Source organism: Marinobacter sp. EN3, assembly GCF_000475315.1.
Classification (GTDB): Bacteria; Pseudomonadota; Gammaproteobacteria; order Pseudomonadales; family Oleiphilaceae; genus Marinobacter; species Marinobacter nauticus.
In genome coordinates, this window is record NZ_AXCC01000017.1 from 1 (window position 1) to 57262 (window position 57262).

Here is a 57262-nt window from a genome sequence, read left to right on the forward strand (position 1 = left end):
GCACCTCCCTATCCCGATTATTGGCATCACCCCGCCCGACAGGATGATAGATCACCAGACCCTCTCCGCCCTGTCGAAGGTCAATGATGCCGGAAATATCGTACTGTCCGGAGGCTGCAGCCCGCGATAGCGCCGCTCGCCGCTGTTCATTGAAGGCGACATTGAAACCGATGACATCGTTGTTGCCGCTCAGGGGTTCCAGCCAGCGGATGATGTAGTTGCGGTCAATCCATTCAATGGCCTGGTAAACCCCGAAGTCTCTCAGATAATTGCGCGCATCCTCACGCCAGAGCGCCTCGGTCTGGGATGGATTGGCCTGCATGCGCATGGCCATACGCCCGATGGCATCGAGGTGCACCATGAATTCTCGCTCAAGGTTGTTGGCGAGTGCTCTGGCTTCATTGCTGAGATTGGTCTGGATCTGGTGGGTATTCTGCTGGATCAGGCCAACCCGGAGCCCGGAGGCAATACCCAGAAACACCAGGAAGATCAGAACCGGGAAAACCGGGCTCATCAGCGCACGAACGACCAGTCTGATGGATGTCTCGGGTTTCTCCACATCATGCTCCGGAGTGAGTGGGTTCTGGATACCTGGGTTAACGGCAGGCTCGCGCTGATTATGAATGATTTGCAACGCTCTTTGCCATTAGCTGTTTGATTCGGCCCTCTAGAGCGAGACCGAAAGCCCCATCCGGCAACGCCGCTTTGATTTCTCTGGTGGGGCTGTCCGCGGTGGTCTGGCTGCCCAGGTCCATAATCCGCGGTGTAACCGGATGTTTGTTATCATCCAGCAGGATTTCCACTTTTGGTTTTAACTTGCGTCCTGGGTGGGTGCTGACCACCAGAGCCACTTCACCGGTATTCAGTTCCACCAGACTGCCGGGGGGATAAATCCCGATCATCCGGATAAAGGCCTCCACCATGTCGGCATCAAACTGCTGAGCACGATTTTTATACAGGATGCGAACGGCGTCGGCCGGTGACATGCCGTCACGGTAACAGCGGTCGCTGGTCATGGCATCGTAGGCGTCGACAATGGAAATCAGGCGAGCAAACCGGCTGATCTGCCATTCGGGCAATTGCTGCGGATAACCCCGGCCGTCGATACGTTCATGGTGATGCAGGGTCACATCGCTGATGATCGGGTCCAGGCTTGGGTCCTGTTTCAGGAGTTCATGGCCAAGAGTGGTGTGTTTCCTCATCACCTCATATTCCTGGGGGGACAGCGGCCCGGGTTTGTTGAGGATTTCGTCCGGTACCCGCAATTTGCCGATATCGTGTAAGAGCCCGCACATGCCGGCCACTTCCAGATCATCTTCAGGCAGGCCCAGAAATCGGGCAAAGGCCACAGTAAAAATGGCGACGCGCAGACAGTGTTCGGCGGTGTAGGCGTCGCGGTTCTTGATTCGGGCCATCCAGAACATGGCACTGGCGTTGGCTTTGACACTGTCTACGCAGGAACGAATCAGGGGGCGGGCGGAGGCCAGCTCCAGATCGTTATGCTGCTCGATGTCCCGGATCACCTTTTCCACAAATTGCTGGGTCCGGCTCCAGGCGTCGGCAGCCCGGGGCAGTTCCTGTTCGAGCGTGCGGGTTTCCTGCAGGGGTTCGGTGGTACGTTGTTTCAGGTGGGGAATCTGATCCAGAATCGGGGCCAGCTTTTCAGCCTCATCTTCGACCACGACCCAGGCGCAATACTGGCGCAGTACCCGGGCTTCGGCCTCTGTCTGCAGGGTGAAACCCTGGAACAGAACCGGCACTTCGGTCCAGGGGCGGTCAAGCTTGACCACTTTCATGCCGGACTGAAGCAGGTCCACGGGCAGACGCACCCGTTCCAGTACAACGTCTGCAGACGCCTTGGGAGTGCTCTGAACATCGCGGCCTTTAGCGGCGGCTCTGGACTTGCCTGGTTTACTTCGGAACCACATGGTCCTGCCAGTCTTCGAATTATTGTTCAGAGAGTATGTCAGACTGTCGCAATTGGTAACAGTTACGATCTGAAACTGTGATCTGGCTCTTGATCCAGCTCAGCTTCGGCAGCCGGTTTTCATGCCGGCTACCGATATCAGTCATGCACCAGGGACAGTAAGACAGGTCAGCGTTTGGCCGGGGTGCGTAGGCCGTGCCGCGGTATTTCCTGCTTGGGGCAGCGATCCATCACCACCGTCAGGCCGGCGGCTTCGGCACGCTGGGCGCCGGTTTCATTGATCACACCAATCTGCAGCCAGAGCACCGGAACCTTCTGCTCAATGGCCTGATCGATCACGGCATCGGTACGCTCAGGAGCCAGGAAAAGTTCCACCATATCCACTGGCTCTGGAAGTGTGGCGAGGTCTGCATAGACGGTTTCGCCCAGAACCTGCTGACCGGCCAGGCGCGGGTTAACCGGAATCACCCGATAGCCCTGGTGCTGCAGGTATTCCATCACTTCATGGGAAGGCCGGTTGGTCTTCTCGCTGGCACCCACCAGGGCGATGGTATTAACCGATTCCAGAATCTCCCGGATCTGTTCGGGGCTGTTGCTGGGCATAATGCAGATTCTCCTAGTCGCGACTGGCTTCCAGAGTCACGGAAACCGATTCTGCATAACGTAGCGCATGGGGCTTGTCGATTTCTACCTCGGCCCAACGCACGGCGCCATGTTCCATGACGATGGTCAATACTTCGTGGGTCAGGCGCTCCAGCAAGGCGAACCGCTGGCCGTCCACATGGGCGATAATCTGCTTGGTAATGGTCCGGTAGTTGAGCGCAGCAGAGATTTCATTGCGCTCGATAGCCTCCGAGGCATCGTAGGTCAGGCAAACGTTAATCACCACATCCTGCTGGTTGTTGATCTCTTCTTCCTTGATGCCGATATAGGCACGCAGCAGAAGATTCTTGATCTGGACACGGGCCAGTGGTTTCTGGGCGTTTGCCATAACAACTCCCTGGGGTCAGTCGGATGTTAGCGGTTGCTTGAAATCAGATTCAGGAACTCGGTCCGGGTTGCCTGGGATTTGCGGAACTGCCCGAGCATCATGGAGGTTTTCATGCGCGAATTCTGCTTCTCGACGCCGCGCATCATCATGCACATGTGCTGGGCTTCAATGACCACCGCAACACCCTTGGCCTGGGTAACGCTCTCGATGGCCTCGGCGATCTGCCGGGTCAGGTTTTCCTGAATCTGTAACCGGCGGGCATACATGTCGACAATGCGGGCAAACTTGGACAGGCCCAGCACCTTGCCCTGGGGCAAATAGGCGATGTGGCACTTGCCGATGAAGGGCAGCATATGGTGTTCGCACATGCTGTACAGCTCGATGTCCTGAATCACCACCATTTCGTCCATGGCGGATTCAAATACGGCGTTGTTGACCAGCTCTTCGAGGTCCTGCTGGTAGCCGCGGGTGAGGAACTGCATGGCCTTGGCTGCACGCATGGGCGTGTTCTGGAGGCCTTCTCGATCCGGGTCTTCGCCCAGGCCCTGGATAATGGTGCGGTAGTGATCGGCCAGATCATCAAGGGGTAGAGACATAATTGATTCCGGTTTGGGGTGTCTGAAAAAGGCCAAAGCTTAAGGCAATTCGCCGGGTATCTCCATGGTTTACGTCTGTGGCTCTGAAAAGGACCACCGCACAGGCCGCCAAAGGCGATATGGTCGTGGCCGCAGCTTTGCACTAAAGTGTGAGGGTTTCGGGTACGGTCATGGATTGCACATGGAACAGGTGATACCGGGTTCAGAAGTGGCGGCCTCTGGTCGCCAGGACACATTTACGCTGGAAGCCTGGCAGCAGGCTGGCAAATGGTTCAGTTACGAGGGCCACGCCATCTTCAGCCGCATGGGCGGGCAGGGGGAGCCGCTCGTTCTGCTGCACGGTTTCCCGACCGCGAGCTGGGACTGGAGCCGGATCTGGCCCATGCTGGTGCGCGAGCATAACCTGCTGACTTTGGACATGCTCGGTTTCGGCTTTTCCGATAAACCTTTGCATTATTCCTACAGCATCGAAGATCAGGCGGATTTGATTCAGGGCTGGATTGAGGGGCTGGGTCTGGAGCGGGTCCACCTGTTCGGCCATGACTACGGCACCACCGTCGTCCAGGAACTGCTGGCCCGCGAGCAGGAGGGCGAGCTGTCGTTTGCCGTCAGCAGTGTCTGCCTGCTAAACGGTGGTCTGTTTCCGGAAGTTCACCATCCCCTGTTTATCCAGAAGATTCTGCGCAGCCCCCTGGGTGGCCTCATTGGCCGGGGCCTCAGCCGATCGCTCTTCGAACGCAACTTTCGACGTCTGTTCGGGGCGCGTAATCCGCCGGGCCGGCAGGACATGGACGACTTCTGGCATTTGCTGAACTACAACAACGGCCGGGGCGTGTTGCACCGCCTGATCCAGTTCATGGAGGAGCGTCGTTGTCACCGCAACCGCTGGGTCGGAGCGTTGCAAAAGGCGGAGCAGCCCATGCGACTGATTTCCGGCGGTGCCGACCCGGTGTCCGGCGCCGCCATGGCCCGGCGCTATCGGGAGCTGATCCCTCAGGCCGATGTGGTGATGTTGCGCAATGTCGGGCATTACCCCCACTTTGAGCAACCCTGGGATGTCTACAGCGCCTACAGGGAGTTTCGCAAGGCGCAGTAGCCAGCTCAGGCCGGTGTGGTGCCGCCGGTGGCCGGGTCTGCCATTGGTGCCGGATCCGGGATGTCCTCCTGGCTGGCGAGCCTGGGAGCGTTCACCACCTGATTCCGGCCACGGGATTTCGCTTCGTACAGAGCCTGGTCTGCCCGGTTGAGCCATACTGACCAGGTCTCGCCCTGGGTGACTTCCGCCACGCTGGCACTCGCGGTAACCCGGATGTCATCCAGAAACGGCCGGGCGCTGATGCTGGTCAGCAACTGATGCGCCAGGGTGTCGGCGTCTTTCTGCCGGGTTTCCGGGAGCACGACCATGAATTCTTCGCCGCCGATACGGAACAGCTGATCGCTCTCCCGCAACCGCTTGCGTACCCGCAGCGCCATTTCCTTGAGCACCTTGTCTCCGGCCAGGTGGCCCCAGCGGTCATTGATGGTCTTGAAATAATCCAGATCAATCAGTACCAGGCTGGACACCCGTTCATAGCGTTCCCGCATCTGAATCTGGCTGTTCAGGATGTCGGCCAGCTGGGAGCGATTCAGGCAGCCGGTCAGTGGATCGGTTGTCGCCAGGCGGGTAAGCTCGGCCTGCAGGCGCCCCACCAGCCAGGCAAAGATCATGGCAAACAGGCAACTGAGACCGAGTGAAAAGGTAATGCGCCAGAAGTCTGCCTCTGGAAACTTGAGGAAAGACACCACCGCCATGACCGAGACAAACACGACATTGCAGAAAATGGCTTCACGCAGGGGAAGCAGAAAAAACAGGGCAATGGCCGCAGGATACGCCCAGTAGAGCCCGGCGTGGCCATTGATGAGAGTGGAATAGGCGGCGCACACCACGGCCAGAATGGGGAACAGGCGGCCTTTGAAGAAATAGGTGCTTCGAAAACGCAGGAATGCGATCACCAGGGCCGCGTTGGCGCAGAACAGAATCAACAGGGATGACAGCAGCACGTTGCCATGCTGCCACTGCACCATGACCAGGGGGGCGACCGCAATAAAGGCCCAGATGTGCAGATGGTAGACCAGCTGCCGCTTGAACCCGAGAACAGCCAGGGTCGGGTTGGTTGCCAGGGTATTTGGCGAGGCAAAAAGATTCACAGCCTACTCCCGCTGTTCATAACCGGCATGTTTCCGTTTGTAATCGATGGCTCCAGTCTAGCACGGAGTGTGATGGGCGAAAGCAAAAACCACGGATCGACGTAATTCGTAAAAACTATGCCGGAGGCACCTGTTATTCAGAATATACATAGCCGTCATGAATTCTGTTCAGTTGGCCGTCTCCAGCCGGTCGGATACACTCGCCGGACACTTCAGGGGAGAAAGGAATGACTGCCATTCACAGCCGGATGCCGGCACTGACCATCCGAGCGGGACGCCGGGCTTTGCAGCGCCTGCAGCAAAAACCGCTGGGGCCCGAAGATGTTCACGTGATTCCGGGGGCAGCCGGTGGCCCGAAGGCGCTGGGAATCAGTGGCCTGGACAAGGCCATTTTTGGTGACTGGTTGCCGCAGGCTCCCCAGGAAAGGGCCCTGATCGGATCTTCCATCGGCAGCTGGCGGTTTGCCGCCATTGCCTCTTCAGATGATCCCAAGGCCCAGTTGGCCCGCCTGGCCGAGCTGTACACCAGTCAGCGATTTGCCAAAGGCGTCAGCGCTGCGGAAATCTCCCGCAAAAGCATACTGTTTCTGGAGGAGCTGCTGGGGGGCCGGGAAGACTTTCTGCTCAGCCATCCCTGGTACCGGTTGAGCATTGTAGTAGTGCGCAGTCTTGGCCTGTTGCAACACGATACCCGGGGCAGGCTGAGCCTCGGGTTGATGCGGGCTATCAGCGCCAACATGGTCAGCCGCCGGCACCTGGGTCGTTTTATGGAACGTGGCATTGTGCACGATGCCCGGGGCCGCGCGCCGGTCTCAAGCCTGGTGGATTTCCCCAGTCATGAAGTGCCCCTGAGCCGGGATAACCTGTTGCCGGCCCTGCTGGCGTCCGCTTCCATTCCTCTGGTGATGTCCGGAGTCCGCAATATTCCGGGCGCGCCAGAGGGTGTATACCGGGATGGCGGACTGCTCGATTATCACCTCGACCTGCCTTACCAGCAGCCTGGCATTATCCTCTATCCGCATTTTACGGATCGTGTGGTTCCCGGCTGGTTCGATAAAACCTTGCCCTGGCGTCGGGGCGATGCCAGTCGACTGCAGGATGTCGTGCTGGTATCGCCGTCACCGGATTACCTGGCAACCCTGCCGGATCGCAAACTGCCGGATCGAAAGGACTTCGAGAAGTACGTCGGCGATGATGCCGGTCGCGAACGAGCCTGGCGTCGAGCGATCTTGGAGAGTGACAGGTTGGGTGATGAGTTTCTTGAGCTGGTTGAGAGTGGGCGGCTGCTGGACCGGATTCAGCCCTTGTGAGTCGCTGGTAGATCGCGCTGGCCGTCTATGCGGGCCCTAGTCCGGGGTAGCACTGAGCCGAAAGCCGGTAATGCCGTGGACGGGATCCTTGATGGTTTTCAGGCGCAGACAGACCCGCACTGGCCGGGCGTCCTCGGCCCCGATCAATGCCAGGTCGGTTCGGGTCAGGTCTTCCTCGCTGCGGGCGCTGTCCAGGCTCTCCCGGAACCGGCTGCGGTCTTGTTCGGATACCAGTTGTTCAAATGGCTGATCGGTCAGGTCGGAGGGCGCGCGACCGAGCATGTCGGCAATCTGGGCGGACACAAACCCGATGCGCCCCTGATGATCCAGTTCGGCGATTACCGCTCCGCCCAGCCGAACCAGATCCCGGCTTCTTGCTTCGCTGTCGTTCAGCGCATGCCGGAGCACAGACTTCTCCACCCGCAGATTGGTAATCTGTTGTTGATCGCGATCGAGTTGTGCCTGTTGCTGCCGGATTCTGGCATTGCGGATGGCCAGTCGACGGCAGGCAACCAGCATCAGTAAGGCTGCGAGTACCGAGATACCGGCACCTGCAGTAAGAATCTGCCAGCGCGCCTGGTTCGAGGCCCGGTCTATCCACCCTGCGCTGGGCGTGGTGGTGACCATCCAGTGCCTGCCGGGCAGTGTCAGCTCGGTACGCAGGGCCTCGGAATCCCGGGGCTCGTCTACGTTGCCGAGCTCCAGCACAGCCTGTTTGGTGTGTCTGGCGAGAGTATCGATTCGAAGCTGCAGGCCCTCGGGCAGATCTGTCGCCAAAGCTGAGGTCAGCGATGCAGGCAATTGCTGCCCCGGCGTGTGTTGTAGTCGGGCTGCGATCGTCGCAACCAGAGCCTGATGCCTGGCATGGTAGGCCTCAAGACCAAGGTCAGCGATAGTTCGCGCCAGGGTGTTGGCCAGTGCCACTGACACCAGTATGCCGATACCCAGGATAACCCCGGGCATCCAGAGACCCGGCCAGAGCCGGAATCGGGTGCCGGGTGTGTTACGAAGGTCGCTGTCCATGCTGGTGTGCTCCCGCGAGGCCTTTGCTGCTCGGATACCGCCTAACTTTAGACCAGCAATACCGGCCCGGCAATTCGGGCGCCGCCCTGTGCTGACTGGTGGCGCGGACGGTCAGTGCCGGCTCTGGCGGGCACCTGCATACACCATCAGGAACACCAGAAATGCAGTGACCACCACCGATGGTCCGGCCGGCGTGTCCAGGTACCAGGACAGGGTCAGTCCGCCGGACACCGCCATCACCCCGAAGACCACTGCCAGGGCGGTCATGTGTTCGGGATTGTGGGCCAGTCGGCGTGCGGTTGCGGCCGGAATAATCAGCAGGGCGGTAATCAGCAGGACGCCGACAATCTTCATGGCCACCGCAATCACCAGCGAAAACATCAGCATCAACGCCAGCCGCAGGCGTTCCACCGGAATCCCTTCTACCCGTGCCAGTTCCTCATGAATGGTGCTCATCAGCAGGCCGCGCCAGAGCAGCGCCAGCAGAGACAGGATAAAGGCGGCGCCACCGTAGATCCAGACCAGATCCTGTCGGGTCATGGCCAGCAGATCGCCAAACAGCAGGCCGGTCAGGTCCACCCTGACATCCGGCATGAAGCTCAGTGTTACCAGGCCAATGGCCAGCGCGCTGTGCGCCAGGATGCCGAGCAGGGTATCGGTAGCCAGGGTGCGGGTCCGGGACAGCAGCACCAGGGCCAGCGCAATGAGCACACAGGTAATCACCACACCCAGATTCAAAGGCACGCTGATCAGAAAACTAAGCGCGATGCCCAGCAGGGCCGAATGGGCCAGCGTATCTCCAAAATAGGCCATGCGACGCCAGACTACGAAGCAGCCGAGGGGACCGGCCACCAAAGCCACGCCCAGGCCGCCGAGCAGCGCCCGCCAGAAGAAGTCGCCCAGCACCGCATCAATGATGGTCATGGCTGCAACCTTCGTGGGCGTCCGCGGTAGAGACGACATCGCCATGGAGGTTATGGCGATGGTTGTGATGGTGGTGATAGACCGCCAGAGACTCGGCAACCTGATGACCGAAGGTTTCCACAAAAGCCGGGTCCTGGGAAATATCCTCCGGATATCCGCTGCAACATACGTGCTGATTAAGGCAGATAACCCGGTCTGTGGCCGCCATCACCAGATGCAGATCATGGGAGATCATGATGATACCGCAGTGCAGCTCATCCCGAAGCTGGCGAATCAGATCGTAGAGTGTGGCCTGGCCATTGATATCGACCCCCTGGGCGGGTTCGTCCAGCACCAGCAGATCGGGTTTCCGGGCCAGTGCCCGGGCGAGCAGCAGTCGTTGTTTTTCGCCGCCGGACAGGTGGTGGACGGACGCATCCAGTAGATGCGCGACCCCGGTCCTTTCCAGAGCTGCCTTGCAGTCTGACAGTGCACGTCCGCTGAGCAGCATGAAGCGCCGGACACTCAGTGGCAGAGTGGGCTCCAGAGTCAGGTGTTGGGGTACGTAACCGATCACCAGGCCGGGCGCCACCGATAATTGACCGCTGGTCGCCCGCTGAATCCCCAGAACGGTTTTGATCAGCGTGGTTTTGCCGGCACCGTTCGGGCCGATGATGGTGACGATATCGCCCCGGCTCACGGTCAGGTTGACCCGATCAACCACCGGCCGGTCGTCAAATGCCACCGTAACCTGTTCTAGCCGGACCAGAGGGTCAGTCATTCGTTTGCTCCCCCTGACAGCGGGGGCAGAGGCCAGCCACTTCGAGGGTAACGTCGTCAGGAAGGAAGGCTTCCGCGCGCGCCGCGGATTCGATGGCCTGATTGAGTTCCGGCATGGCCAGTTCCAGCACCGTGCCGCACTGTCGGCAGATCAGAAAAGTACCGCGATGATGTTCACCTGCATGGGCACAGCCGACGAAGGCGTTGAGCGAGGCAATCCGGTGAACCAGTCCATGTTGAAGCAGAAAGTCCAAGGCCCGGTAGACCGTGGGGGGGGCGGCGTTATGTCCATCCGAGGACAGTTTGGCCAGAATATCGTAGGCGCCCAGCGGCTTGTGGGATTGCCAGATCAACTCCAGTACCCGTTCACGGATCGGAGTCAGGCGGGCGTTTTCATCGCGGCAGATGGCATGGGCATCGGACAACGCCTGGGCGACACAGGCCTGATGATTATGGGGACGGTAGGGAAGTGCGCGTTCCGGCATGGCGTGGATCCTGCAAAATTTGCAATATTATAACATTTGCAGGCGGCCACGCCATGCCGACCGGAGGCTCAGTGATGTGCGTCGACGGCCAGGGATTCCAGGTATTCCAGATTCGGGATCCAGGCTGGCTCGCCGTCTACTTCCACCTGCATCAGGTCCGCAGGGCCGGGGTCGCCGTCCAGTTGTCGGATCTGGTCTTCCATCAGGCGCGCCTGGCTGGGAATGCCCTGGGTGACCAGGGCCATGAACGGGGTGCTCTGGTGATTCGGGCCGATGGTATTGAGGATAATGATGCGGCCACGGTTGTCACCAGGGATGGTGAGCTTGTTGCCGTTGGCGGCATCGTAGGAAATGACCGGCAGTGTGAGCCCGCGCCAGTCCAGGAATCCGGCCAGCCAGTCCGGTGTATTGGCGCCGGCATCGTTGCTGGTGAAATCCACCACCTCGGCAATGGAGACGTTGGGCAGCAGGAGCTGGCGGTCCGAGACCGGTATCATGACGCAGGACAGGGATTGGCTGTTTTCACTCATTGCTTGTTACCTCAGGCGGAATCCCGTTTTTGCCGGCCCTTGAGCAGGCAGTTGTTCTCAATGACTTTTACCAGTTCCCTGGCCAGTTGCTCCGGAGTGCCACAGAAACTGGCGCAGCCGGTGGCGGCCACCGAATCGGGCATGGAGCTGTTACCACAACTGGTGCTTTCCTGAACCCAGATGCGGCTGCCATAAGCCTTCAGCATGGGTGCAGCGATAGCGCCGTCGTTGCCCATGCCGGAAAACAGGATGGCATGGCAGTGTTTGCCATAGTGATCCGCCACGTTCAGCAACACCTGATCTATCGATGGGCCATAAGGGCCCGGCCAGGGATGATTCTGTTCCGTCAGCTGGCCCTGGCGATCAAAGCACCACTCTCTTTCTACCGGCATCAGCACCACATCGCCATTGCGTACCCGATAGCCCTCCTCGGCCCGCTTCAGCGAATAGTGGGCGTGCCGGCCCAGAACCCGGGTGAGGACTTCGGTAAAATTGCCATCAATATGTTGTGCATAGATAAACCCGACCGGTAGCCTTGGCGGCAGGTGATCGAGAAAGGTCTTCACCGCTGCAGGACCGCCCAGCGAGGCTCCGAGAATCCAGACTTCCTCAGCCACCGAACCCGGCGCCGCCGGAGTTATCCAGTGTGGCAGCGTAGGCGCGTCCACCGCATCTGGCGTGGTCTCGGCCAGCTCTTCAATGTCGTTGGCGGTATCCAGCTGCTCCAGATGCCCGAGCTGTTTTTCCAGCTTGTCGAGCAGCCGGCGTTCCCAGCGGAAGTATTCCGTGGTGCCGGGCTTGGGAGCCTGGTCCAGGCCGAATAAGACCGGTGCTTCTGTATTTTCCAGCAGATGCTCGAACAGTGCCGGATGATCCGCTTCGTCTTCCAGGGTCACCAGCCAGAGCGCCGCGTCCGGAAACGCCGGGTAGTCCATCAGCCGTTCGGGATCTCCCGAGAAGCTGACGTCCAGGCCAAATTTTCCGGTCGCCGCCTGCAGCCGATGCCGTTGCAGCACCACATCGGACACAATCCCGACGCCAGGCCGGCCGTTAGGGCCGGCCATCACCGGTTCCCGGTCAGCCGCTTGATGGTGTCAAGCAGCTCGGTTTCCTGGAACGGCTTGCCAAGGTACTCGTTGACCCCGATGGCCAGAGCACGTTCCCGGTGCTTCTCGCCCGTCCGCGAGGTGATCATGCAGATCGGCGTATCTTTCAGGTTGTCGTCGTGGCGCACAAAGCTGGCCACTTCGAAACCATCCATACGGGGCATTTCGATATCGAGCAGGATGATGTCCGGCCGGTGGTCCTGAAGCTGGGCAACGGCGTCGAGACCATCTTTGGCGGTCACCACTTCCATGCCATTGCGCTCCAGCAGACGGGAGGTCACCTTGCGCACCGTAACGGAGTCGTCCACCACCATAACCGTCGTGGCCTTTTCCTCGTAGCGGGCGCTGTCCCGTGCCTTTTCCAGATTCGCCAGGCGCTGGCGTTCGGACAGGATGTCGGAGCGGATCATCGCCGGCAAGTCGAGGATTACAACCACGTTGCCGTCACCGAGAATGGTGGCACCGGAAACGCCCCGGACGGAACTGAACTGCGGCCCGAGGGATTTAACCACGATTTCCCGGCTACCCATCAGCTGGTCCACCTGTAGAGCCATGGGCTGCTCCGCGCCGCGCACCAGAATGACCGGCAGCGGCAGGGCCTGGCCCTGAAGCTTGGGCTGGTGGTCACTGTTGAGCAGGCTGCCCAGGTACTGCAGGCGATACTGCTGGCCGGCATACTCGTACATGGGGGCATCTGGCTTGTAGTACTCTTCCAGCTCGTAGGTGCTGACCCGGACAATACCTTCGATGGTGTTGAGCGGGATGGCGTAGAAATCTTCCCCGGTGGACACCATCAAGGCCCGGTTGACCGACACGGTGAACGGCAGGCGTACGGTGAAGGTGGTGCCACGGCCCAGGGCGGAATCGATGTCGAGGCTGCCGCCGAGCTGTTTGATTTCGCTGGCAACCACGTCCATGCCCACGCCACGACCGGAAATCTGGGTAACCTGCTGGGCGGTGGAGAAGCCCGGCTGCAGAATGAACTGCAGGATTTCCCTTTCCGAGAGGTCTTCGTCGGCGCGCATCAGGCCCTGGCGAACGGCCTTGTCGCGGATAACGTCGGACGGAATGCCTTTACCGTCGTCCATCATCCGCAACACCACATCACCGCCTTCCCGGGTCAGGGACAGAACCACTTCACCTGTGGCCGGTTTGCCTGCCTTGGTGCGGTCTTCCGGCGTTTCGATGCCGTGGTCCAGCGCGTTGCGGAGCATGTGCTCCAGCGGCGCGACCATCCGCTCCAGAATGTTCCGGTCCATTTCCCCTTCAGCATTGCGTACGTCGAAATCGACTTTCTTGCCGAGTTCGCCACTGATCTGGCGCACGATGCGGCGCAGACGGGGCACCATGGAGGAGAACGGAATCATCCGGGTCTTCATCAGACCTTCCTGGAGTTCCGTATTGATCCGTGATTGCTGAACCAGCAGGGTTTCGGTGTCCCGAACCCGCTCGGACAGGGTTTCACGCAAATCAGCAAGGTCCGAAGTGGATTCGCTCAGGGCCCGTGACAGCTGCTGGATAGAGGAGTAACGGTCCATTTCCAGCGGATCGAAATCGTCGCCGTAATCCGGCCCATGCTCCTGCTCGGCCCGGAACAGGATCTGCGCTTCGGTTTCGATATCCATGCGCCGCAGCTGTTCCCGCAGACGTTCGATGGTGGCGGCCATTTCGTCCAGGGTGTAACTGAAATCACTGCTCTGTTGCTCCAGGCGACCCCGGGTAATACTGGTTTCACCGGCCAGGTTAACCAGCTCATCCAGCAGCGGTGCCGATACCCGAATGGTTTCCTGGGCGGCTCTTTGCGCATCGGCCGCTTTCTTGCGTGCCTGGGCCGCGGACTTCTCCGGTTTAGCAGGTGCCGGAACCGGTTTGGTTGGGGCTGGCTCCGCAGTGGTGGCCTTTGGCACCGGCGCGGGCTCTTCGCGAACCGGTTCGGGTGCTTTCTCCGGTTGCGGGGCAGGTGCCTGTGCGCCGGATTCAAAGCGTTTGCGGATATCCGCCACCAGCGCGATGATGGCATCGTGATCGCCGGTGATGGCCTGCCATTGCTCCTCGGTTGGCGCGTTACCGCCCAGATCGATCAGGCGGGTCTCGAAAGCATGAGCCTTGTCGCCAAGCTCGGAGAGCTGGGACAAACGGGCGCCGCCTTTGAGGGTATGCAATGCCCGTTGTGCTTCCCGGTTGAAGTGCTCATTGGCCGGCTCACGACGCCAGTCATCCAGTAGCTGCTCCAGCTGGTCCATGATTTCGCCAGCTTCTTCCAGGAAGATCTCGAGCACTTCAGGGTCTACGGAGTCCGCTTCCGCCGTTTCAGCCTGCGGTGATTCGGTTCCGGACGTATCTTCTGCTGGCGCGGCAGTACGCAACGCGTTGATCAGGGCCGCATCGGCGTCGGGCTTGCGACTGTCTTCCAGCGCATCAAGCATGGATTTCAGGCTGGCCGCGGCGCGGTCACTCAGGCCAAGCATGGCCGACTGGTCCCGGTCGCCGGCAATCAGCTGGTCCAGGGCGTCGGCCCAGGCTTCGGCCAGATCCGCAATCGGGTCCACATCCGACAGTCGCGCGCCGCCCTTCAGGGTGTGCAGTTCCTGTTGCAGGCGGGTAATGCCAGCCAGCTCCTCCGGCTCCTCGCGCCACTGGTCGAGGCATTCGGTAATGGCCTCGTGGATTTCCAGGCCTTCGTCCAGGAAGATGCCAACCAGATCGTCGTCGGTGGCGTCCTCCAGGCTCTCGTTGAGGCTGGCCGCGGATTCTTCGGATTCCGCCGTCGGCTGTTCACTGATTTCCAGTTCTTCCAGTTCGCTAACGTCGGGCTCACCCGGCTCTGACTGCGGCGGTGCCTCCGAAGGCAGGGATTCGCCGCGCAGAATGGCCTGAACCTGATGCACCAGTTCTTCGGCTGGCGGGCACGGCTTCTGGGTCGCCACCTGCTCTACCATCTGGGCCAGGCGGTCGTGGCAGGCAAACAGCAAGTCGGTCATCTGACCGCTGGCTTCAAGCTGGCCTTCGGCCACTTTTTCGAACAGATCCTCAAGCACGTGAGTGAGATCGCCGATGGCCTCGACTCCGGCCATGCGGGCGCCACCCTTGAGGGTATGCACATCACGCTGCAGTTCGGCAGCAACCTCCCGGTTCGAGGGGTCTTCGCTCCAGGTATGCAGGGCACTGCCGGTGGAGTTGATCAGGTCGTAGGCTTCTTCCAGGAAAATGCCCACCAGTTCCGGGTCCAGATGGGACAGATCGGTGGCCTGGAGCTCTTCCTCCTCTGCACCTGCAGTTTCTTCGGTGCTTTCCTCGAGCTCCGGCTCCGGCAGGGTCAGCTCTTCGTCTTCCGGCTCCGCAGAGTCGTCGGTGTGTACATCGGTTACCGGGCGAGTGCCACGGGCGCCATCGATGTAGGCATGAATCTCGGTGATCAGATCCGGCGCGGGCCTCGGCGGCTCACCGGCTTCAAGTGCCTCGACCATGCCGGCAAGCCGGTCATGGCAGCGGAACAACAGGTCAGACAGAGTGTCATTGATCGAGAATTTCTGCTCGGTCAGTCCTTCAAACAGGTTTTCCAGTTCGTGGGACAGGTCACCCACGGCCGGAATGTCGGCCAGTCGGGCGCCACCCTTGAGGGTGTGCAGGTCACGCTGGAGCAACCGCAGGAGGTCCAGGTTTGAAGTGTCCTCGCTCCAGCTGTGCAGGGCTTCCGCGGTGCTGTCAATCAGGTCGCGGGCTTCCTCCAGGAAGATTGCTGCCAGCTCGTCGTCCATGGCCTGATCGTCTTCAGACGTTTCCGGCAGTGGCGGCGTTTCTGTCAGCTCAGGTTCTTCTGTTGCCTGCTCCAGTTCATCCATTTCCAGGCTGAGGTCGATCTCTTCCAGATCGTCGGTGAACTGCTGCTCGAACTCATCCGGTTCTGCGGGTTCGGCTGCGGTTGCCTGTGCCAGCGCCTCGAGTTCCTGAATCAGTTCCTGGCTGGGTTCAGTAGCCAGCCCGGCCGCCACCTGATCCATCATGTTAATCAACTGCTCATGGCCGGCGCGCAGGGTCTGGAATACATTATCGCCCGGCGGCAGGCCCTGCTCTGAAATCGCGGTGTAGGTGCGGGTCAAAGCGGCGGTCAGTTCGGCAACATCGGGCAGATTGGCGTCCGTCGCACCCTGGGTCAGTTGCTCCAGTTCGGCACGGAGGGTTGCCAGTGCCTCGTCCTGCTGCGGGTTTTCAGACCAGCGATCGAGAATGCTTTCGGCATCCAGAACGATATCCAGGCCTTCACCCAGGAACAGCTGTACCAGCTGTGACGACGATTTCCTGGCGGGTTGTTCGTCGTCTGCCTGGGCATGGCTGGTGAGTGTCTGCTCACACACCTGGTGCAGGCGCTCAAGGTACTCGTCGGTGCCTGCCAGCGGTGCCTGGGGATTCTCCCGAATCTGGGCAAGCCCTTGGGTCAGGAAGCCCGCCGCATCACTGATCAGCGCCAGTACGTCGCGGTCTGCCCGTTTGTTCTGGGCCCGGGATTCTTTGATAAAGCGCTCAAGCGGCGTAATGACTTCCGCAATCGGCGCGATACCGGCGGTGTTGGCACTGCCTTTCAGGGTATGCAACGCCCGAGAGAGATCGTCCGTGTAGGCGGCGGTGGCTTTGTCGCCCGCAGCCTCCAGGTATTCCTTGATGGTCTGCAGATGGGTTTCGGTTTCGTTCTCGAAGATATCCAGCAGCACCGGATCCACTTCGTCTTCTCCGGGCAGGGCATCATACTCAATGCTGTCTTCCGGAGTGACGGTACCGGCCGTTGTTTCCTCTGCAGACTCTGTGTCGGTGTCCACCAGCGGCATGGCGGTGGCATCGGGAATTTCGCCATTGGCCAGGGCATTGGCCCGCGCCTCCATGGCAGATGTGTTCAGGCTCGGCGCCTGGCGTTTCTCAAAATCGGTGACCAGCGCCGGCACCGAATCGGTGACATCCTGAAGCAGCTGGGCAATATCATCATTCATGAACACGCTGCCGTCGATCACCCGGTTCAGCATGTTCTCGACCGACCACGCCAGCTCCCCGATCACGGTAGCGCCAACCATCCGGCCACTGCCTTTCAGGGTATGAAAGGCCCGTCGAACTTCTGCCAGGGCACTGCGGTCATCGTGCTGACGTAGCAGCATGGGCAGGTATTCGCGAATGGTGTCGAGTACCTCGCCAGCTTCCTCAATAAAGATCTCGAGGATTTCGTCATCAATGAGATCGTCACTGTCGTCCGCTTCTTCAACTTCGCTCGTTGGCGCGGTAACGGGCGTTTCGGGAATTTCGATTTCGTGCTCGGCGGCGGCCTCGTCTGCAGTTTCTGCTTCGCCTGTGGTCTCTCCGGCCGCCTGTCCGGTTTCTGCGCGTCGGGTCGTTGCCAGCGCTTCAGCCTGTTCAATCAGCTCGTTGACGTCGCCACTGGTCTCGCCGTTCCGGAAGTCCTCAATCAGGGAAGGAACACGGGCGTTGACCTGGTCCACCAGGGTGAACATGTCATCGGTCGGTTTGATGGTCTGGTCGATGACCCGATTGAGCAGATTTTCCACCGACCACGCCAGTTCCCCAATGCTGGTGGCGCCGACCAGGCGGCCACTGCCTTTGAGGGTATGGAAAGCCCGGCGAACTTCAGTCAGAGCTTCGCGATCGTCGTGATCCTGGCGCAACCTCGGATAGAACTCGTGGATGGTCTGCAGAACTTCTTCCGCTTCCTCAACAAAAATGCCGAGTATTTCATCATCCAGCAGCTCGGCATCAGAGGTTTTGGCCTCTGGTGCGGTGGTCTCTTCGGCGCTGGCCTCAGGTTCTTCAGCCACGGGTACTTCAGCCGGGGCCTCTTCGGTTTCTTCCGTCAGGCTCCAGGTGGGCTCCTGTCCGACCGGGAAGCCGAGACTGGCGAGGCTGTCTTCGGCCACGCGCAGGATAGCGTCGTTATCGCTGATGCCATCTGCCAGTCTCTCCAGGTAATACTCGATACTGGTAACGGCATCGGCCAGGGTGTCGAGCTGTTTCCAGTCCGGCACCTGTTTGTTGCTGAGCAGTACGTCGGTGACGTAACGCTCGGCTGAGGCGAGCATATCGGCAACGCGATCCAGTGGCACCAGGCTCAGACCGCCACGGATACTGTGCAGGAGTCCGGGTACGTGTTCGATTTCACGGGCATCCCACTGGGAGGCAATGAAATTGACGATGGCGGATTTAACCTGCTCCAGGGTATTCCGGGATTCGCGGATCAGCGCTTCGCTGGCCTCTCCGAGTTCACGGGAGCCCATGTTGATGGCGGAGGCTTCCTCGGCCGAGCCGGAAGACTGCTCCGGGCGTCGCTCGCTGTCGAGACCAGCCAGACTGGCCTCTACGTAAAGCAGGGCACCGGCAATGTCCATCAGGGTGCCATCGTCGACTACTTCGGCCTGCTGGCAGAGTTTTTCTACCAGTTCAATCTGTTCGGTGACGACCTTCCGGGGAATGCCAAGACCGAGAACGGCCAGGGTATTGGCAACCTGACGCAGGCCGGGCAGTAACTCGTCCAGTTCGCTGTTCTGACGAAATTCGGCCCGCACAAACAGGTCAAGCTGATCTTTCAGTCGAGCCAGTTCTTCGTTGAGGGCACTGACCACGGAGTGGATGGCGTCCCGGCCTGGACCGGATACCCGGTTGCGGGCCGCATCCACGTCGTCTTCCGAGGGCAGGGCGCTATCCAACTGATAGGCCTGACGCAGTGCCTGAACTTGAGGGCGATCGAGATCCCGGGCGCGGGCGACGTAATACAACAGGTGTTTGAACAGCGCTTCCGGAACCGGCTGCTGAAGGATATCCGCATGTTCGTCGGTGAGCCGGCGGATCTCGGAATCCAGTTCCCTGAGCAGGGATTTGACGGCGGTGTTCACCGGGTTGACCCGGGCTTGCAGAGTGTCGACAAAGGCGCTGGCCGCTTTCCAGAGTTCGCCCCGGGGCGTTTTCTGGCACAGGCGCACCAACCGCTGGATTACCTTCTGCATGTAATCGAAATGGGCGTCGAGGTCCGCCTCGCGAACCACGCCAGCAAGGGCAAACTGGTACATCTGGCGCAGCTTGCGCAGGTGGCCCAGGACTTTTGGATCGTGCAGGCGTTCAGACACCTTGCCGCTGACCCTCATCTGTGACGCAGAGAGATCCGGCTTGAACAGGGAGGTGTCGGACAACAGGGAGTCGCCCCGGGCGGCCCGGAGATCGTTGAGCAGCGGCAGCAGAACCATGGGAAAGTCATCGCTGCTGCTGCCAATGTGCTCCAGATACTGTGGCAGCTGCAGAATGGCCTGCATCAGAACGTTGACGGCATCGTCAACGCTGGTCACGGTTTCGTTGAGAATGGCCTGGGTCAGTTTTTCCATCTCTTCGGTGAGCAATGCTGCACCGTAGAGTTCCACCATTTGCAGGGTACCGTGTACCTGGTGAAGGTAATTCAGGCAGAAGCGCAGGCGCGCAGTGTCGTCGCGATTCTCGACATACGCTTCAAGTGCATGCTGGCCCTGGGTCAGCGTGTCCTGTATCTCTCCCCGAACCCAGTCGAGGGCGATGCTGTCATGGTGATTGCCCATAACCACTCCGGTTATTCTTCGTCGGACTGGCGCTTGATCCACGCCAGTACATGTTCCGAGGGAACCCTCTGCAGGCCCGGTGGCTGCCAGTCGGTCAGTTCACCCTGGCCAAGCACCAGTAACCCCCCCGGTGCCAGACGCTCTGCGAGCCGTTTGACGATCTCCCGTCGGCGCCAGCGACGGAAGTAGATCAGCAGGTTCTGGCAGAAGATAATGTTCATCCCGTGCATGGGTGCTTTATCCAGATCCAGAACATTGAGCCTGGTAAAGCACACCCGGTCACGGATGCTGTTCACAATTTCTACGGTATTCCGCTCCGAGGGCCGGAAATACCTGGCTTTCAGGTCTTCTTCCATTCCCAGCAACTTGCGGGCATTAAACCGGCCCTGGCGCGCTTTTTCGATGGCCGGCTGACTGATGTCCGAGCCGGTTACGCCGAAGAGCGGTTGCACGCCCAACTGAGCCATGCCCTCGTTCAGGATCATCGCGAGCGTGTAAGGCTCCTCGCCGGTGGAGCAGCCAACACTCCAGGCCTCCAGGGCCCGCTTCCTGAACTGTTCCCGGGGACGGGTAAGCACATAATCCGCCACCAGCCGGAAGGCGTCCGGGTCCCGGAAAAACCGGGTTTCCTGAACAGTGAGCCGGTCTACCAGTGTGGCCCACTCCCTGACAGCATCCGGGCCGGATACGATTTTCTCGTAATAGGCCTGGTAGCTGCTGCAACCGATTTCGCGCATCCGGATGCCAAGATTGGTTTCCAGAAACGAGCGCCGTTCGGTGGTCAGGGTTATGCCGGTGCGGTGCTCCAGCAAGGTCTGCCACTGGCTGAACTGCGCGTCGTCCATATCCGGAAGACGGCGCAGTGACCAGATGCCTTCGGCGGGTGACAGTTGGTTATGCGTATGCGCCATAGACCGTCATCTGCCCCGGGCCGGTGATCAGCTGACCACCGGTACGTCGCTGTTTTCCTCTTCTTCCTGATTGGCCATTTCCTCATCCGGCAGGGTGAAGCCGGCAACGGAGGACCGCAGCTCGGAGGCCATTTCTGCCAGGTTACCGATAGACTTCGCGGTAGCGTTGGTACCGGAGGAAGTCTGGGAGGTGATTTCCTGGATAACGTTCATGGTGTTGGAAATGTGCGCCGCAGAGGATGACTGCTGACGGGCGGCGTTGGAGATGTTCTGGATCAACTCCGCCAGGGACATGGATACGTTCTCGATTTCCTCGAGGGCGATACCCGCGTCCTGGGCCAGTCGGGCACCACGGACCACCTCGGCGGTGGTGTGTTCCATGGAGATAACCGCTTCGTTGGTATCAGACTGGATCGTCTTAACCAGGGCTTCAATCTGCTTGGTTGCTGCAGAGGAACGTTCCGCCAGGCGCTGAACTTCGTCCGCAACCACCGCGAAGCCCCGACCCGCGTCACCGGCCATGGAGGCCTGGATTGCCGCGTTCAGGGACAGGATGTTGGTCTGGTCGGCAATGTCGTTGATCAGGGATACGATATCGCCGATTTCCTGGGAGGATTCACCCAGACGCTTGATCCGCTTGGACGTTTCCTGGATCTGCTCCCGGATGTTATCCATGCCGCGAATGGTGTTCTGTACCACTTCTGCGCCTTTCTTCGCGATCGCAACCGACCGCTCCGCAACCGCGGAGGATTCGGCGGCGTTCGAGGATACCTGGTCGATGGACACGGCCATCTCGTTAACCGCAGCGGAGGCGCCGGCAATTTCCTGGGCCTGGTGCTCGGATGCATCGGCGAGGTGCATGGCCGTGGCCTGAGTTTCCTGGGCGGCGGAAGCTACTCGTACCGCAGTACCACGAATGGCCTGTACCAGGCCGCGCATCTGGTCGATCGCGTAGTTGATGGAGTCGGCGATGGCACCGGTGAAGTCCTCGGTTACCGTGGCCTCTGTGGTCAGGTCACCATCGGCCAGATCGGCCAGTTCGTCCAGCAGTCGCAGGATCGCGTTCTGGTTCTGTTCGTTCTGCTCCTGGGTGGTGGCCAGACGCTCCTGGGCGTCGCGGTACAGGGCAAGACCGATAAAGACAACAATCGCAACCATGGCGGCCAGGATGGCGAAGGCCAGGGTCGGGCTGATCAGACGGGAACTGGACTGGGTAGCGAAGTTGTCGGCCAGAGTCGACAGTTCGGCCAGCAGGTTCTCGGAGTTCTGGAAGATGTCACTTGCGGCGGTACGAACCTTGAAGAGGTCGGGAGAGGCTTCAAGGATCGCGTCTACGTTCTGGGAAACGAACTGGAACAGCTCGTCAACCGCTTCCAGGCCATAGATGGCGTCTTCGTCCGCTACGCGGGAGATGCCCATGGCGGGATTGCCGTTGAGCTGGCCGTCAAGAACCCGGCCGAACAGGCTGGCGTCCCGGCCGAAACGGTCGGCCGCGATAACGGCGTCTTCGTCACCGGACAGTACGTTGTTAACGGAGCGGACAATACGCTCTGCCAGCAGCGACTGACGCTGGGCCAGAGAGATCTGTTCGGCAGGTGCACCGTTATCCAGCAGAATCTGAACGATGTCGTCGTATTCCACCTGCAGCTGGGGAATGGTTTCGTTCAGGGTCCGGGCTACTTCGTGCAGGCCGAGTACTGCATCACGGGTGGAGAGGATGCTGTCGGCGTTTTCACGAACGGTGTTCCAGTGTTCCTGTACGCCACTTTGCTGGGCCAGTTCACTGGGCGGGAGGCCGGTTTCCGGGTTGCCCTCGGTCACGTTGGTCCAGAGCTGCTGGAACTCATCCCGCGAACGACGGAGTTGGTCGAAGGCTTCGGCGGTACCACCGGCGGCCTCGGTCGCGTTCTTCGCGATCTCCTGGGAGAGTACCCGCATTTCCGCGGTGTTGGCGATGTACTGCTGGTCGTGCTGACTGTCCTGGTTAATGATGAACAGTACCACAACGAGCAGGACGGTAAGTGCAATCAGCGCTGCGATCAGGCCGGCAACCAGTTTGTTGCCTCCCTGTCCCATACTGAGTCTTCCGGCTCTGTTTTTCATTTTCTGGCTCCCGGCCTCTTTCTTCTGGAAATGGCAAGTATGTGTAGCGGGTTTCAGACGGTCAGGGTGATGTTCCTGCCAGTACCATCACCCTTACCACTGTGCAACATCAAGAAAGCGTTCGTCTTCCACCAGATCGGTGGCCGAGAACACTTTCCAGACCTCCTCATTACGCTCGTAACCGCCGCTCACAAACGGACGAACGCTGTCGGGCACCCCGTCGGGGGTGGCCCTGAAACTGTCTTTGGCGAAGTACTGCATGCCCAGTACGCTGTCGACGACCAGGCCACTGAATACGTCGCCCTGCTCAACCACCAGAACCCGCCGTTCACGCAGGCTGCGGGAAGAGCGGGGCACATCGAAAAAGGTGGCGAGATCGACCAGGGGTAACAGGCGGCCGCGAACATTAGCCGCTCCCATCAGGAACGACCGAACCCCCGGAACATGGGTGAACCGGGGTACATGCAGGATTTCGGTAACTTCGCCCATGGGGGCAACGTAGCGTTCGCCCGAGAGAATAAAACCGATGCCGTTCCAGAGTTCAACGGCTTCCTGTTGTTCCGGCAGACCGGCGGCCATGGACCGGCTGCGCTGGGCGATATCCGTCAGAACGGCAAAAGGGGCGGCCTGGGCGGACATGCGTACTCCAAGGTTGGGGATCAGGCAATCAGGCTGTTGATTGTTTTGATCAGGTCGTCTTCGTTAACTGGCTTGACCAGATAACCCTTGGCACCCTGGCGGGTTCCCCACACCCGGTCAGTTTCCTGATCCTTGGTGGTTACGATCACAACCGGGATGGAAGCGGTTTCCGGCGCACGGGTCAGCTGGCGGGTCGCCTGAAAGCCGTTCAGGCCGGGCATGACAACATCCATCAGCACCAGATCCGGAGTTTCCGCGCGGGCCTTGGCCACACCATCGGCGCCATTATCTGCGGTCAGCACTTCGTGCTTGTGTTTTTCCAGAATGGTGGAAATCTTCTTAACTTCAGTTGGCGAGTCGTCAACAATCAGAATGCGGGCCATGGTTTCCTCGATGGTTCTGTGTGTCAGCAGGGGTTACTGTTCCGCCTGAGGCATGTATTGGCGGATGGTGTTAAGCAGCTCATCCTTGCTGAACGGTTTGGTCAGATACTGGTCCGAGCCTACGATTCGGCCTTTTGCCTTGTCGAACAGGCCGTCCTTGCTCGAAAGCATGATAACCGGCGTCTTTTTAAAAGAGGAATTGTTCTTGATCAGTGCGCAGGTCTGGTAGCCGTCCAGGCGGGGCATCATGATATCGACAAAAATGATGTCCGGCTGGGAGTCGGCAATCTTGGCCAGAGCGTCAAAGCCGTCTGTGGCAGTGATAACCTCACAGCCAACCTTTTTAAGAAGGGTTTCCGCGGTGCGACGAATGGTCTTGCTGTCGTCAATCACCATGATCTTCAGGTTCTCGAAGTTGTCATCCATTGTCCAACTGCCTTGCGCTCTAGCGACTGTCGTTATTTTCGAACGGGGGTTTTAACACAAACGTTAAGGTTGTTCTATAAACCCCGCTCATTTATAGAGTATCCATGGCTGGATAAAAAGTATTAGTTTGTGACCAAATGTACTTCTGCCGCTGCCATCACGGATTTATCTGCGGATTTCTCCGGATGCATTCGCGGCTCGGGTACAATACCATCTGACCTCTCAGCATAGCACTTAATAACCGGTTCGCTCTGCTGACCGGTTCGTGTTTTCTTACCGACAGTTCCAGGAGACGCTATGACAATCCGGCTGGGGATCGTGATGGATCCCATTCAGGATATTCACTTCAAGAAAGACAGTTCTCTGGCCATGCTGCATGCCGCCCAGAAACGCGGCTGGGAAATCGAGTACATGGAACTGCCGGATCTCTATCTTGCGGGCGGCCAGGCCCGGGCTCACACCCGTGGGCTGACTGTGCACATGGATCCGGACAACTGGTACAGCTTCGGCGCCAGTCAGGATCGTGCGCTGGGTGACCTCGACGTGATTCTGATGCGGCAGGACCCACCGGTGGACCGGGAATTCCTGATGGCCACCTATATACTGGAATCGGCGGAGCAGCAGGGCGCTCTGGTGGTCAACCCGGCGGCCACCCTGCGGGACTGCAACGAAAAACTGTTTGCCACCCAGTTTGAAGACCTGACACCCCCGCTCATCGTGACCCGCTCTGCCCAGCGTTTCCGGGAATTCTATGCCGAACATGGTGACATCATCATGAAACCAGTGGACGGCATGGGTGGCCGCTCGATATTCCGGGTCAAGGAAAACGATGCCAATCTCGGGGTCATCATCGAAACCCTCACCAATTACGGCAGCCATCAGGCCATGGCCCAGAAATTCATCCCCGAAATCACCGAAGGTGACAAGCGTATTCTGCTGATTGAGGGCGAGCCGGTACCCTATGCCCTTGCACGCATTCCGTCACACGGTGAGAATCGCGGCAACCTGGCCGCCGGAGGTCGTGGTGAGGGCCGGGAGCTGACCGAGCGTGACCGTCAGATCTGTGCCCGGGTAGCACCGGTGATCAAGGAAAAGGGCCTGATGTTCGTGGGGCTTGATGTCATTGGTGACTATCTCACGGAAATCAACGTCACCAGCCCCACCTGCATTCGTGAGCTGGATGCGGCGTTTGGCATCGACATTGCCGGCATGCTGATGGACGCCATCGAGCGACGTCTGGCCAGAGACTGAAGACCGATCACAGCTTTTGAGCGCACAAGGAGACTCAGGAACCGTCATGGCAACCCAGGTTAGCGATTTCGATCGGTTTTCCTTCACCCTGTTTATGGCATTGGCCGTTCATGCCATGTTGGTGTTGGGGATTACCTTTGCCCCGGAATCGCCCCGGTCTTCGGCTCAGACCATGGAAATTACCCTGTCCCGGTTCGACGATGAGCAGGCGCCGGAGAAAGCCGATTTTCTGGCCCAGACCAGTCAACAGGGCAGTGGCTCGGAAGAGCAGGCCATGGAAATGACCTCGCCCAATCCCTCCGAGATCAGTCAGCCGGATCTGGCTCAGGTGCAACCCGAGCCACAGACCACCACCCGGCCTCAGCCGCAACGGGAGCGGGCGGTCGTCCAGACCGAGACTCGCACCGAGCGCCAGGCGTCAAGGCCCGAGGAGCGAACCGAGCCCCAGGAAGAGCCCTTGCCCCAGAGCGAGAAAAAGAGCCTGATGGAGCGCAGCCTGGAGATTGCCAGCCTGGAGGCGCGGTTTGACGCACAGCAGCGGGCCTATGCCCGCAAACCCCGGGTAATGCGGGTAACGGCAGCCTCGACCCTGAAGTCCAGCAACGCCTGGTATGTGCAGAACTGGGTGAGCAAGGTGACCCGGGTGGGTAACATCAACTATCCCACCGAAGCCAGGCAGGCCGGCATCTACGGAACCCTGCGCATGCTGGTTTCGCTGAAGAAAGATGGCACAATCAAGGAAGTGGCAATCCTCCAGTCCTCCGGCAGCACGGTGCTGGATGATGCCGCAATCCGAATTGTGCGTATGGCCGCTCCGTTTGCGCCTTTCCCGGAGGAAATGCGTCAGGACGTGGACGAACTGGAAATCATACGCACCTGGTCATTTCAGAGACGGGGGCTTACATCAGGATGACGGCCGAACACGACACCACAGGCAGTCTCAGGCACCACTTCCTGGTGGCTTCGCCCTGGTTGGCTGATCCCCGCTTTCACGGTGGGGTGATCTACCTTTGCGAACACTCGGAGGAGGGCGCGCTGGGGCTGATGATCAATCAGCCGCTGGATATCCACCTGGGTGAGATCCTCGAGCAGCTCGACATGCACGGCGGGGAACTGGACTTGCCGGTATACACCGGCGGGCCGGTTCAGCCAGAGCGCGGCTTTGTACTGCACTCGCCGGGCCGGCAGTGGCAGAATACCGCGCGAGTCACCGACGAAGTGCTGTTGACCACCTCCCGGGATATTCTGGAAAGCATTGGCCGGGATGAGGGGCCGGAATCGTTTCTGGTGGCACTGGGTTACTCTGGCTGGGGCGAGGGTCAGCTGGAGGAAGAGCTGGGCAGCAATGCCTGGTTGACCTGCCCGGCCAGTACCGACATTCTGTTCCGCACGCCGGCAGACCAACGTTACCAGGCGGTACTCCGCCTGATGGGCATTGATCTGAACCAGCTCAGTGATTCGGTGGGTCATGCCTGATCCCGGTAACCGTCGACTACTGGCCTTTGATTTCGGCACCCGGCGTATCGGGGTGGCGTCAGGGCAGGAAATGCTCGGAACCGGCCAGCCCCTGGCCATGCTTGCTGCCAGGGACGGGATCCCCGACTGGCAGCAGATCGAGGCGCTGCTGGCGGAATGGCAGCCGGATATTGTCCTGGTCGGCCTGCCTCTGAATATGGATGACACCGAAAATGACATGTGCGCGCGGGCGCGCAAGTTCGGCAAGCGTTTGCATGGCCGCTACCATGTCACGGTTGAGATGGTGGACGAACGACTCACCAGCTTCGAAGCCAAGGGTGAGGTGATGGCCGGCGGTGGCAGCCGGGATTTCGGCCGCCACGGCGTTGATGACCGGGCCGCCGTGCTGATACTGGAAACCTGGTGCCGGGAGCAGGCCGGCTGACCTGATAAACGAGGCTGTAATGACCGCATTGCTTGATATAGACCAGCTGCTCGATACATTGGAATCCGGCCTGCGTCAGATTCTCCAGGCGCGTGGCGTGGACGACCCGGTGCTGATCGGAATCCGGACCGGCGGTGTCTGGCTGGCGGATGTGCTGGGGAAGCGTCTGGGTATTGCCCAGCCTTTCGGCGAGCTGGACATCTCGTTCTACCGGGATGACTTCAGCCGCATTGGTCTGAACCCCCGGGTGATGCCGTCCAGTCTGCCGTTTGATACCGAAGGCCGGGACATCATCCTGATCGACGACGTGATCATGAGTGGCCGGACGATCCGGGCTGCCATGAACGAAATATTCGACTACGGCCGTCCGGCCAGTATCATACTGGCCACGCTGATCGATATGGGCGCCAGGGAACTACCGATCCAGCCGGATGTGGTGGGACGGGCCCTGACGCTGGAAGCCCATCAACGAGTGAAACTGCGTGGCCCCGAGCCACTGCGCATTGAAGTACAGGAATCCGGGCAGTAAATCTTCCCAACTGATAACAGGCGAGCCATGACCGCGAACGACCCTTCCCCGAACCACTTGCAGCTGACCCGGGATGGTCAGTTGCGGCATTTCCTGACGTTGGATGGCCTGGGCCAGCCGCTGCTCACGGATATTCTCGACACCGCCGACTCCTTTATCGAGGTGGGTGAGAGAAGTATCAAGAAAGTGCCGCTGCTCAGAGGCCGCACCGTAGTCAACCTGTTCTTTGAATCCAGTACCCGGACCAGGAGTACTTTCGAACTCGCGGCCAAGCGCCTGTCTGCCGACGTCCTGAACCTGGATATCTCTACCTCAGCCACCTCCAAGGGTGAATCCCTGTCCGATACCCTGCTTAATCTGGAGGCCATGGCTTCGGATATGTTTGTGGTGCGTCATTCCCAGAGCGGCGCGCCGCATTTCATAGCCGAGAGTGTGACCCCGGGCGTTGCCATCATCAATGCCGGTGACGGCCGCCATGCCCATCCCACCCAGGCGATGCTGGACATGCTGACCATCCGTCAGCACAAGGGCCGTTTCGAAGGCCTGAAAGTCGCCATTGTCGGGGATGTGCTGCACTCCCGGGTGGCGCGCTCGCAGATTCGTGCTTTGAATGTGCTGGGCGCGGAAGAGGTGCGGGTGATTGCTCCCGGCACGCTGCTGCCCAGAGATGTCGAGGATCTTGGCTGTACCGTGGAATACGATATGGCCCGGGGCATGAAAGACCTGGATGTGGTGATCATGCTGAGGCTTCAGAAGGAGCGCATGGAAGGTGCCCTGCTACCCAGTGAACGTGAGTTTTACCGTCTGTACGGGCTGAATCAGGAAAAGCTGGGGCTGGCAAAGCCCGATTGCATCGTTATGCATCCGGGCCCGATCAACCGCGGGGTCGAGATCGAGTCGGCAGTGGCCGATGGCCCCCAGTCGGTCATTCTTAACCAGGTCACCAATGGTATTGCTATCCGGATGGCGGTGATGTCCATGGCCATGGGTGGTCAGATGGCGGAGCGTCAGCAAAGACAGCAGGAGGGCCGGGCATGACAGCGTCAGCGAACTGGAATGAGGGCGGCCTGAAACTGACCGGCGGGCAGTTGTTTGAGCCGGGCAAGGGGTTGATCAGTAACCCGGGCTTGTTGGTGCGCAATGGTCGCATAGAGGCGGTTGGAGAGCAGGCCCAGGCAGCCGAGAGCGCCGCAACACTGGACGCCGCCGGGCAGGTGATCGCGCCCGGTTTTATCGACCTGTGCTGTAATCTCCGGGAGCCGGGCAATGGCCAGAAGGGCAATATTGCCTCGGAAACACGAGCCGCCGCCCATGGTGGTTTCACCACGGTCTGTGCCTCGCCGGAAACCTCTCCGGTCAATGATTCCGGTGCCGTGACCAATCTGATTCTCGACAGCGTGGCCTCCCGAGGTGTGGTTCGGGTGCTGCCGATCGGTGCCATCACCCGTGGCCTTGATGGCGATATGCTCAGTGATATGGCCGGCCTGAAAGCAGCCGGTTGCGTGGCGGTCGGCAATGGTTCCCGGGGCGTGCGCAATGCCCGCATTCTGCGCCGGTGTATGGCCTATGCCCAGACCTTCGGACTGACCGTGATGTTCAGTCCGGAAAATACGGCACTGGCGGCCGATGGCTACGCCCATGATGGCCAGGTCACCACGCGTCTGGGGCTGCTGGGTATTCCCGAGGTGGCCGAAACGGCCGCGGTTATGGAAATGCTACTGCTGGCGGAAGAGACCGGGGTGCGCCTGCACCTGAGCCAGCTGTCCTGCGCCCGCAGCGTCGAGATGCTGGCCCAGGCCCGGGATCGCGGCGTGAAGGTTACCGCCGATGTTGCCATGCACCAGTTGGTCTTCACCGAGTCGGCCCTGGCCGGCTTCGACAGTCGTTTTCATGTCCGGCCTCCCCTGCGCGGAGAAGCCGACCGTCAGGCGCTGGTGGCCGGTGTGCGGGACGGCGTTATCGATGCAATTGTGAGTCAGCATCAGCCCCATGATTCCGCGGCCAAGCAGGCCCCGCTGCCCGCGACCGAGCCCGGGCTGTCGAGCATCGAAAGCGTGCTGTCCCTGGGTCTGGAGCTGGTACAGAATCATGAGTTGGAATTGCCGGATTTGCTGCGGGCACTGACCGCTGGCCCGGCGGCTGTCCTGGGCCGGGAAGTGGCTCTGACGGCCGGGGCTGCTGCTGATCTTTGTCTGTTTGACCCGGATGGCCACTGGCAGCCTTCCGCAGCAACGCTGCTGTCGGCTGGGCGGCACGCTCCGGTTCTGGAACGAGCCCTGCCAGGGGAGGTGAAACTCACCCTGGTGGCAGGTCGCACCGCCTGGCAGGCTCCCGGAACACCACTTTGAAAAATGAGGCAGAGGTGGCTCCGCCTCTGTCGACATCATCACAGAACTCGCCGGTTTTGCTGAAAAACCCTTGATGGCAGGCACCTGAGCCAACGTATTCTATGACCTGACCCTCTACGGTCAGGTCATAGAATACGAGAGCCAGTCACCCGGATGTGACCGGCCCGACAATAAAAACTCAGGAGTCATCCCGTGAAATCAATCCGCTTTTCCCGCCGGCTCGCCATGGCGGCCGTCCTGTGTGCCAGCGTGGTGGCACCCTCCCTGGTTCAGGCCCAGGATGAAATCCTTGAGCGCAGTTTCTGTGTGTTTGACCCGGTTGGTGCCAATGGCCCGCTGTTTGCCATTACCAAGGAGTTCCAGCCGGTGGCCCTCAAGCGAGGCATCAAGCTGGAACTGCGTGCCTACACCGATGAAAAAGTAGCGGCCGAAGACTTCAAGGCCGGTCAGTGCGATGCCGTGTTGCTGACCGGCACCCGTGCCCGGGAATTCAACAAGTTTACCGGTAGCCTCGAAGCCATGGGGGCAGTGCCGGGTGAAGAAGAAATGCGCCTGTTGTACAACACCCTGAGCCAGCCCAAGGCCCGGCCGTTCCTGGTTGACGGGCCCTATGAGGTAGCCGGTGTCTTTCCTGCCGGGGCCATTTACCTGTATACCCGCGACCGGGCCATTGATTCGGTCGAGAAACTCCAGGGCAAACGCATTGCAACGCTGGATTACGACTCGGCCTCGGTGCGCATGGTCCGTCATGTCGGAGCATCGGTGGTTGGCTCCAACTCCGCCAACTTTGCCGGCAAGTTCAATAATGGCAGTGTCGACCTGGCCTATGCACCAGCCGTGGCCTATCAGCCTCTGGAACTCTATAAGGGCGTTAATTCCAAGGGTGGGGTGTTCAAGTATGCCCTGGCGTACATGAACTTCCAGGTCATTATTCATCGCGACCGTTTCCCGGAAGACGCCGGCCAGATGGTTCGGGATGAGTCCATCAAGCGGATTGATCAGGCCTACGAGATCATTGCGGAAGCGGAGTCCGGGATTCCTGCCGAGGTTTGGATGCACCCGCCCCGGGAAGATGTGGCCGAGTACGACAAGATGCTGCGCCAGGTTCGTCTTTCACTGTTGGAGGACGGGGTCTATGACGAGCGCGCCATCAAGTTGATGAAGGCGATTCGCTGTCGGGTGGATGGCTCCCGTTCGGAGTGCGCCTCCTGAGGCACTGAGCGGCCCGCATACAGAGCGGGCCGCAGGTGATCAGCGGATGGCGTCTTTCAGGGCCTTGCCGGCCTTGAAACCCACGGTCTTGCTGGCAGGGATCTGGATGCTTGCGCCGGTTTGCGGGTTGCGCCCGCTGCGGGCTTCCCGGCTGCGGATGTTGAAGGTACCGAAACCGATCAGTGTCACGTCCTCTCCCCGCGCGGCAGCCGCCGACACCTGGTCGGTAAACGCGTTGATTACCTCTCCGGCCTTTTCCCGGGTAAGCCCGGTTTTGTCGGCAATGGCAGCAGCAAGTTCAGGTTTGCGCATCGGATACTCCTGATTATTCGTTCTGATTGTTGTTGGTTATTGCCCCGGCCAGGCCGGAGGCTGAAGCAATCTATAGTGGCTTTGGGCTGAATCTGCAAACCTTCTTCGGTAACGATATGTTCCCGGAGGCGTCATTTGCGGGATCGGTCTCATAAACCCGGGGCGGAGTTCGTCATAATGAACGCCGGTTACAGACTGTAACAAACGGTGCAGTCCGCCCCCGTCGTCTGGACAAAACACAAGAACAAAGGGTTGAAAGGTATGAAGGGTTTCCGGAGATCCCCGACAACATCATCTGGGCTTCGCGGCATGGCGGCGGCGTTGACTGCCGGTCTCCTGCTGAGCGGCTGCGGGGCGGTCAATAACATGATCTACAAGACCACGGGGGATGTCATGAAGGGCTTCTCCCGCAACCATACCGTCCCCTACCTCATGGAGTCGGACGATCTGGCCATGGGCTGTTCCATGAGCGAGGCTACCGCGCCGCTGTTGATGTCGTTTGGTCGGGTAACCAGCGAGCCGGATCAACTGGCAGTCATGCTCTACCTGTCTTCGGGCAGTTGTGCGGAAGAGCAGGCCAGGGAGCATGAGCTGGCAGGGTTGGCCGCCATGTACGCCATGGATGCGACCGCGGCGGAAGACGCCTTTATTCGCCAGAAGCGTGCTCATACCCTGGCCGCTCGCCGCTATCTGAAAAGCTGGCAGCATCACAATAGCCACTATGGCAACCCGGATGAAACCGAGTGCCCGGATTTCGACGATGACATGGACGAGTTCATGTACATGGCCGGTTTGCTGTCCGGGCTGCAGGCCCTTAACGCCCAGATCCAGGCCACCTCCTCGGTGGGCGTTCCGTTCAATACCGGCTCCGTGGTGGGCCGTGCTACCCAGTGTCTGGATAACAAGAAATGGTGGGGCGCCCCCATGGGCCTGCGTGCCACCGTCTGGGCCATGATCCCGGGAACCCAGCCGCAGGGTGAAGATGCCTTCGAGCGCCTGGCCATTGCCGCGGAGCAGGGCGAGGACGCTGGCGTCCGACTGGGCCATGTGTTCCAGGCCATTGCGGCCATGAACAAGAATGATGAAGCCCTGGTGAAGTCGGTTATCCGGGATCATGCTGAATCCCTTGAGGCCAATCCGGCCAACGAGGAATGGCGGTTTGTGGACGCCATGGCGACCAATATGCTGGTGGCGATTTCGGATCGGTTGTGGGTGGAAAACACCGGCCACCGCACCCCCATCGGGCAGTTCGGTGCCTTCTGGGATGACCAGCGTGAACCGGTCGAGACCATGGATCTGGACGACCTGTTGTAACCATCATCAAGCCGAGTAAGCCGTTATGCCCCAGGGTGGTTTTCGTCGTAGTGGTCTGGAGTGGTTTTCATCGCTGCCGGCCTGTCTGTTGTTGCTGGCCGTGGTTCTGTTTTCCACCAGCAGTGATATTCATAACCAGATGTTGCGCGCTGGTGAGCAGCTCTGGAGTGGCTATTACAAGCTGCGCATGGACCCGGTACAACCGGAGTGCGACCTCGACCGGGATATTGAGGCAGAGGTCGCCCGGGAGCTGGCTGAGCAAGCGCCGGCAGACGACCCGATGGCAGCACTGCTTGGCGCCCATGAAAAAGACCCCCGGGAAGTCCGTCTTGCCATAGAGCGCTCGGTGGCGGATTGCCGGGCCGCTCACGCCAGTTACGAAGACCTGCAGGACAAGCTGACTCCCGGTGTGAAAGCCTATCGGGCGGTAGAGCTTTTTGTAGCCGACCTGATCGCGTTCGGGCTCACAGCTCAACGCTACGTCCTGGTGATTCTGGTGATGCTGTGTGCGGCGACCGCCACACTCACCCGCCATCACATTGCCATGCGAGCCATGGAGACCCGGTTGGACTACACCGTCTCCTATACCCTGCAAACCATTGCCAATGCCATGTTGCTGGGCTCGTCGGTGATCTTCCGGCAATCCAGCCTGGCCAGCAGCACCACAGTATCCGGTGAGGAGCTGCTGCTGCACAATTTCTGGATTGTCGGCTTTGCCTGCCTGACGCTGGCGAGCCTCTATCGCCTGTTCCGCGCGCCCGACAATCTGGCGCCGGGGGGCAATCTGAACCAGGCGTTTCTGTCGGTTCCGCTCTATACCGTGATGTGCCTGATTTCAGGTACTTACTTCGCGCTGATCGGCCATTCCTCCGGTATTGGGATCTATCTGGGCAAGATGATGGAGCTGGCCGACATGTTCCTGAATGTCGGGCTGTACGTGTGGGTGGGCATGATGCTGAAGCAGACCCGCCTGGCGACACTGGTTTTCAATATTTTCCGGCCCTGGCGTATGCCGCCGGAGATGCTGGCGGTGGTGGCGGTTCTGGTGGCGGCGGTGCCTACCGCCTATACCGGTGCTTCCGGTATTTTTGTGATTGCTGCCGGTGCCGTTATCTACAGTGAGCTCCGAGCGGCGGGCGCGCGCAGACATCTGGCCCTGGCGGCCACGGCCATGTCGGGCTCCCTGGGTGTGGTATTGCGGCCGTGTCTGCTGGTGGTGGTGATTGCCTACCTGAACCGAGAGGTGACGACCGATGAGTTGTTTGGCTGGGGCATCTGGGTATTCGTACTGACCGCCACCCTGTTTGCGATGGTGGCTCTCACGGTGAACCGGCAGAGCCAGTTTGACCTTGCCCCGGCGGCCGATGCCTTTCCGGCGTCCATTCAGGCTTTGCGGCCATTGATTCCCTATGTGATCGTGATCGCTGCCGTAGTGCTGTTCTACCGGCTTGCCCTGGATGTGAAGATGGACGAATTTTCGGCACCCCGGTTGCTGCCGGTGATCATGCTGGCCATTCTGGTATATGAGCATATCAGCCTGAAAAATGGCCGGGGCCGGGCGTCCGGTGAGATCAATCACCAGGGGCTGGAGCGCAGCGTTCGTGGGGCCACCAACGATACCACCGCTGAGATTGGCGCCCTTTTGTTGCTGCTGGGGCTGTCGGTGAGCATTGGTGGTGTGATCGAGCGCTCCCACATCATGGAAACTTTCCCTCAGGCGTTCGACAGTCCCTGGTCTGCCATGCTGCTGATGGTAGTGATCCTGGTGATTCTGGGGATGATCATGGACGCCTTCGGGGCGGTGATTCTGGTAACCGCAACGGTGGCAACCATAGCCTACTCCAGCGGTATTCACCCGGTGCATTTCTGGATGGTAACGCTGGTGGCCTTCGAGCTCGGCTACCTGAGCCCGCCTGTGGCCCTGAACCATCTGCTCACCCGCCAGGTGGTGGGCGAGGCTGAGGTGCTGGCGGCCCAGCAGGAAGGTGGAACCTTCTACCAGCGCCATGAACGCATCATCATGCCACTGATTGCCATGGGTATTTCCCTGGTACTGGTGGCCTTTGTGCCGTTGCTGTTCTACGCCAACTGATCTCTCTGCCCGAGGCCGCCCCGGCGGCCTGTCTGGTCTGTGTTCTCAAACCAAAGGCACAAAAAAAGCGCCGAGCTTTCGCAAGGCGCTTTTTTTATGGCAGTGAGAAAGCGGCTTTAGCCGGCTTTCGGGCCCGCCTCAACAATGGCGTCGGCCACGTCGAACTTCTTGAAGTTCTCCACGAACTGGGCAATCAGCTCCTGGGCCTTGCCATCGTAGTAGTCCGGGCTGACCCAGGTGGTGCGCGGGTTCAGCAGCTCGGTGTCTACGCCCGGAACATGCTTGGGCACGTCCAGGTTCAGGGCATCCAGGTGCTCAGTTTCGACGTCGTCCAGATCACCGTTCTGGATGGCGGCAATGATGGCGCGGGTGGTCGGAATGCTGAAGCGCTTGCCTTCACCGTAGGGGCCGCCGGTCCAGCCGGTGTTGACCAGAAATACCTTGCTGCCGAATTCGTCGATACGCTTCATCAGCAGCTCGGCATAGACGCCGGCCGGGCGCGGGAAGAACGGCGCACCAAAGCAGGTGGAGAAAGTGGACTTCAGCTTGGAGGATGAGCCCATTTCGGTGGAGCCCACCAGCGCAGTGTAGCCACTCAGGAAGTGGTAGGCTGCAGCTTCACGGCTCAGGATGGATACCGGAGGCAGAACGCCGGTCATGTCGCAGGTCAGGAAGATGATGTGCGAGGGCTCACCGGCACGGTTCTCGATCACGCGCTTTTCGACGTGCTCGAGCGGATAGGCGCAGCGGGAGTTTTCGGTCAGGGAAACGTCGTTGTAATCCGGCTCGCGGGTCTCCGGATCAATCATCACGTTCTCAACGATGGCGCCGAAACGGATGGCGTCCCAGATGATCGGTTCGTTCTTCTGGCTCAGGTCGATGCACTTGGCGTAGCAACCGCCTTCAATATTGAATACGGTGCCCGGGCCCCAGCCGTGCTCATCGTCACCGATCAGGAACCGGTGCGGGTCTGCAGACAGGGTGGTTTTGCCGGTGCCGGACAGGCCGAAGAACAGGCAGGTCTCGCCGGTTTCACTGACGTTGGCTGAGCAGTGCATGGGCAGAACGTCTTTCTCGGGCAGAAGGAAGTTCTGAACCGAGAACATGGCTTTTTTCATCTCGCCGGCGTAGTGCATGCCGGCCAGCAACACCTTGCGCTTGGCGAAGTTGATGATGACGCAGCCGTCGGAGTTGGTGCCATCACGCTCCGGTACACACTCGAAATTAGCGGCGTTGAGAATCTGCCATTCCTGCTTGTCGGCCGGGTTGAAGCTATCCGGGCGAATGAACAGGTTGCGGCCGAACAGGTTCTGCCACGCGGTTTCCGTGGTCATTTTTACCGGCAGGTAGTGTTCCGGGTCGGAACCAACGTGAACGTGAGAGACGAAGCGGTCTTTTTCAGCGATGTAGGCTTCAACGCGATCCCACAGGGCATCGAACTTTTCAGCATCGAACGGGCGGTTGATCGGACCCCAGTGAATGTCGTCGGCGGTGCTGGGCTCCTCGACGATAAAGCGGTCCATAGGAGACCGGCCGGTACGCTCACCGGTGGTGACCACCAGAGAACCGTTGGATGCCAGCTGGCCTTCGTTCCTTGCTAATGCCAGCTCGACCAGTCGTGCTGTACTCAGATCATTATAAGTGTTGCTCACTTCGACCTCGCCCTCGGGATGTCTTCGTGATTGCCCAGGCCGTCCCCCCGAAAATTGACGGAAAACTGAACAATCGGGTCAATTCAGGCGCGCTATTATGCCAGAGACGCCCACAAAAAACGACTGCCCTGAAAGCCGCGCCAGAGGCGGCTTCCGAGCAAGTTCAGTGACGGCTTAGTGTAACGTATGGCCGGTGAAAAGGTGATCAATATCATTTCTATTGAAGCGATAGTTTGCGTGACAGAACTGGCAGTCCATGTTGATGCTGCCCTGTTCGTCGAGGATGCTGTAGCACTCGTCCTTGCCGATGGCTTCCAGCGCGGCCAGGGTGCGCTCACGGGAACAGCTGCAGCGGAAGGCCACCGGATCCGGCTCGAACAGGCGCACCGTTTCCTCGTGGAACAGCCGGTGCAGCAGCGCTTCACTGTCCAGGGTGAGTAGCTCCTCGGCTTCGATCGTCGCGGCAAGGTGGTTCACCCGGTTCCACAGGTCATCGTCGTCATCGGTATGGCCGGGCAGGCGCTGGAGTAACAGGCCGGCAGCGGTATCCTCGTTGGCAAACAGGAACAGGCTGGTGGCGATCTGCTCGGAGCGCTCGAAGTACTCTTCCAGGCAGCCGGCCAGGGTTTCTGATTCCCGTGGCACCACGCCCTGGTAGCGCTGGCCCTGTTCCGGGGTGATGGTGATGGCCATGCGGCTTTGTCCGAGCAACTCGTGCAGGGTTTCGCCGCTGACCGCATCGGCATCAAAGCGGGCCAAGCCACGGATATGGCGGTCATGGCTGCATTCGGCCATGAGTGTGCTGAGGGCACCTTCACCCGCTGCCTGCAGCGAGAGGGTGCCTTTGAATTTCAGGGTGCTGCTCATCAGTACGCTGGCTACCAGGGATTCTCCCAGCAGCTCGCGGACTGAATCCGGGTAGGGGGCCTGGCCGGTGATTTCCTTGAAACTCTCGCCCAGCTGTACCCAGGCACCCCGCACCTGGCTGTGTTCAAAGAGAAAACGTTGGAACTGGTCGCGGGATGCCATGGTGTCTCCTGGAGCTGATGTATCGATTTACTGGGAGTTACTGAAACGGGGTTGTATACGGGTTGTCAGATACGTGGGATTCAATGGTTACAGACCATTCTGTTCCCGGAAGCGCTGGATATCCCGGCGATCTTTCTTGCTGGGCCTTCGAGCCGGGGGCAGCTGTGCAGCCTGCATGGTCTTGCGTTGCCAGGCCAAGTCTTCCCGCCGTTTCACGCTGTCGTCGGTTTCGTGATAGAGCTTCTGGGCTTCCGGGGCGCCCCGGCGTCGGTCGCTGATGTCGTCGACGATCACGATCTTTTCCTGCCAGCCCAGGCGCAGGGTCACTTTGGCGCCGGTCTCAACGATCTTGCCGGGCTTGGTGCGCTGGCTGTTGTAGTGCACCTTACCGCCTTCAATGGCCTCTTTGGCGAGCGAGCGGGTTTTATAGAATCGCGCTGCCCACAGCCATTTATCGAGCCGGACTTTCTGATCGTCTGCGTTCGCCGCCGTCATATCTCCTCACCTGTCGGGCACATGCCGCAATAATCCATTATAACCCCCTCATGGGGTGGATGGCACTGCTGTATGTGAGCGCAAGGCAGGCAGCACTTCATCGAAGTGATGAATGCCGGGAATGTCCGGGTGGTGGTCTTTGGATGGCTGCTGGCTGTCGGGCGCCAGAATCGCCAGGCACTGGCCAATACCGGCGGCCCGGGCACTCTCAAGCACCGGGAAACTGTCGTCGACCATCAGGGTAGATTGGTGGCGATAGGGGGAGCGGCTGGCAAGGTCCTGCCAGAACACCGGGTCCTCTTTGGGCTTGCCCAGTTCGTGGCTGGAGACGATGCCATCAACATGCTGATCCAGCCCGGTCCGTTGAAGTTTCAGGGCCAGAGGATCCGGATGGCAGTTGGTGACGATGACCGAGCGCAGTCCGGCCTGGCGCAGTGCGGCCAGGAAGTCGGTTACATGGGGGCGGTAGCCAATGCGGTCGCCAACTTCCGCCTTAAGGCCGGTTATGTCCAGGGCAAGGCGTTCGCTCCAGTAATCGGTGCAGTACCAGTTCAGTGAGCCCCGCTCGGCCATAATCATCGGAATCAGGTAGTCCCGGGCCTCGGTTGGGTGCAGGTCAAAGTGTTCGGCATAGCGCCTGGGCAGGTGCTCCAGCCAGAAGTGGTTGTCGAAATGCAGATCCAGCAGTGTCCCGTCCATATCGAGGAACACGGTATCGAGGGTTGACCAGTCCACCATAAACAAAACAGCCTGAAGAATTTTCTTCAGGCTGCCTCAGATCCCGGCCAGTGGCAAGCCGGGATTTTACGGATCGGTAAGCCAAATCAGTTGTCGGACTGCTCCACCGTTTCTGACTTGCGACCGGTGCGGGTGCAGCCCAGGCAGCGCACGAAGGTGGCCTTGGCCGGGCCAACCACCAGCACTTCACCGGCTTCACCGGCATTGCCGCCAAGCGCCGAGAATGGCAGGGATACCAGATACACAGCACTACCAATAATGGTTGTGGCCAGCAGCGCCGGGCGCAGCAACACCGCATCGGCGGTCATGGCCAGCGCAGACGGGCTTTCGTCCACGGCACGGGCATGGCCGAGCGATGAGAATGCCAGCAGGCAGGCTGCGACGGTGGCTACCAGGGTGCGGGAAATCTTGCGGGTCATGTCATTCTCTCCTGAACGTATCAGCCCGGTTGGTCAGGGCTCGCCTGTCTCTGTATTGCGAGCCAGCATGTTCGCGCTGCGTGCGGCGACCGGGTACTAGCACTCCATTAACTATGAATCATATTGCCTCAATTTCAAACGGTTTTTCGTTGAAAAGTGTGAGCCGTTGCGGAATCTCAGCGCTGGCACCGGGGACAGTAAACCGTCGATCGGTTGTTCATGCGGATCTCTTTCAGCGGGGTGTTGCATTCGGTGCAGGGCGCTCCCGCCTTGCCATAAACCAGTAGCGACTGGGCGAAATACCCCGGTTTGCCGTCGCTGTTGACGAAGTCCCGCAGAGTGGTGCCGCCCATCAGTATGGCGGCGCTGAGGGTTTCCCGGATGGCCTCGGCCAGCTTGTGATAGCGGTCCAGGCTGATGCGGCCGGCTTTCCGTTTCGGGTGGATGCCGGCCTTGAACAGGGCTTCGTTGGCGTAGATATTGCCCACGCCCACCACCACATGATTGTCCATAATGAAGGATTTGACCGGCGTCTGTTTCTGCCGGGACAGGCGAAAAAGCCAGACGCCGTTGAAACCTTCGGATAAGGGTTCCGGCCCGAGCGCGCTGATCAGCGGATGCCGGTTCCAGTCGGTAGTCCAGAGCCAACAGCCGAAGCGTCGCGGGTCATTGAAGCGCAGGCGGCGATGATTGCCGAGGACAAGCTCGACGTGATCGTGAGTCATGGCGGGGCTGTCGTCGGTGATCACTCTGAGACTGCCCGACATGCCCAGATGGACAATCACCGAACCTGTCTCCAGGTGCAGGAACAGGTATTTCGCCCGGCGCTCCACGGTACGGATGGTTTTGCCCTCAAGGTGCTCGGCCAGATCCGCCGGCACCGGCCAGCGCAGGCTGGGGTTGCGGACAATTACCCGCTGGATGGTCTGGCCTTCGCAGTGAGGCGCAATGCCCTGACGGGTGGTTTCAACTTCAGGTAATTCCGGCACAGAGCCTCCACCAACAGACAGATTTTGAGACGAAACAGTGTAATCGGTAACAAAAAAGCCGCCAAACCTGGTTGTCCAGGCTTACATCTGTACGCTAGAGTGGGCCTAACGATCACCCCCTTCGAGTGCCAGCGACATCCCTCAGCAGTATCGCCTTTCGAAGTTAATCGAGTTTCGAGGATTATCTATGTGGTTTAACGGTCTTCTGGACCTTTCTGTGTGGCAGCTGATCGCGGTCACTCTGGTGATGACACACATCACCATCGTCAGCGTTACCCTTTATCTGCATCGTCATTCGGCCCATAACGCGCTGGATCTGCATCCCGTCCTCAAGCACTTTTTCCGCTTCTGGCTCTGGCTGACCACGGCCCAGAACACCAAAGAGTGGACGGCCATCCACCGTAAACACCATGCCAAGTGCGAAACCGAGGAAGATCCTCACAGCCCGGTGGTGCTGGGTATTCGCAAGGTGCTGTTTGAGGGTGCCGAGTTATACGCAGCTTCTGCCACCCCTGAAACCCTTGAACGCTATGGCCAGCGCACGCCGGAAGACTGGCTCGAGCGTAACCTCTACAGCCGGTACAAGACCCTGGGTATTGCCTTGATGGCAGCGATCAACCTGGCGCTGTTCGGGGTGCACGGCATCTGGATCTGGGCGGTCCAGATGATGTGGATTCCGGTCTGGGCCGCCGGCGTGGTCAATGGCATCGGCCATTACCTGGGTTATCGGAATTTCGAATGCGCTGATAATGCCCGCAACATCTCGCCGCTGGGTATCCTGATTGGTGGTGAGGAGCTGCACAACAATCACCACACCTATCCGAATTCGGCCAAGCTGTCTCGTCGCTGGTACGAAGTGGACATCGGTTGGGGTTACATTCGTCTGTTCCAGCTGTTTGGTCTGGCGACGCCGAAAGGCTATCGGCCTATTGCCCATTATGTTCCCGGCAAGCAGGCGGTGGACGTGGAAACCGTTCAGGCCATCGCCAATAACCGCTTTGTGATCATGCGCCAGTATCGCAAGCGAGTAATGGAGCCGGTGCTGCGACAGCAGAAAGCGTTGATGGACGACGAAATTCGTCCCCGTTATCGCAAACTCAAGCAATTGCTGTCTCGCGAAATCAGCCTGATCAAGCCTCGGGAAAAAGAGCATCTCGACACGGTGCTGGAGCGCAACGAGGTGCTCAGGCTGATTTACGAGAAGAGTCATGAGCTGCAGGCGCTCTGGCGCCAGCGTGGGCTCAAGCCCCAGGATAAGCTGCAGGCACTGATGGCGTGGTGCCGCGACGCCGAAGCCAGCGGTGTTCGTTACCTGGAAGAGTTTGCCGCCCACCTGCGGGCGTATTCCTTGCGCCCCGCCAGTTGAGTTTCGCCTGCCTGTAGGACATCGCCGGAAGCCTCTGTTATTGGGCTTCCGGTTCTTCTCTCTGTTCAACCCGGAAAAGACAGTAGCTGACCTGGCCTGCTGATTTCTGTCGGTGCAGATGCCAGCTGGCCGGTACCGCCGGCAAGGCTCTTTCACTCTCGTGTTCGACATAGATCCAGCCACCCGGCTTCACCCATTGCTGGGTGTCCAGCAGCGGTATCAACCGTTCAAGCCAGCCTTGCCGGAATGGCGGGTCCATAAACACGATGTCGTAGCCTGGGCCGTCACGCCTGGCCAGAAACTGTTCCACGTCCTGGCAGGCGACATCCCCTTTGCTGGTTCCCAGCAGCCGGAGGTTGTCCCGGAGCGCTTTGGCCAGGGCGGGGGTGTGGTCCACCAGCGTTGCCTGCGCTGCTCCACGGGACAGTGCTTCCAGTCCCAGAGCCCCGGAACCAGCGAACAGATCCAGACACCGGCTGCCGGCCAGGTGGAAGTTCAGCCAGTTGAACAGGGTTTCCCGGGTGCGGGCCGGGCTGGGCCGCACGCCACCGGCATCCGGAAAGCACAGTTTCCGGCTGCGCCAGTCGCCGCCGATAATTCTCAGTTCGCCGGTACCGGCGCCTTTGCCTGAATGGGCGGCAGGTTTGCGGCGAGCAGGGGGGCGTCGTGCCATAGGGGCGAGGCTCCGGGGAAATCATGAGTGGCTGATGTTTGTGGCTATGGTACCGGAATCCGCGAGACCGGTTAATCCTGCCCCATCACTTGTGCCGGCCAGTCTGCTAGAATGTGCGCTTTATTTTGGCGAGCCGGGGTTCTTTCGCCCTCTTCGCGAACCTGCGGCCTGTGCCCGCCCTTTTTCAGACAGATGGATAGATTATGACGGCAGAGTGGATTTCAGTCGGCCTGTTGGCCCTTCTTGTTCTGTTTTTTGTGCTGGATATCGCCGGCAACCGCAAGCGTGCGCCCCGGCCCAAGCCGGTACCTCAGCGTAAGCCGGAGGTGGCCAGGGGGCCGGCTCCTGTGCCAGCGGAACCGGAGGCCGAACCTGAAGTGCCGCCTGAACCAGCGGCAGAAGCCGATGAGCCGGAAGCGGCTCAACCGGCGGTTGAACCAGCGCCTGCGCCGGAACCCGCACCGGCGGCGGAGCCTGAGGTTGAACGCGAACCGGAAACCCGAGTCAGTGTCTTCGAACGCATCAAGCAGGGGCTGGGGAAAACCCGGGCCAGCCTGACCGGCGGTCTGGCCGACCTGTTCTCGGTGGGCAAGAAGATTGACGAAGACCTGCTGGAAGAAATTGAAACCACGTTGCTGATGGCCGATGTGGGTGTGACCGCCACCTCAGAGATCATCGATGCCCTGACCGAGAAACTCGAACGCAATCAGCTGAAAGATGGCGAGGCCCTGCGCAAGGCGCTACGGGATGAGTTGCATGGGCTTCTCAAAAACGTGACCCGGCCGCTGGAAATCGATGCCGGTAAACAGCCTTACGTTATTCTGATGGTTGGCGTGAACGGTGTCGGCAAAACCACCACCATCGGCAAGCTCACCAAGAAATTCCAGAGCGAGGGTAAATCGGTCATGCTGGCGGCCGGTGATACCTTCCGGGCGGCGGCGGTTGAGCAATTGCAGGTCTGGGGCGAGCGCAACAACGTTCCGGTGGTGGCCCAGCATACGGGTGCAGACAGTGCGTCGGTGATTTTCGACGCCATCCAGTCTGCTCAATCCCGGGGCGTGGATGTGGTGATTGCAGACACCGCCGGTCGCCTGCAGAACAAGGACAACCTGATGAACGAGTTGTCCAAGGTCGTTCGGGTAATGAAGAAGCTGGATGAATCTGCGCCTCATGAGGTGATGTTGGTGCTGGATGCCGGTACCGGTCAGAATGCCCTGAGCCAGGCCCAGGTATTCCAGCAGGCAGTGGGTGTCTCCGGCATTACGCTCACGAAACTGGACGGCACGGCCAAAGGCGGTATTGTGTTTGCGATCGCCCGTCAGCTGCAGTTGCCAATCCGCTATATCGGGGTGGGAGAACAGGCCGAAGACCTGCGCAGCTTCGATGCCGAAACTTTTGTGGATGCGTTGTTCGAAGACTGACGCCGTAAAGACGGAGCAGCTGCCCCGATGATCGAGTTCCTCCAGGTGACCAAACGCTACGACAGTGATCACACCGCGCTCAGGGCTGTGAACTTTCACCTGGACCGTGGCGAGCTGGCGTTTCTGACCGGTCATTCTGGGGCGGGCAAGAGTACCCTTCTGAAACTGATCATGGTGATGGAGCGCCCGACAGCCGGTGAGGTGATCGTGGGTGGCCAGAAACTGAATAGCCTGCCCCGCCGGCAGATTCCTTACATCCGGCGTCATATCGGTGTGGTGTTCCAGAATCACCAGCTGTTGTTCGACCGCACGGTGTTCGACAACGTGGCCATGCCATTGGAGGTGATGGGGGCCTCGCCGGAAGACACCGGCCGGCGCGTGCGGGCGGCACTGGACAAGGTTGGTTTGCTTAAAAAGGAAAAGATGAACCCCATGCAGTTATCCGGGGGTGAGCAGCAGCGGGTCGGTATTGCCCGTGCGGTGGTGAACAAGCCACCCGTACTGCTGGCGGATGAGCCGACTGGTAACCTGGATCCCGAATTGTCTGCAGACATCATGCGGTTGTTTACCCAGTTCAGTCAGGTTGGGGTAACGGTACTTGTGGCAACCCACGATATTGCTCTGATTAATGAAATGAATCGACGTACGCTGACTCTGAATCAGGGCCAGCTGGTTGCTGGCGGAGGTGTGAGTGGCCACTGACTCTCGCCAGAAGCCGGATAATCGCCGGGGCGCTAACCGTTCGCGATCACTGTTGAGTGATCAGGCCCGGAGTTATCTGGGGCACCACCGGAAAGTAGCCCGCGATTCTATCCAGAGAATGTGGAAAACCCCGGTAGCCAGCGCCATGACCTGGACGGTGATGGGTGTAGCCTTGGCCTTGCCGGTTGCCCTGCTGTTGCTGTTGACCAGCCTGCAGGGCGTGAGTGCAGGGTGGGAGAGCACAGCCAGGATTACCGCCTATCTGGTGATGGATCTGCCGGCAGCGGAAGCCCGGGATCTGGCCGCGGAAATTGAAAGCGATGGGCGAGTGGTATCGGTTCAGCTGGTCGAGCGGGATCAGGCCCTGGCCGATTTTCGTGCCAGTTCCGGGCTCGATGAGGCGCTGGATTTCCTGGAAGAGAATCCTTTGCCGCATACACTGCTGATTACACCCGAAGACAGCGCTCGCTCGGCAGAGGGCGTTCAGGCACTGGTGACGTTTGTCGAGAGTATGAAGGGCATTGACCAGGTTCAGGTCGACCTGGGCTGGCTGCAGCGCCTGAGCGCAATGACCGAGATCCTTGCCCGCGCCGTCTGGGCGCTGGCTTTGTTGCTGGGGGCCGCGGTTATCCTGGTGATTGGTAACACGGTGCGTCTGGCCATCGAGAACCGGCGGGATGAAATCCTCGTGGCAAAACTGGTCGGCGGAACCGATGCTTTCGTTCGTCGTCCGTTTCTTTACACCGGCGCCTGGTTCGGGCTCGGGGGTGGCCTGGTGGCGTGGTTACTGATTCAGGTGTCGCTCTGGTGGTTAAGCGGCCCGATCGAGCGTCTTGCCGGGCTGTATCGCAGTGAGTTTACCTTGCAGGGACCGGGGTTCGATGGCGCGCTGGCATTGATAATCGTAGCGATGCTGTTAGGCTGGCTGGGCGCCTGGGTTGCGGTGAGGCGTCATCTGGATGACATAGAGCCGGGCGATATTGCTGGAGGCTGATCCGGATCGCGGGAAAACCGTATTGAAAAAAGAGTCTTTTCTGACGTAGTTTGGTTTATAGAGAAGCAAAGGCGATCTTTCCAGATGTATGATTTTTAACGTTTTGCTGGGAAGTTCGGGAACTAATTGAGTTCTTGGCGGTCTCATATTGAGTTGCTATATTTAAAGGCTGTCAGGTTCGGAGGTTAATGCATGGGTACGAGTTTACAGCTGGTTGACAGACTGGTTCCGGGTGCGAATCTCGAGTCGTATATCCAGGCGGCGAGTCGCATTCCTGTTCTCTCCGTTGATGAAGAGCGGGAACTGGCAGAACGGCTGCACTACCATGGCGATGTTGAGGCCGCGCGTCAGTTGGTGCTGTCGCACCTGCGCTTTGTGATTCACATTGCTCGCAGCTATTCCGGCTACGGCCTGGCCCAGGCCGACCTGATCCAGGAAGGCAACGTTGGCCTGATGAAGGCCGTCAAGCGGTTTAATCCTGAGTATGGCGTGCGTCTGGTGTCGTTTGCCGTGCACTGGATCAAGGCGGAGATTCACGAATTCATTCTGCGTAACTGGCGCATTGTGAAAGTGGCCACCACCAAGGCCCAGCGCAAGCTGTTCTTCAATCTGCGCAGCCAGAAGAAGAAGCTGGCATGGCTGAATCACGATGAGCTGAAAGCGGTCGCCAATGATCTGGGTGTCGAGCCCCACGTGGTGCGGGAAATGGAAGGTCGCCTGGCTTCCCAGGACACCGCTTTTGACGGCCCGATGGATGATGACGAAGACAACGCCTACCAGGCGCCGGCTTACTACTTGGAGGATCGCCGTAGCGATCCGGCGGTTCAGCTGGAAAACGCTGACTGGTCTGAGGACTCCAACGGCCGGCTGATGCAGGCGCTGGAGCAGCTGGACGAGCGAAGTCAGGATATTCTGCGTGAACGCTGGTTGTCGGAGAGCAAGTCGACGTTGCATGAGCTGGCCGACAAGTACGGGGTGTCCGCTGAGCGGATCCGCCAGCTTGAGAAAAACGCCATGAAGAAGATCCGGGTGCAGATGGCCGAGGTCGCCTGAGGCTTTATTGCAGCCCGGAAGCTGAAAACGCCACCACCGTTCGCGGTTGGTGGCGTTTTTGTTTGTATAATCCGCCTAAACCATTTAATTCACGTGGCTGGGAAGAAGGGATTGGGGTAGCCTTTCCAAAAAACGCTCCTGCGGCACATCCATGTGGCGCTTCTGCTCCGCCATCCATGGCTCCGCAAATTTTTGGAAAGGCTACCCCAATCCCTTCGCCGGGCTTCTGAGTGGGATTCCCCAAAATGTTTGCACATTCTCCTCGTATCGCTTTTCTCGGCATCGGCCTGATGGGCACGCCGATGACCCGTAACCTGCTGGACGCCGGTTTTTCCATGACGCTCTGGAATCGCACCACCAGCAAATGCGAGCCCTTTGCCAGCGAAGCGACGATCGCCGGGACGCCCGCCGAGGCGGTGGCGGAGGCCGATATCGTGATCGCCATGCTGGAGAATGGTCAGGTGGTGGATGATGTGCTGGTGAAGCAGGGTGCTATGGCTGCGGTGAAGCCGGGTGCGCTGGTGATCGATATGAGTTCGGTGCAGCCTTCGCTGGCGCGGGAACATGCCGAGCTGGCCGCAGAGCAGGGGGCCGGTTATGTCGATGCACCGGTATCTGGCGGCACGGTGGGTGCGGCCGAGGCTCGTTTGAGTATCATGGCGGGCGGCTCGGAAGCCGATATCGAGCGGGCTTTGCCGGTGTTCAATGCGCTGGGCAAATGCACCCGCATCGGGCCGGTGGGGGCCGGTCAGCTGGCAAAGCTGGCCAATCAGGCAATTGTGGGGATCACCATCGGGGCTGTGTCGGAGGCGCTGTTGCTGGCAGCCAAAGGTGGCGCGGATCCGGCCGCCGTGCGGGAAGCGCTGATGGGCGGGTTTGCCGGCAGCCGGATTCTGGAACTGCATGGCCAGCGGATGATTGACCGGGACTTCGCGCCGGGCGCTCCGGCCCGCATCCAGCTCAAGGATATGCGTATGATTCTGGATGAGGCCCGCTCGGAAAATCTGACCCTGCCGCTGGCCCAGCAGGTGCATAATGAATACCTTGCCCTGGTCGCCAATGGCCACAGCGATGTCGATCACAGCGGCCTGTTGCTGGAGTTGGAGCATCTGAACGGTACCCTGATGGGTTCCCTGGGCCGAGGCCCCAAGCACTGAATTAACCGGAGAAATCTGCCATGCCCCGTTTTGCTGCCAACCTGAGCATGCTGTTTACCGAAGTGCCGTTTCTGGAACGTTTCGCCCGGGCCCGAAGTGCCGGGTTCCATGGTGTGGAGTATCTGTTTCCCTATGAGTGGCCGGCGGAACAGCTGGCGGAGCGGCTTCAGAGCAACGGGCTGGAACAAGTGCTGTTCAATCTGCCACCCGGCGATTGGGCAGCGGGGGAGCGTGGCATTGCCTGTCTGCCGGATCGCATTGAGGAGTTTCGCGCCGGTGTCGAGCAGGCCATTCACTACGCCCGGATGCTGGGCTGCAAGCAACTGAACTGCCTGGCAGGTTTGAAGCCCGAATCCGTTGCCGAGGAAGAGGCCTGGCAGACCCTGGTGGCGAACGTGCAGTACGCAGCCGACCGCTTCGCCGAAGCAGGTTTGACCCTGTGCCTGGAAGCCATCAATTCGCGGGTGGATATGCCGGGCTTCATGCTCGATACCAGTGGCAAGGTGATGGCGCTGATTGAGGCGCTGGAGGCAGACAACGTGCGCCTGCAGTACGATCTCTATCACATGCAGATCATGGAAGGGGATCTGATTCGTGGCATCGAATGCCTGTTGCCCTGGATTGGCCACATTCAGTTCGCCGACAACCCGGGCCGGCATCAGCCGGGAACCGGGGAGATTAACTTTTCGAATGTTTTCTCGGCGATAGACAGACTGGGTTATGGCGGCTGGGTGAGCGCAGAGTACAGGCCCACCGGGGCGACAGAGCCGTCTCTGGGCTGGTTTTCGGAGGCAAACTGACCGTCGCCATAGGCGACACCCTCTTACAAGATCGTAACTGGCCGGTTCCCGGAGTTCTTCGTACCCTTGTTGTTAATGTTTTCCGCTATCAGGAGGAGCACCGGTGAAAGCGCTGGTAATCGAAGACGATCGGGATGTAGCAAATTATCTGCTAAAGGGACTGAGGGAATCCGACTTCGTGGTGGATCATGCGGCCGACGGCAAGGAAGGCATGATGATGGCGGCCAGTGAAGAATACGACATCATGATTGTCGACCGGATGTTGCCGGGTATGGATGGCCTTTCCATTATCAAGACGGTACGGGCCACGGGCAACCAGACGCCGGTGCTGATTCTCAGTGCTCTGGGCGATGTCGATGACCGTGTCGAAGGGCTGCGTGGCGGTGGCGATGACTACCTGACCAAGCCGTTTTCTTTCACCGAGCTGCTGGCGCGCATCGAGTCACTGATCCGGCGCAACCGTCAGGCCGCCGAGACCGAGACCGTACTGAAAGTGGCGGATCTGGAGATGGACCTGCTGGCCCGCACCGTAAAACGAGCCGGCCAGAATATTGATGTCCAGCCCCGGGAGTTCAGGCTGCTGGAATACCTGATGCGTAATGCCGGGCAGGTGGTTACCCGTACCATGCTGCTGGAGAAAGTGTGGGATTATCACTTTGACCCCCAGACCAACGTGATCGACGTGCATATCAGCCGTCTGCGCGCCAAGATCGACAAGGAATTCGATACACCCCTGCTGCAGACAGTGCGGGGGGCGGGATACATGTTACGTGAAACTGCTTAGTCAGCTCAGAACATCGTCTTTCCAGCTTGCCCTGCTGTATATGGTGGTGTTTGCCACCTCGGTGTTTCTGCTGTTGGCATTTATCTACTGGCGTACAGCCGGGTTCATGACTGCCCAGACCGACGAGACCATTGAAGCGGAAATCGCTGGCCTGGCGGAGCAGTATCGCAGTCGTGGTGTAAATGGTCTGATCACCATCATCCGGGAACGGGTGGCCAGGGATCCGAATGCCAAGTCCATTTACCTGTTGACCACAGACGACTTTCTGAAACTGGCCGGGAATATTGAAACCTGGCCAGAGGGCAGCCGCTCGTCTGACAGTGGCTGGATCAATTTCACCCTGAACCCCTCCGTTGGCTGGCAGGGCCCCGAGCGCCTGGCCCGGGCCAGAATCTTTGAGGTCCAGGGTGGTTTGCGCTTGCTGGTGGGGCGCGATGTGGATGACCTCACCAACCTCAAGCGGGTGATTGAAACTGCCATCAACTGGGGTATGGGAATCACCCTTGCCCTGGCGCTCCTGGGTGGCTTCCTGATGAGCCGAAGCACCACTCGCCGCATTGAAGTGATCAACAACACCTCCCGCCGGATCATGAATGGGCACCTGTCCCTCCGAATTCCGACCCGTGGGACCGACGACGATTTTGATCAACTGGCCGAAAACCTGAACCAGATGCTGGATCGGATCGTGTATCTGATGGAAGGCATACGCCATGTTTCCGACAGCATCGCCCATGATCTTCGCACTCCACTGACGCGACTGCGTAACCAGCTCGAAAACACGCTGATTACGGTCGACAATGACGAGGCGCGCGAGCATGTCGGGCAGGCTGTGGCGGAGGCTGACCAGCTGCTGGCCACCTTCAATGCCTTGCTGCGCATTGCCCGGCTGGAGACCCGGGGCAACTCGGCCGACATGAAGGTGGTGGCTCTGGATGAACTGGTCAGCGATGCCTGTGAACTCTACGAGGCCCTTTCCGAGGACAAGGATCAGAGTTTCTCTCAGGAACTTGAGCAAAATGTCCGGATTGAGGGAGACCGGGATCTCCTGTTCCAGATGATCAGTAACCTGATCGACAACGCCATCAAATACACGCCGGAGCATGGTGCCATCAAGGTGGTCGTTCGCCGGGACGGCGGCGGAGCGGTGTTTGAGGTTCAGGATTCCGGTATCGGTATTCCGGATGATGAGAAAGATCAGGTTTTCCAGCGCTTCTACCGGGTTGGCAAGAGCCGCTCGTTACCCGGCAATGGTCTGGGGCTCAGCCTGGTGTCGGCGGTGGCGGAGATTCATCAGGGCCAGATTCTGCTGAGTGATACCCATCCTGGTGAAGACATGCCGGGCTTGACCGTCACGGTCCGTATGCCAGCGTACACCGCCGTAAAAAAGCGAATCAAGGCCACACAGTCTGAGAATGGTGGTTCAACGGAGGAGGGTCGCTCCTCCGCAGAACCCGGCACGGCCTGAGATTACTGGCTGGCGCGAAAGCGGTTGATACGGCTCAGGACAGGGCCAAGTACCGCGTCGGCCCGTGACTCGACCTGCTGGCTGATATGATCAAACTGCGAGCGACGGCGATCCACCTTGGCCTGAATACTGTCCCACTCGCCTTCCAGATGCTTCTGTTCGGTCATCAGAAAGGCCGCAATATTGTGGCGATTGACGCGGCTGGTGATGCCCAGTTGGTCCAGTCGGAAACCCAGGCTATCCACCCCTTCAAGTGCCAGATTCATCAGTTTCTTGGTATCCATTAGCATATCTCCATGCAGAAAAGATCAGGTGTCATTGTCGGCCACGCTAATCCTTGGCGCTAGAGTGTTCAACCTAGATTGCGGAACGGATGCCTTGCCAAAAGGTAATCGCATGGCCACAGGCAGGTAATGGTCAATGTGCAGAATAGAGGGTGTAGATGCGGAAGCGGGCGGATGATCTGCTTGCTTCCCCCTCCAGCACAGCGCTAGCCTTATACCCCGTGATTCACGGGGTTTTTTTTGCCCTTCCGAAATGCATTGCTTCTTGAACCAGGACACCCATGGCCAACCAGACGCCTTCAGGCAACAACCGGCCGCGCTATATCACCCCCGAAGGTGAACAGGCGCTCCGGGATGAGCTGCAATTCCTATGGAAAGTGAAGCGACCAGAGGTTACCCAGGCAGTACGTGAAGCAGCTGCCCTGGGGGATCGGTCCGAGAACGCCGAGTACATCTATGGCAAGAAGCAGCTTCGGGAAATCGACCGTCGCGTACGCTTCCTCAGCAAGCGGCTGGATGAGGTCTCGGTGGTGGATCGCCTGCCGGAAGACCGGAGCCGGGTATTCTTTGGTGCCTGGGTGACCATCGAGGATGCGGACGGCAGTGAGCAGGAGTATCGAATCGTGGGTGCCGATGAATTCGATCTCGAAAAAGGCTATCTCAGTATCAATTCTCCGCTGGCCCGCGCGCTCATTGGCAAGCATCTGGATGACGAGGTATCGGTGAGAACCCCCGAGGGCTGGAAGCAGGTGGTGATTACCGATATCCGCTACCAAATGGCCTCGAACGACAAGTGAGTGCTGTCACAAAACTGGCTTTTGCCTGGGCAAAGGGTCATTTTTGGCGATAGACTGATCAAATATTGTCACCCGTCAGGGCAAATGGATGATCGGCTAGGGTTGGGATGAGCGCCATGAATGTCAGGAAACAGACAGAGGAAAAACGAGCCGGGGCAGCGTTGCTGGCGTTGCCGTTGATGCTGCTGACGGCGTTGCCTGCCTATGCCCAGAGTGACGATGACGCCGCGTTTGAGTACGAAGAGCGCTCCACTATCGACACCATTCCGTTTCGCTCGGTCGCGGAAGAGGAGCTGGCCAATACCGTAATTGAGGGCGGGCTGGCAGCGCCGGCGGCCGGGGTACCGGTGCAGCAGGCAACGGATGACGATTTCTATCTGGACCCGCTGGCCCTGCAGCCGAGAGACCCGCGAACCGATCTGGGCCGTTCCGAGATTCCCGTCGAGATCCGTTTCAGTAACCCCAAAGTGATACCGGGCCAGAGCCACGGCAACAATTACGTGATCCGGCCACCCGAGAACCGTACCTACGATACCCTGAATACCAATCTCACCGGTCGTTAAACATCGGCCCCGCTACTCGGCCTCAGGCAGCGGCTGAATCCGCTGCAGCAGCGGGCCTGCCGAGCACATCTTCGTAGAAAAAGCTCAGAGCCTGACTGGCCTGATTCAGTCGGGCCCGGGATACCCGGATCTTTTCACTCAGATAGGTCAGGAACAGCTTCTGATCCTCTTCGGCCAGATTGTCCGGATCCTTCAGATCATGAAACAGCACAAATCGGCTGATCCAGTGCAGATAGGTTTGCTCGGCGCGTTGATTCAGTTCGCGTTTACGGATGGCGGCCTGTACCTGGCCAATCATGCCTGGGCGCGATTGCTCCAGGGCCTCAGTAATGTCCATGGTGTTTACTCGTTCAAAAGCTTGTTTTTGTTATGTTGCGCGCATCATATGACAAACGTTTGAACGGCGCAAAATTCTGGCGGGTGCGGTGCCCCGCAACCGGTGTGGCGGCGGGGCAGGGGCGTTACTTCAGGGATTCAAGTTTGTCGATGTACTGCTGCATGGCGTCATCGCTGGACATGCCCTTGAGTTTCTCCCAGGCGTCGTACTTGGCCCGACCAACAAAATCCATCATGCCCGGGCGCTTGCCGCTGACATCGCCTTCGGTGGCCTGCTTGTAAAGGGCGTAGAATTCCAGTTTCATTTCGTTGGAAGGTTTGAAATCGCCTTCCGCAGTCTGGATGTAGTTTACCGCTTCTTCGAACTTCGCTTTCAGGTCACTCATGTTGTGTCTCCGTGGTGTTGGTGGTTTTTTTCCATTCAAGCATGTCGGCAGTATAGCGACGGCGCTGGTTGGCGTCATTGACCGAAACAGCGGTTTTCCAGCCGCCTTGGCAATCTGGCAAAAGTTTGCCCAAGCACACATTTTGAGCCATCGCTGGCCAATTTTTGCTTGAGAACCCTGGGTGACCTGTGTACAGTTTTACGCGTTGTCTGCCAGGAGGGCAGGCACCAAGGATCGATACAATTGCAAATGACTTGCACAGGGAGCACGCCATGTCTGCCAAAGACGGTTCCGTTGCGCCGAAAGAGCGCATCAATATCAAGTATGTCCCCGCCACAGGCGATCAGCAGGCCGAAACCGAACTGCCACTGAAGATGTTCGTGGTTGGTGATTTCAAGGGTCACGCTGAAGAAACCCCCATTGAAGACCGTAAGGCCATTTCCGTCGACAAGAACAACTTCCGTTCTGTCATGAAGGAAGCGGGTCTGACGCTTTCCACCAGTGTTTCCAACAAGCTCGAAGACGGCGCCGACGATCTTCCCGTGAATCTCGAATTCCAGGGGCTCGAAGACTTTTCTCCGGACAGCATTGCCCGCCAGGTCCCTGAGCTCAAGAAGCTGATTGAGCTGCGTGAAGCCCTGGTTGCCCTCAAGGGCCCGCTGGGCAACGTGCCTTCGTTCCGTTCCAAGCTGCAGGAGCTGCTGGACAACGACGACGCCCGGGAAAAGCTGCTGGCTGAACTTGAGCTGGCCACCGACGGCGGCGAGTAATCGCAACACCGGAACCCGGTAACCTACACCGATTATCAATCACGTACTGAAGGGATGTGGTATGTCTGATACTGCTGTGCAGCAATCTGCTGCCTCCGAATCCGTAGCAGAAGGCTCTCTGCTTGACCAGGTCATGGCCAACAGCCGTATGGCGCCGGCCGATGAAGGCTACGATGTTGCCCGTAAAGGGGTGGCCACGTTTATTGCCAACCTGCTGAAGAGCGATGAAAAAGGCCAGCCGGTCAACAAGGCGCTGGTCGACCAGATGGTGGTCGAGCTGGATCGTAAAATCAGCGCCCAGATGGATGAGATTCTGCACGCGCCCAAGCTGCAGGAGCTGGAATCGTCCTGGCGCGGACTGAAACTGATGGTGGATCGCACCGATTTCCGCGAGAACATCAAGGTGGATATCCTCCATGCCACCAAGACCGAGCTACTGGAAGATTTCGAATTTGCTCCGGACGTGACCCAGACCGGCTTCTACAAGCACATTTATGCCGCCGAGTATGGTCAGTTCGGTGGTGAGCCGGTGGGCGCCATTGTTGGCAACTACGCCTTCAGCCCATCAACGCCGGACATGAAGCTGCTGCAGTACGTGTCGTCGGTTGGCGCCATGTCCCACGCGCCGTTCCTGTCCTCGGTTGCACCGTCGTTCTTCGGCGTCGACAGCTACCAGGAACTGCCGGCCATCAAAGAGCTGAGCGCCGTTTTCGAAGGCCCGAAATACGCCAAGTGGCGTTCCCTGCGGGAATCTGAGGATGCCCGTTACCTGGGCCTGACCGCACCGCGCTTCCTGCTGCGGGTGCCTTACGATCCGACTGAAAACCCGGTGCGCAGCTTCAACTACAAGGAAGATGTCTCCGGTGACCACGAACATTACCTGTGGGGCAATACCTCCTACCTGCTGGCCACACGCCTGACCGAGAGCTTCGCCAAGTACCGTTGGTGCCCGAACATCATTGGCCCCCAGAGTGGTGGTGCGGTGGAAGATCTGCCGGTGCACACCTTCGAGTCCTTTGGTCAGCTGGAAGCCAAGATTCCGACTGAGGTGCTGATTACCGACCGTCGCGAATACGAGCTGGCGGAAGAAGGTTTCATCGCCCTGACCATGCGTAAAGGCAGCGATAACGCCGCGTTCTTCTCCGCCAACTCTGTGCAGAAGCCCAAGCAGTTCCCGAACACCAAGGAAGGCAAGGAAGCGGAAACCAACTACAAGTTGGGTACCCAGTTGCCGTACATGATGATCGTGAACCGCCTGGCCCACTACATCAAGGTGCTGCAGCGAGAGCAGATCGGCTCCTGGAAAGAGCGCCAGGATCTGGAGCGGGAACTGAACACCTGGATTCGCCAATACGTGGCCGACCAGGAAAACCCGCCCGCAGACGTCCGCAGCCGCCGCCCCTTGCGTGCCGCGAAAGTGGAAGTCTCCGATGTGGAAGGCGATCCGGGCTGGTACCAGGTCTCCCTGGCAGTGCGTCCGCACTTCAAATACATGGGCGCCAACTTTGAACTCTCGCTGGTTGGCCGACTGGACAAGGATTAATCCGTGTTCGGCGGCACCGGCACTGACGGCGTTCGCAACACCGGCAGCCTGTTTGAACGGCTTGAACAGGCTGCCGCTCCCGCGGGCCAGAGCATGGGGGAGTTCACCCATGTGGTGGAATCCATCAAGCGTCACCTGGTGCGACTGCTGAACGCCCACCCGGGCAACAGCAGCAGCGCACCGGATCTTGGCTTACTGGATTTCAACGACGCCACTCTGGGCACTCATGACCTGAGCATCCAGATCCGCGGGGCCATCCGTCAGTGCATTGAGAAGTTTGAGCCGCGGGTTAAGCGGGTGGATGTGGTAGCCATGCCACCGGGCCCGGACCCGTTGCAGTTGAAGTTCCAGGTGACGGTCTACCTGAACGTTGCAGGAAGCGATGATCGGACGACCATAGACCTGGTTTTGGATGATAAGCGGTACTACCGCGTGATCTAGCGTCATGGGTAGTATTCTGCAGGCAAGGATGAGAGCGAGGGTGTGGTTGGCCTTTCCAAAAGTGTGCGGAGCCATGGATGGCGGAGCTCAAGCGCCCCATGGATGGGCTTGAAGCGTCTTTTGGAAAGGCCAACCACACCCTTGCTCGGGGCCAGACTAGTGGTGCAGTAACGATGAAGTTAAATCGCTTTTACAGGGATGAGTTGAGCTTTCTGCGGTTGCAAGGCAGGGAATTTGCCGAAGCCCACCCGCAGCTCACCCGCTTTCTATCCGAACAGAGCACCGACCCGGACGTAGAACGGCTGCTGGAAGGCTTCGCCTTCCTGACCGGCAAACTGCGGGAAAAAGTTGAGGACGAGTTTCCGGAGCTGACTCATTCGCTGCTGAACATGCTCTGGCCCAATTATCTGCGGCCAGTGCCCAGCTGCACCATCATGCGCTTTGATCCACAGCTGCATGCCATCAGTGAACGTCAGGTTGTTGATCGTCATACCGAGATCAAGAGCCGCCCCTTGGGCGACGCCAGCCGCCAGACCCAATGCCGGTTCCGCACCTGCCGGTCGGTGGATATTTTTCCGATCAGTGTGGCCGAGGCTAATGCCGAGCACTCACGGGAAGTTTCCTCCGTGACCGTAGACCTGGCGCTGCATACGGACCAGCCACTGAATGGCATTGGCCTGGAAAATCTGCGTTTTTACCTGGGGGGCGACAACCACACGGCAGAGACCCTGTATCTGTGGTTAAACCATTACCTCAGCCGTATGGAGCTGGTGGTGGGCGACCGTGTGGTCAGTCTGCCTTCATCCCTGTTGCAGCCGGTTGGCTTTGCGGCAGACGAGGCGATCCTGCCTTATCCCAAGAATGCTTATGCCGGCTACCGGATTATCCAGGAGTACCTGAGTTTTCCGGAGGCCTTCCGGTTTGTTGACATCACCGGCCTGAAATCCCGGTTGCCAGCGGTGCAGGCTGATGAGATCAGTCTGCGTTTCCACTTCAGCCGGATTCTGCCCCCGGACACCCGGGTAACCCGCGACTCCATGCAGTTGTACTGCACCCCCGCGGTTAATCTGTTCAGCCACGAAGGCGAGCCGGTAGACCTGAACGGTCGCCAGACTGAATACCGTATTTCACCCTCCAGCCGCTGCCCGGAACACTACGAGGTGTTCAGTATCGAGCAGGTTGAGGGCTGGCTGGAAGGTCGTTCCGGTAGAGGCGAGCCGCGCATCTACACGGCGTTTGAGAGTTTCCAGCATGAAGTGGAGCGGGATCGGGGCCGCACCGCCCTGTACTACCGGGTACGTACCCGGGAGAGCGTGCGTGGGGATGGTTTTGATCACTACATTTCCTTTGTTCGTGGTGATGAAACCGAATGTCTGAATCGTCAGGAAGCGGTCTCGCTCACGCTCACCTGCACCAATCGCCAGTTGCCACAACAACTGGCCGTCGGGGAAGTGTGCATGGCCACCGAGAGCACACCGGCCTTTGCCGCATTCAGCAATATCACGCGCCCGACGGCGACCCTGCGGCCTACCCTGGATGGCAGCCTGTTGTGGACGCTGATATCCAACCT

General features: G+C 59.4%; 56 protein-coding genes (1 of these 56 cut by a window edge). 27 read left to right on the forward strand and 29 right to left on the reverse strand.

Going from position 1 to position 57262, the window contains the following annotated elements:
• The 5 genes from Q675_RS0119120 to folE all read right to left on the reverse strand — a co-directional run.
• On the reverse strand, positions 1-559 hold a 559-nt coding region (locus Q675_RS0119120; protein ID WP_031211183.1), incomplete at its 3' end, for a CHASE domain-containing protein.
• Positions 560-617: 58 nt separating this feature from the next.
• A complete protein-coding gene (locus Q675_RS25135) occupies positions 618-1928 on the reverse strand; it encodes an HD-GYP domain-containing protein (RefSeq protein ID WP_022991340.1) in 1311 nt (436 codons plus the stop codon).
• A 167-nt stretch (positions 1929-2095) separates the two neighbouring features.
• Positions 2096-2530, reverse strand: coding sequence for a CoA-binding protein (locus tag Q675_RS25140; RefSeq protein ID WP_014423007.1), 435 nt, complete (start codon positions 2528-2530; stop codon positions 2096-2098).
• 13 nt (positions 2531-2543) lie between these two features.
• Positions 2544-2918, reverse strand: coding sequence for a dihydroneopterin triphosphate 2'-epimerase (folX, locus tag Q675_RS25145; RefSeq protein WP_014423006.1), 375 nt, complete (start codon positions 2916-2918; stop codon positions 2544-2546).
• A gap of 26 nt (positions 2919-2944) precedes the next feature.
• Entirely contained in the window at positions 2945-3514 is a 570-nt protein-coding gene (folE, locus tag Q675_RS25150; protein WP_011787185.1) for a GTP cyclohydrolase I FolE, read from the reverse strand.
• Between the two features lie 181 nt (positions 3515-3695).
• On the opposite strand from folE, the gene Q675_RS25155 reads away from it, so the two are divergent.
• A complete protein-coding gene (locus tag Q675_RS25155; RefSeq protein WP_022991339.1) occupies positions 3696-4610 on the forward strand; it encodes an alpha/beta fold hydrolase in 915 nt (304 codons plus the stop codon).
• Between the two features lie 5 nt (positions 4611-4615).
• Here Q675_RS25155 and Q675_RS25160 read toward each other — a convergent pair whose 3' ends face one another.
• Positions 4616-5701: a sensor domain-containing diguanylate cyclase gene (locus Q675_RS25160; RefSeq protein WP_023010903.1), complete on the reverse strand. Its 1086-nt coding sequence runs from the start codon at positions 5699-5701 to the stop codon at positions 4616-4618.
• Between the two features lie 227 nt (positions 5702-5928).
• Here Q675_RS25160 and Q675_RS25165 point away from each other — a divergent pair, with 227 nt between their 5' ends.
• The gene (locus Q675_RS25165) at positions 5929-7011 is read left to right on the forward strand and encodes a patatin-like phospholipase family protein (RefSeq protein WP_022991338.1); all 1083 of its coding nucleotides are present in this window, start codon (positions 5929-5931) and stop codon (positions 7009-7011) included.
• A 36-nt stretch (positions 7012-7047) separates the two neighbouring features.
• Here the strand turns inward: Q675_RS25165 and Q675_RS25170 are convergent, their stop codons facing one another.
• From Q675_RS25170 to pilG, 12 genes are all read right to left on the reverse strand, one after another.
• The gene (locus Q675_RS25170; RefSeq protein ID WP_022991337.1) at positions 7048-8034 is read right to left on the reverse strand and encodes a PAS domain-containing protein; all 987 of its coding nucleotides are present in this window, start codon (positions 8032-8034) and stop codon (positions 7048-7050) included.
• Positions 8035-8145: 111 nt separating this feature from the next.
• Complete coding sequence (gene znuB, locus Q675_RS25175) at positions 8146-8958, reverse strand: zinc ABC transporter permease subunit ZnuB (protein ID WP_022991336.1); 813 nt, start codon at positions 8956-8958, stop codon at positions 8146-8148.
• Complete coding sequence (gene znuC / locus Q675_RS25180) at positions 8945-9718, reverse strand: zinc ABC transporter ATP-binding protein ZnuC (RefSeq protein ID WP_022991335.1); 774 nt, start codon at positions 9716-9718, stop codon at positions 8945-8947. The genes znuB and znuC overlap by 14 nt, the downstream gene beginning before the upstream one ends.
• Positions 9711-10202, reverse strand: a complete 492-nt coding sequence (locus tag Q675_RS25185; RefSeq protein WP_011787178.1) for a Fur family transcriptional regulator — start codon at positions 10200-10202, stop codon at positions 9711-9713. Before Q675_RS25185 ends, znuC begins: the two co-directional genes overlap by 8 nt.
• A gap of 68 nt (positions 10203-10270) precedes the next feature.
• Positions 10271-10732 carry a chemotaxis protein CheW gene (locus Q675_RS25190; RefSeq protein WP_011787177.1) on the reverse strand — a complete coding sequence of 154 codons (462 nt, stop codon included), beginning with the start codon at positions 10730-10732 and terminating at the stop codon, positions 10271-10273.
• Positions 10733-10743: 11 nt separating this feature from the next.
• Positions 10744-11796: a chemotaxis protein CheB gene (locus Q675_RS25195; protein ID WP_022991334.1), complete on the reverse strand. Its 1053-nt coding sequence runs from the start codon at positions 11794-11796 to the stop codon at positions 10744-10746.
• The gene (locus tag Q675_RS25200) at positions 11796-19415 is read right to left on the reverse strand and encodes an Hpt domain-containing protein (protein WP_023010904.1); all 7620 of its coding nucleotides are present in this window, start codon (positions 19413-19415) and stop codon (positions 11796-11798) included. The genes Q675_RS25195 and Q675_RS25200 overlap by 1 nt, the downstream gene beginning before the upstream one ends.
• Positions 19416-19426: 11 nt before the next feature.
• On the reverse strand, positions 19427-20326 hold the full coding sequence (locus Q675_RS25205) for a CheR family methyltransferase (RefSeq protein WP_011787174.1): 900 nt from the start codon (positions 20324-20326) through the stop codon (positions 19427-19429).
• A 27-nt stretch (positions 20327-20353) separates the two neighbouring features.
• A complete protein-coding gene (locus Q675_RS25210) occupies positions 20354-22429 on the reverse strand; it encodes a methyl-accepting chemotaxis protein (RefSeq protein ID WP_011787173.1) in 2076 nt (691 codons plus the stop codon).
• Between the two features lie 93 nt (positions 22430-22522).
• Positions 22523-23068, reverse strand: a complete 546-nt coding sequence (locus Q675_RS25215; protein ID WP_011787172.1) for a chemotaxis protein CheW — start codon at positions 23066-23068, stop codon at positions 22523-22525.
• Between the two features lie 20 nt (positions 23069-23088).
• Entirely contained in the window at positions 23089-23451 is a 363-nt protein-coding gene (gene pilH / locus Q675_RS25220) for a twitching motility response regulator PilH (protein ID WP_011787171.1), read from the reverse strand.
• Positions 23452-23484: 33 nt separating this feature from the next.
• Positions 23485-23877: a twitching motility response regulator PilG gene (gene pilG, locus Q675_RS25225; protein ID WP_011787170.1), complete on the reverse strand. Its 393-nt coding sequence runs from the start codon at positions 23875-23877 to the stop codon at positions 23485-23487.
• A 297-nt stretch (positions 23878-24174) separates the two neighbouring features.
• On the opposite strand from pilG, the gene gshB reads away from it, so the two are divergent.
• The 8 genes from gshB to Q675_RS25265 all read left to right on the forward strand — a co-directional run bounded on the left by gshB (position 24175) and on the right by Q675_RS25265 (position 31117).
• Positions 24175-25128 (forward strand): glutathione synthase, encoded by a 954-nt coding sequence (gshB, locus tag Q675_RS25230; RefSeq protein WP_011787169.1) that lies wholly within the window; start codon positions 24175-24177, stop codon positions 25126-25128.
• Positions 25129-25174: 46 nt separating this feature from the next.
• On the forward strand, positions 25175-26041 hold the full coding sequence (locus Q675_RS25235) for an energy transducer TonB (protein WP_023010905.1): 867 nt from the start codon (positions 25175-25177) through the stop codon (positions 26039-26041).
• Positions 26038-26604, forward strand: coding sequence for a YqgE/AlgH family protein (locus Q675_RS25240; RefSeq protein WP_011787167.1), 567 nt, complete (start codon positions 26038-26040; stop codon positions 26602-26604). The genes Q675_RS25235 and Q675_RS25240 overlap by 4 nt, the downstream gene beginning before the upstream one ends.
• On the forward strand, positions 26597-27028 hold the full coding sequence (gene ruvX / locus Q675_RS25245; RefSeq protein ID WP_023010906.1) for a Holliday junction resolvase RuvX: 432 nt from the start codon (positions 26597-26599) through the stop codon (positions 27026-27028). Before Q675_RS25240 ends, ruvX begins: the two co-directional genes overlap by 8 nt.
• Positions 27029-27047: 19 nt before the next feature.
• Positions 27048-27557, forward strand: coding sequence for a bifunctional pyr operon transcriptional regulator/uracil phosphoribosyltransferase PyrR (gene pyrR / locus Q675_RS25250; protein ID WP_011787165.1), 510 nt, complete (start codon positions 27048-27050; stop codon positions 27555-27557).
• A 27-nt stretch (positions 27558-27584) separates the two neighbouring features.
• The gene (locus tag Q675_RS25255; protein ID WP_011787164.1) at positions 27585-28595 is read left to right on the forward strand and encodes an aspartate carbamoyltransferase catalytic subunit; all 1011 of its coding nucleotides are present in this window, start codon (positions 27585-27587) and stop codon (positions 28593-28595) included.
• Complete coding sequence (locus tag Q675_RS25260; RefSeq protein WP_011787163.1) at positions 28592-29905, forward strand: dihydroorotase; 1314 nt, start codon at positions 28592-28594, stop codon at positions 29903-29905. Before Q675_RS25255 ends, Q675_RS25260 begins: the two co-directional genes overlap by 4 nt.
• 192 nt (positions 29906-30097) lie before the next feature.
• Positions 30098-31117, forward strand: coding sequence for a putative solute-binding protein (locus Q675_RS25265; RefSeq protein WP_011787162.1), 1020 nt, complete (start codon positions 30098-30100; stop codon positions 31115-31117).
• 39 nt (positions 31118-31156) lie between these two features.
• Here the strand turns inward: Q675_RS25265 and Q675_RS25270 are convergent, their stop codons facing one another.
• Entirely contained in the window at positions 31157-31429 is a 273-nt protein-coding gene (locus Q675_RS25270) for an HU family DNA-binding protein (RefSeq protein ID WP_014422988.1), read from the reverse strand.
• 321 nt (positions 31430-31750) lie between these two features.
• Here Q675_RS25270 and Q675_RS25275 point away from each other — a divergent pair, with 321 nt between their 5' ends.
• Together Q675_RS25275 and Q675_RS25280 are read left to right on the forward strand one after the other, a co-directional pair.
• Complete coding sequence (locus Q675_RS25275; RefSeq protein ID WP_227499518.1) at positions 31751-32743, forward strand: hypothetical protein; 993 nt, start codon at positions 31751-31753, stop codon at positions 32741-32743.
• A gap of 25 nt (positions 32744-32768) precedes the next feature.
• The gene (locus Q675_RS25280) at positions 32769-34835 is read left to right on the forward strand and encodes a TRAP transporter large permease subunit (RefSeq protein ID WP_023010908.1); all 2067 of its coding nucleotides are present in this window, start codon (positions 32769-32771) and stop codon (positions 34833-34835) included.
• A 116-nt stretch (positions 34836-34951) separates the two neighbouring features.
• Here Q675_RS25280 and Q675_RS25285 read toward each other — a convergent pair whose 3' ends face one another.
• The 6 genes from Q675_RS25285 to mutM all read right to left on the reverse strand — a co-directional run bounded on the left by Q675_RS25285 (position 34952) and on the right by mutM (position 40157).
• Positions 34952-36487, reverse strand: coding sequence for a phosphoenolpyruvate carboxykinase (locus Q675_RS25285; RefSeq protein ID WP_022991326.1), 1536 nt, complete (start codon positions 36485-36487; stop codon positions 34952-34954).
• Positions 36488-36661: 174 nt separating this feature from the next.
• Positions 36662-37516 (reverse strand): Hsp33 family molecular chaperone HslO, encoded by an 855-nt coding sequence (gene hslO / locus Q675_RS25290; RefSeq protein WP_011787157.1) that lies wholly within the window; start codon positions 37514-37516, stop codon positions 36662-36664.
• An 87-nt stretch (positions 37517-37603) separates the two neighbouring features.
• Positions 37604-38011, reverse strand: a complete 408-nt coding sequence (gene hslR / locus Q675_RS25295; protein ID WP_011787156.1) for a ribosome-associated heat shock protein Hsp15 — start codon at positions 38009-38011, stop codon at positions 37604-37606.
• Between the two features lie 48 nt (positions 38012-38059).
• Positions 38060-38749: a GMP/IMP nucleotidase gene (gene yrfG, locus Q675_RS25300; protein ID WP_011787155.1), complete on the reverse strand. Its 690-nt coding sequence runs from the start codon at positions 38747-38749 to the stop codon at positions 38060-38062.
• An 86-nt stretch (positions 38750-38835) separates the two neighbouring features.
• On the reverse strand, positions 38836-39168 hold the full coding sequence (locus Q675_RS25305) for a hypothetical protein (RefSeq protein ID WP_011787154.1): 333 nt from the start codon (positions 39166-39168) through the stop codon (positions 38836-38838).
• Between the two features lie 176 nt (positions 39169-39344).
• Positions 39345-40157, reverse strand: a complete 813-nt coding sequence (mutM, locus tag Q675_RS25310; RefSeq protein WP_022991323.1) for a bifunctional DNA-formamidopyrimidine glycosylase/DNA-(apurinic or apyrimidinic site) lyase — start codon at positions 40155-40157, stop codon at positions 39345-39347.
• A gap of 187 nt (positions 40158-40344) precedes the next feature.
• Between mutM and Q675_RS25315 the strand changes: the two genes are divergently transcribed.
• Complete coding sequence (locus Q675_RS25315; RefSeq protein ID WP_023010909.1) at positions 40345-41523, forward strand: acyl-CoA desaturase; 1179 nt, start codon at positions 40345-40347, stop codon at positions 41521-41523.
• 37 nt (positions 41524-41560) lie between these two features.
• Here the strand turns inward: Q675_RS25315 and rsmD are convergent, their stop codons facing one another.
• Positions 41561-42196, reverse strand: coding sequence for a 16S rRNA (guanine(966)-N(2))-methyltransferase RsmD (gene rsmD / locus Q675_RS25320; protein ID WP_023010910.1), 636 nt, complete (start codon positions 42194-42196; stop codon positions 41561-41563).
• 203 nt (positions 42197-42399) lie between these two features.
• Between rsmD and ftsY the strand changes: the two genes are divergently transcribed.
• The 8 genes from ftsY to Q675_RS25360 all read left to right on the forward strand — a co-directional run bounded on the left by ftsY (position 42400) and on the right by Q675_RS25360 (position 50572).
• On the forward strand, positions 42400-43617 hold the full coding sequence (gene ftsY / locus Q675_RS25325) for a signal recognition particle-docking protein FtsY (protein WP_023010911.1): 1218 nt from the start codon (positions 42400-42402) through the stop codon (positions 43615-43617).
• Between the two features lie 27 nt (positions 43618-43644).
• Positions 43645-44319 carry a cell division ATP-binding protein FtsE gene (gene ftsE, locus Q675_RS25330; protein ID WP_023010912.1) on the forward strand — a complete coding sequence of 225 codons (675 nt, stop codon included), beginning with the start codon at positions 43645-43647 and terminating at the stop codon, positions 44317-44319.
• Positions 44309-45313, forward strand: coding sequence for a permease-like cell division protein FtsX (ftsX, locus tag Q675_RS25335; protein WP_023010913.1), 1005 nt, complete (start codon positions 44309-44311; stop codon positions 45311-45313). The genes ftsE and ftsX overlap by 11 nt, the downstream gene beginning before the upstream one ends.
• A 192-nt stretch (positions 45314-45505) precedes the next feature.
• Positions 45506-46366, forward strand: coding sequence for an RNA polymerase sigma factor RpoH (gene rpoH, locus Q675_RS25340; RefSeq protein ID WP_014422978.1), 861 nt, complete (start codon positions 45506-45508; stop codon positions 46364-46366).
• A gap of 245 nt (positions 46367-46611) precedes the next feature.
• Positions 46612-47523, forward strand: a complete 912-nt coding sequence (locus Q675_RS25345; protein ID WP_023010914.1) for an NAD(P)-dependent oxidoreductase — start codon at positions 46612-46614, stop codon at positions 47521-47523.
• Positions 47524-47543: 20 nt separating this feature from the next.
• On the forward strand, positions 47544-48323 hold the full coding sequence (gene hyi / locus Q675_RS25350; protein ID WP_023010915.1) for a hydroxypyruvate isomerase: 780 nt from the start codon (positions 47544-47546) through the stop codon (positions 48321-48323).
• Positions 48324-48426: 103 nt separating this feature from the next.
• Positions 48427-49107, forward strand: a complete 681-nt coding sequence (locus Q675_RS25355; RefSeq protein WP_011787144.1) for a response regulator transcription factor — start codon at positions 48427-48429, stop codon at positions 49105-49107.
• Complete coding sequence (locus Q675_RS25360) at positions 49094-50572, forward strand: sensor histidine kinase (RefSeq protein ID WP_014422975.1); 1479 nt, start codon at positions 49094-49096, stop codon at positions 50570-50572. The genes Q675_RS25355 and Q675_RS25360 overlap by 14 nt, the downstream gene beginning before the upstream one ends.
• Positions 50573-50574: 2 nt before the next feature.
• Here the strand turns inward: Q675_RS25360 and Q675_RS25365 are convergent, their stop codons facing one another.
• Positions 50575-50856, reverse strand: coding sequence for a hypothetical protein (locus Q675_RS25365; RefSeq protein WP_023010916.1), 282 nt, complete (start codon positions 50854-50856; stop codon positions 50575-50577).
• A 281-nt stretch (positions 50857-51137) separates the two neighbouring features.
• On the opposite strand from Q675_RS25365, the gene greB reads away from it, so the two are divergent.
• Together greB and Q675_RS25375 are read left to right on the forward strand one after the other, a co-directional pair.
• Positions 51138-51653 carry a transcription elongation factor GreB gene (gene greB, locus Q675_RS25370; RefSeq protein WP_023010917.1) on the forward strand — a complete coding sequence of 172 codons (516 nt, stop codon included), beginning with the start codon at positions 51138-51140 and terminating at the stop codon, positions 51651-51653.
• A 116-nt stretch (positions 51654-51769) separates the two neighbouring features.
• Positions 51770-52216 (forward strand): hypothetical protein, encoded by a 447-nt coding sequence (locus Q675_RS25375; RefSeq protein WP_031211189.1) that lies wholly within the window; start codon positions 51770-51772, stop codon positions 52214-52216.
• A 22-nt stretch (positions 52217-52238) separates the two neighbouring features.
• Here the strand turns inward: Q675_RS25375 and Q675_RS25380 are convergent, their stop codons facing one another.
• Positions 52239-52553, reverse strand: a complete 315-nt coding sequence (locus Q675_RS25380) for a site-specific integrase (RefSeq protein ID WP_011787139.1) — start codon at positions 52551-52553, stop codon at positions 52239-52241.
• Positions 52554-52677: 124 nt separating this feature from the next.
• A complete protein-coding gene (locus Q675_RS25385; RefSeq protein ID WP_023010919.1) occupies positions 52678-52938 on the reverse strand; it encodes an acyl-CoA-binding protein in 261 nt (86 codons plus the stop codon).
• 272 nt (positions 52939-53210) lie between these two features.
• Between Q675_RS25385 and tssB the strand changes: the two genes are divergently transcribed.
• The 4 genes from tssB to tssF all read left to right on the forward strand — a co-directional run.
• Positions 53211-53708: a type VI secretion system contractile sheath small subunit gene (gene tssB / locus Q675_RS25390; RefSeq protein WP_011787137.1), complete on the forward strand. Its 498-nt coding sequence runs from the start codon at positions 53211-53213 to the stop codon at positions 53706-53708.
• 61 nt (positions 53709-53769) lie between these two features.
• The gene (tssC, locus tag Q675_RS25395) at positions 53770-55251 is read left to right on the forward strand and encodes a type VI secretion system contractile sheath large subunit (RefSeq protein ID WP_011787136.1); all 1482 of its coding nucleotides are present in this window, start codon (positions 53770-53772) and stop codon (positions 55249-55251) included.
• Positions 55252-55254: 3 nt separating this feature from the next.
• Complete coding sequence (gene tssE / locus Q675_RS25400) at positions 55255-55692, forward strand: type VI secretion system baseplate subunit TssE (protein WP_023010921.1); 438 nt, start codon at positions 55255-55257, stop codon at positions 55690-55692.
• Positions 55693-55865: 173 nt separating this feature from the next.
• Positions 55866-57262, forward strand: partial view of a type VI secretion system baseplate subunit TssF gene (gene tssF, locus Q675_RS25405; protein ID WP_031211191.1) — the 5' portion only. Its footprint extends 376 nt past the window's final position; the window shows 1397 of its 1773 coding nt (coding positions 1-1397); its start codon is at positions 55866-55868; its stop codon lies off the right edge, out of view.

Coding starts and splice junctions, on each gene's coding strand:
- znuC (WP_022991335.1), bottom strand. CDS start 9,718: ATGACTGACCCTCTGGTCCGGCTAGAACAGGTTACGGTGGCATTTGAC.
- greB (WP_023010917.1), top strand. CDS start 51,138: ATGGCCAACCAGACGCCTTCAGGCAACAACCGGCCGCGCTATATCACC.
- Q675_RS25195 (WP_022991334.1), bottom strand. CDS start 11,796: ATGGCCGGCCCTAACGGCCGGCCTGGCGTCGGGATTGTGTCCGATGTG.
- yrfG (WP_011787155.1), bottom strand. CDS start 38,749: ATGGTGGACTGGTCAACCCTCGATACCGTGTTCCTCGATATGGACGGG.
- folE (WP_011787185.1), bottom strand. CDS start 3,514: ATGTCTCTACCCCTTGATGATCTGGCCGATCACTACCGCACCATTATC.
- Q675_RS25365 (WP_023010916.1), bottom strand. CDS start 50,856: ATGGATACCAAGAAACTGATGAATCTGGCACTTGAAGGGGTGGATAGC.
- gshB (WP_011787169.1), top strand. CDS start 24,175: ATGACAATCCGGCTGGGGATCGTGATGGATCCCATTCAGGATATTCAC.
- rsmD (WP_023010910.1), bottom strand. CDS start 42,196: ATGGCACGACGCCCCCCTGCTCGCCGCAAACCTGCCGCCCATTCAGGC.
- hslO (WP_011787157.1), bottom strand. CDS start 37,516: ATGGCATCCCGCGACCAGTTCCAACGTTTTCTCTTTGAACACAGCCAG.
- Q675_RS25235 (WP_023010905.1), top strand. CDS start 25,175: ATGGCAACCCAGGTTAGCGATTTCGATCGGTTTTCCTTCACCCTGTTT.
- Q675_RS25200 (WP_023010904.1), bottom strand. CDS start 19,415: ATGGGCAATCACCATGACAGCATCGCCCTCGACTGGGTTCGGGGAGAG.
- pilG (WP_011787170.1), bottom strand. CDS start 23,877: ATGGATGACAACTTCGAGAACCTGAAGATCATGGTGATTGACGACAGC.
- Q675_RS25170 (WP_022991337.1), bottom strand. CDS start 8,034: ATGGACAGCGACCTTCGTAACACACCCGGCACCCGATTCCGGCTCTGG.
- Q675_RS25155 (WP_022991339.1), top strand. CDS start 3,696: ATGGAACAGGTGATACCGGGTTCAGAAGTGGCGGCCTCTGGTCGCCAG.
- Q675_RS25190 (WP_011787177.1), bottom strand. CDS start 10,732: ATGAGTGAAAACAGCCAATCCCTGTCCTGCGTCATGATACCGGTCTCG.
- Q675_RS25205 (WP_011787174.1), bottom strand. CDS start 20,326: ATGGCGCATACGCATAACCAACTGTCACCCGCCGAAGGCATCTGGTCA.
- hyi (WP_023010915.1), top strand. CDS start 47,544: ATGCCCCGTTTTGCTGCCAACCTGAGCATGCTGTTTACCGAAGTGCCG.
- hslR (WP_011787156.1), bottom strand. CDS start 38,011: ATGACGGCGGCGAACGCAGACGATCAGAAAGTCCGGCTCGATAAATGG.
- tssB (WP_011787137.1), top strand. CDS start 53,211: ATGTCTGCCAAAGACGGTTCCGTTGCGCCGAAAGAGCGCATCAATATC.
- Q675_RS25380 (WP_011787139.1), bottom strand. CDS start 52,553: ATGGACATTACTGAGGCCCTGGAGCAATCGCGCCCAGGCATGATTGGC.
- Q675_RS25185 (WP_011787178.1), bottom strand. CDS start 10,202: ATGCCGGAACGCGCACTTCCCTACCGTCCCCATAATCATCAGGCCTGT.
- Q675_RS25270 (WP_014422988.1), bottom strand. CDS start 31,429: ATGCGCAAACCTGAACTTGCTGCTGCCATTGCCGACAAAACCGGGCTT.
- pilH (WP_011787171.1), bottom strand. CDS start 23,451: ATGGCCCGCATTCTGATTGTTGACGACTCGCCAACTGAAGTTAAGAAG.
- Q675_RS25140 (WP_014423007.1), bottom strand. CDS start 2,530: ATGCCCAGCAACAGCCCCGAACAGATCCGGGAGATTCTGGAATCGGTT.
- rpoH (WP_014422978.1), top strand. CDS start 45,506: ATGGGTACGAGTTTACAGCTGGTTGACAGACTGGTTCCGGGTGCGAAT.
- Q675_RS25165 (WP_022991338.1), top strand. CDS start 5,929: ATGACTGCCATTCACAGCCGGATGCCGGCACTGACCATCCGAGCGGGA.
- Q675_RS25260 (WP_011787163.1), top strand. CDS start 28,592: ATGACAGCGTCAGCGAACTGGAATGAGGGCGGCCTGAAACTGACCGGC.
- ftsY (WP_023010911.1), top strand. CDS start 42,400: ATGACGGCAGAGTGGATTTCAGTCGGCCTGTTGGCCCTTCTTGTTCTG.
- Q675_RS25345 (WP_023010914.1), top strand. CDS start 46,612: ATGTTTGCACATTCTCCTCGTATCGCTTTTCTCGGCATCGGCCTGATG.
- Q675_RS25385 (WP_023010919.1), bottom strand. CDS start 52,938: ATGAGTGACCTGAAAGCGAAGTTCGAAGAAGCGGTAAACTACATCCAG.
- Q675_RS25240 (WP_011787167.1), top strand. CDS start 26,038: ATGACGGCCGAACACGACACCACAGGCAGTCTCAGGCACCACTTCCTG.
- Q675_RS25215 (WP_011787172.1), bottom strand. CDS start 23,068: ATGTCCGCCCAGGCCGCCCCTTTTGCCGTTCTGACGGATATCGCCCAG.
- Q675_RS25255 (WP_011787164.1), top strand. CDS start 27,585: ATGACCGCGAACGACCCTTCCCCGAACCACTTGCAGCTGACCCGGGAT.
- Q675_RS25375 (WP_031211189.1), top strand. CDS start 51,770: ATGAATGTCAGGAAACAGACAGAGGAAAAACGAGCCGGGGCAGCGTTG.
- Q675_RS25280 (WP_023010908.1), top strand. CDS start 32,769: ATGCCCCAGGGTGGTTTTCGTCGTAGTGGTCTGGAGTGGTTTTCATCG.
- ftsE (WP_023010912.1), top strand. CDS start 43,645: ATGATCGAGTTCCTCCAGGTGACCAAACGCTACGACAGTGATCACACC.
- ruvX (WP_023010906.1), top strand. CDS start 26,597: ATGCCTGATCCCGGTAACCGTCGACTACTGGCCTTTGATTTCGGCACC.
- Q675_RS25135 (WP_022991340.1), bottom strand. CDS start 1,928: ATGTGGTTCCGAAGTAAACCAGGCAAGTCCAGAGCCGCCGCTAAAGGC.
- tssC (WP_011787136.1), top strand. CDS start 53,770: ATGTCTGATACTGCTGTGCAGCAATCTGCTGCCTCCGAATCCGTAGCA.
- znuB (WP_022991336.1), bottom strand. CDS start 8,958: ATGACCATCATTGATGCGGTGCTGGGCGACTTCTTCTGGCGGGCGCTG.
- pyrR (WP_011787165.1), top strand. CDS start 27,048: ATGACCGCATTGCTTGATATAGACCAGCTGCTCGATACATTGGAATCC.
- folX (WP_014423006.1), bottom strand. CDS start 2,918: ATGGCAAACGCCCAGAAACCACTGGCCCGTGTCCAGATCAAGAATCTT.
- Q675_RS25315 (WP_023010909.1), top strand. CDS start 40,345: ATGTGGTTTAACGGTCTTCTGGACCTTTCTGTGTGGCAGCTGATCGCG.
- Q675_RS25210 (WP_011787173.1), bottom strand. CDS start 22,429: ATGAAAAACAGAGCCGGAAGACTCAGTATGGGACAGGGAGGCAACAAA.
- Q675_RS25305 (WP_011787154.1), bottom strand. CDS start 39,168: ATGACCCGCAAGATTTCCCGCACCCTGGTAGCCACCGTCGCAGCCTGC.